This is a genomic window from Stenotrophomonas sp. PI_27 (assembly GCF_027854495.1).
GTDB classification, from domain to species: Bacteria; Pseudomonadota; Gammaproteobacteria; order Xanthomonadales; family Xanthomonadaceae; genus Stenotrophomonas; species Stenotrophomonas pavanii.
In genome coordinates this window covers 1-56,725 of record NZ_JAJNOF010000001.1, presented here as the reverse complement: position 1 = coordinate 56,725, position 56,725 = coordinate 1, and the positions used below count along the sequence as shown (strand labels likewise).

Here is a 56,725-nt window from a genome sequence, read left to right as displayed (position 1 = left end):
TCGCCTTCGGTGCTGTGGACGGCGTTCACCGGCTTTGCCGCAGTCGGTGCCGTGGCCTTCTTCGCGGCGTGGAGCGTGCTGTCCAACATCTTCTGCACGCTGCTGATCTTCACCACCCGCCCGTTCCGCCTGCACGACTACATCGAGGTGCTGGAGAACGGCGAGAAGCCCGGCCTGAAGGGCCGGGTGATCGACGTGAACCTGATCTACACCACGCTGCAGGAAACCGGCGACGGCCACGAAGGCACGGTGCTGCAGTTGCCGAACAACCTGTTCTTCCAGCGCACGGTGCGCCGTTGGCGCGACCCGGCACAGGCGCCCGGCGGCATCCAGGGCGACGGCTGAGGGTGGCTTTGCAGGGCTGCGCCCTGCACCTGCCGAATCAACATCAACCGCCAGTGCAACAGCAAAAGCCAGCATTTCGTGGGCTGGCGGGGCGGTGTCGGAGTGCGGGGTGTCCGCGGCGTGGATGCCGCGGCCAAGCCCCATGGACGGGTTCACGGCGTCCCCGCACTCCGACACCGCCCTGCCAACCCACGGAATGCCAGCTGTTGCTGTTGCTGTTGCTGTTGCCTTGGCTTGAAGGCTTCGGCAGGTGCAGGGCGCAGCCCTGCCGAGCACCCCTTACCTCAACTGGCTGTCCTTGCTGCCGCGCCGGTTGTAGCCGGCATGCGCCTGCGCTTCGTCGTCATGCGCCTGCTGGCACGCCACGCACAGCCGTACGCCGGGCACGGCCTGGCGCCGCGCCAACGGGATCGGCGCGTCGCATTCCTCACAGTGTTCCAGACCCGGGCCCTCGCGCAGCTGGCGCCGCGCGCGGGCAATCGCATCATCGACAGTGGCGTCGATCTGGTCCTGGACCGCGCCATCTCCTGCCCAACCGGTGGCCATGGCTATCCTCCGCAGGTGTGTCGCCCGATATGGGGACGATACACCCCGGCAAAAAGGAAGGCCTTCATGTAGGTCCGAGCCATGCTCGGCTGCGCTTCAGGATGCCAAACAGAACGCGGACGGATCCGATCAGGCCGATTGCGACTTAATCCCCTCCGTCCCCTTTTTGCTTACCAGACCAGGTCGTCGGGCACCTGGAACTGCGCGTAGTAGGCGTCGTCTTCGGCGTTGCCGGTGGAGATCTCGGCGGTCGAGCCCGGCTGGCCGTGGTCGACGATGATGGCTTCGGGTGCGCGCTCACGCACCTTTTCGGCGGCGGCGCGGGGCAGCAACGCATAGCCGTCGCCGTGGGCGACGATGACCAGCACGCCCACCGACAGCGCCTTGCGCAGCTTGGGATCGATCAGCAGCGTACGGATTGCGGCGCCGTCGCTGAAGCGGTACTCATCGTCGCCCTTGTACGGCACCGCGTGGGCCGTGATGATCTGCCGGGCCTGGGCCTTCTGTTCCGCCTGCCTGGCCTGGGCGTTGCGCTCGGCGGCCAGTGCGCGGTCGCGCTCGACCTTTTCGGCACGGGCGCGTTCAGCCTCGCGCTGGACCTCGGCCGAGGTCGATTCGGCCTTGCCCTGGCGGGCCTTGGCCTGCTCGCGTGCGGCGGCGCTGGCCTGCGACTTCTTGGCCAGGCCGGCCTTGAGCAATTGTTCCTGCAGCGCGTTGGGCTTTGCCATGGTCGGTGCGTACCGCGTGTAATCTTGGATGCCCCATTCTACCGACGCCCCGCCGGCCCTGCATGGCAGTCCTGAAGTACCTCACCGGTTATCCCGAACCCCTGGTCGCCCAGGTCAGCGAGCTGCTGGCGCAGGGCAAGCTCGGCCCCTGGCTGCAGCAGCGCTATCCCGACCCGCACGAGGTGCGCAGCGATCGGCAGCTGTACGACTACACCCAGGAGCTGAAGGACCGTTACCTGCGCAAGTCGGTACCGCTGAACAAGGTCTGCTACGACAACACGCTGGAAGTGATCAAGCACGCGCTGGGCACCCACACCGCGATCTCCCGCGTGCACGGTGGCCGCCTCAAGGCCAGCCGCGAGATCCGCATCGCTACCGTATTCCGCCAGGCACCCGCGGCGTTCCTGCGCATGATCGTGGTGCATGAGCTGGCCCACCTGAAGGAAGCCGACCACAACAAGGCGTTCTACCAGTTGTGCCAGCACATGGAGCCGGACTACCTGCAGCTGGAGTTCGACACCCGCCTGTACCTGACCGAGCTGGCCAATCGCGGCCAGCGCTGACCGGCCGCAGCAGCTACACTGCGCGCCCCCTGCCCGACCTGCCTGCCATGGAACCGATCCGTCTCGACAAACGCCTGTCCGCCCTGCTCGGCATCCCGCGTGGCGAAGCCCGGCGCTACATCGAGGGCGGCTGGGTCACGGTCAATGGGGAGGTGGTGGAACAGCCGCAGCGGCCGGTCGACGACAGCGCGGTGATCGTGGTGGCCGAACAGGCCAGCGATGAAAAGGCCGAACGGGTCAGCATGCTGCTGCACAAGCCGGCCGGCGTCGCCGCCGAAACCCTGTGCGGCCTGGTCAGCAGTGACAGCCGCAGCGAACTCGACGCCAGCGACATCCGTCCGCTGCAGCGGCATTTCCATGGCCTGCAGCTGGGCGCTTCGCTTCCGGCCAGCGACAGCGGCCTGGTCGTGGTCAGCCAGGACCCGGCCACGCTGGCCCATCTGCAGCGCAACCTGGGGCGCACCGAACAGGAATACCTGATCGAGGTGGCCGACGGCGGCCCCGAGCGCGGCCCGTGGCTGCTGGCGCGGCTGCAGCAGGAATCCGGTGGCGCGAAGGTGAGCTGGCAGAGCGAACAGCGCCTGCGTTTCGCCGGCAAGGGGCTGACCGCCAAGGGCCTGCGCGTGGCGGTGACGGCTGCCGGCCTGCAGGTGACGGCGGTGCGCCGCCTGCGCATCGGCCGCGTGGCGCTGGGGCCGCTGCCGCCGGGGCAGTGGCGCTACCTGGGCAGCGACGAGCGTTTCTGAGGTATGCGGGTCAGAGCCCTTGCCGCAGGCAAGGGCTCTGACCCCCTATCGATCCTGCAGGCATTCCTTCACGCATGGCGTAGCTCTACCATCGGGGCATGAGCCTGCCCAAGCCGCTGTGGCGACGCCTGCTGCGTGTTGCTGCGATCATCCTCGCCGCGCTGGTGCTGCTGGTCCTGTCCGGACTGCTGCTGGCCGACCATCTCACGCCGCAGGCGCATGGCGCGCCTTCGCACGTGCTGCCGCTGCAGCCGGCACAGACCCGCATCGACCAGCAGATCGTGCCGCTGCAGGCGGCCCATCCCGGCCAGTCGGGCGTGGCCTTCCTCAGCGATGGCATGGATGCCTTCGCCGCGCGCGCGATGATCACCACCCAGGCCGGGCGCAGCCTGGACCTGCAGTACTACATCTGGCACGACGACCTGATCGGCCACCTGATGGCCAAGGCGCTGTATGACGCCGCCGAGCGCGGCGTGCGCGTGCGCATCCTGCTCGATGACATGAATGCCAAGGACAAGGACGCGCTGATGATGGCGCTCGATGCCCATCCGAACATCGAGATCCGCCTGTACAACCCGTTCCGCAACCGGACCGGCATCCTGCGCATGGTGGAGATGGTGCAGCGCTTCTTCAGCGTGAACCACCGCATGCACAACAAGAGCTGGATCGCCGATGGCCGCGTCGCGATCGTCGGTGGCCGCAACATCGGCGAGGAGTATTTCAGCGCGCGCACCGATGTGAACTTCCAGGATCTGGACCTGCTGGTCGCCGGCCCCGCGGTGGAGCAGGCCAACCGGATCTTCGACGACTACTGGAACAGCGAAACCGCCATTCCGGTATCCGCGCTTGCCTTCCATACCGACGCACAACTGCGCCTGCTGGTGCGCGAATCGGACCATGAGGCGCAGCGGGACGTGGCCCGCCCGTACCTTGCGCGCGTGGCCGAATCACGCCAGCGGCAGCGCCCGAGCCCCGAGCCGTTGCACTGGAGCGGTGCAGTGCGCATCGTGTCGGACCCGCCGATGAAGCACCGCAGGGATGATCGCGCCGCCTGGCTGGTGTCGACCCTGATCAGCGAGCTGCAGGCCGCCCGGCACAAGGCCCTGTTGATCTCGCCCTACTTCGTGCCTGGCAACGAGGGCCTGGATGGCTTTTCGGCGATGGCCGGGCGGGGCGTGCAGGTGGGCGTGGTCACCAATTCGCTGGCCGCCAACGACGTCGCCGCCGTGCACGGGGGCTACATGGGCTACCGCGTGCCGCTGCTGGAAGCCGGCGTCCACCTGTACGAGCTGAAGGCACAGGGACAGTCCGGCGATGCCGGCGTGTTCGGCAGCAGCGGCGCGAGCCTGCACACCAAGGCATTCCTGATCGATGACCGCCGCGGTTTCGTCGGCTCCTTCAACCTGGACCCGCGCTCGGCCTACCTGAACACTGAAATGGGTGTGCTGTTCGACGATCCGGTGCTGGGTGCACAGCTGCGGGACGAATACCTGCGCCTGGCTGACCCCAGGCACAGCTGGTGGCTGGCGCTGGACGACCGCCGCCGGTTGCGCTGGCTGGAGCGCGAACCGCCGCCGCACTGGGTCGAGGCCGAGCCCGGGGCAACAGCGCGCAAGCGCTGGTTGTCGCGCGTGATCAGCTGGCTGCCGGTCGAATCGCAGCTGTAGCGCTCAGCGCGCGGTGCCGGCCGGCGCCTGCCCGGCGTCATCCAGCGTCTCCACGCTGCGCCCATGCAGGCGTCGCCAGATCCAGCGCAAGGCGTGCGGCGGCGCGGTCGGCAGCTGTTCCAGCAGGGCCAGCATGCGGCTCTGGCTGGCATGCCCATGGCGGCACAACAGGCTGGCCGCTGCGGCGGCGCTGGCCAGGCGCAGGCTGTCGGCCAGCGGTCCCTGCGCATCCACCGCCAGGGCCTGGTGCACCGGCTCAGGCAATTCCCACGCTGCGGCGACGCGCTGCGCCAACGGCAACGACCACTGCTGCAGCAGCTGCAGGGCCAGCGCCGGCTCCACGGCCTCGCCGCGGGCCTGTGCCTCCTGCAGCAACTGGCGCATCACCAGGGCAGCGCCCAGCCCCTGTACCAGGCCCAGCCACTGCGCGGCGAAGGCATCGCCGAAGGTCACCGTGCGCGCATGGTCGGCCGCGGCGCGTGATGCCAGCAGCGCGTGCTCCCAGATGATCGTGCTGAACTGCGGGAACACCTCGCATTGCACCTGCATCACCGGCTGTACCAGCACCGCGCTGATGATCTGCCGCACGCCTTCGGTGCCGACCAGCGTCACCGCCCGCTGCAGGCTCTCGACCGGGCGCTCGTGGACCTTGTAGGCCGGGCTGTTGGCGATGCGCAGCAGATTGCCGGTCAGCACCGGGTCCTGGCCGATGATCGCGGCCATCACCCGTGCCGAGGCGGCATCGTCGTTGACGGTCTGGATCAGCTGCGGCAGCAGCTGCGGCCGGCGCGGCAGCTGCCTGGCCGCCCAGTCGCGGTCCTGCAGCGCGCGCGCCACCGCCTCGCCCAGGCCCGGGTCGTGCACCGGCGTCGGCTCGCCGGCCAGCCGCGGGTACAGCGCTAGCGCATGCAGCCCGCGTTGCAGGTGGCCGGCGATTTCCGCCGACGGCAGCGGCTCGCCCTGCAGGCTGGCCGCTGCGGCAGCCACGGCCTGGCGGGACGCAGCGACCAGCCGCGACGGTGCCGTCCCGGTGGAACGCGACAACCAGCTGCGCAGCGATCGCCACCAGGCCCGTGTCATCGCCGCCCGACCTGTCGTTGTAGTGCCTTTGCCGTCACTGACCGCCTGCCTCTTCACGCCCGTCCGGCCACCCGCCGTCGTCGCAGCATCGGCCGCACTTTCATCTTCTTTAACCGAAAGCCCGCCAACCTCGACGGCATCGGCCGGGGGAATGGACTAGAATGGCGCCGCGCGACCCGTCCCCCTGCCATGACGACGTCGCTTTTTTTGTTTTGGGACCCTACCGTTCACTGGCCGTTCGCTGCAGTTCGCCGCTGTTCGCGCCATCGGAGACGCCATGCTATTCGAAACCCTCGCCACCACCGGCCACGAACAAGTGGTGTTCTGCCACAACCACGATGCCGGCCTGCGGGCGATCATCGCCATCCACAACACCACCCTGGGCCCGGCCCTGGGCGGCGTGCGCATGCGTCCCTACGCCAGCACCGACGAGGCGCTGGCCGATGTGCTGCGCCTGAGCCGGACGATGACCTACAAGAACGCGCTGGCCGGCCTCAACGTTGGTGGCGGCAAGGCGGTGATCATCGGCGACCCGAAAGTGGACAAGACCGAGGTCCTGTTCCGCGCGTTCGGCCGGTATGTCGACTCGCTGGGCGGGCGCTACATCACTGCCGAGGACGTCGGCACCGACGTCAACGACATGGAGAACATCTACCTGGAGAGCCAGTTCGTGACCGGCGTGCACCAGGTCCATGGCGGCTCCGGCGACCCGGCGCCGTTCACCGCCTACGGTGCACTGCAGGCGCTGATGGCGGCGATGCGCTTCAAGTTCGGTCATGAGGAAGTGGGCAAGACCAGCATCGCGGTGCAGGGCCTGGGCCACATCGGCATGGAACTGGTGAAGCTGCTGCGCGATCGCGGCGCCAAGCTGTATGTCACCGACCTGGACAGCGCGCTGGTCGACCGTGCGGTCAGCGATTTCGGCGCAGAAGCCGTCAAGCCGGACGAGATCCACGAAGTGAACGCCGATGTGTTCGCACCGTGCGCGCTGGAAAGCGCGATCAACGCCGACACCCTGCCGCGCATCAAGGCCAGGATCATCTGCGGTACCGCCAACAACCAGCTGTCAAGCCTGGAGATCGGCGATGAGCTGCACGCACGCGGCATCCTCTACGCACCGGACTATGCGGTCAACGCCGGCGGCGTGATGAACGTGTCGCTGGAGATCGACGGCTACAACCGCGAACGCGCGATGCGCCTGATCCGCAGCATCTACCACAACCTCACCCGCATCTTCGAACTGTCGCAGCGCGAGAACATCGCGCCGCAGCGTGCGGCCGACCGCATCGCCGAAAGCCGCATCCTGTCGATCGGCAAGCTGAAGATGCCGCTCGGCCGCAGCACTCCGCGGCTGGGCAACCTGCGCGGCGGCTGAGCCTGCCGATGTCGCGCCGGGGCTTTCGACCCGGCGCGACCGCCCGTTCAGAACCCGGTGCTGTAGCGCAACGCTGCCTGGCGCGCGCCCTCGCCACCGACGCGCTGGTCGAAGCCCAGGCTCAGGCGGCCATTGCGACCCCACCACGACTCCAGCGCCACGCCGAACAGCGCACTGCCGCGCGGCGTGTTCCATCCCGCCAGGGGTGCCCAGGCATCGACTCCCACGAAGCTGGCCTGCCAGTCCGCATCGGCACCGTCGAGCCGCTGCTGCCACTCGGCGTGCCCGCGCAGGGTCCAGCGGCCCCAGCCCCGTTCGCCACGGATACCGGCCAGCATCTGGCTGCGCTGCACGCGGCTGGCCTCACCGCGCAGGCCAAAGCCGAAACCGCCCCGCTCGTTGAAGGCATCGGTGTCCACGCGCGTGGTGCTGGCGCCCAGGTACGGCGTCAACGACGCGCCCGCGCGGCCGAAGCGGTAGCCGCCTTCAACGCTGGCGCTGCTGAAACGTCCGCCATAACGCGCGGAAACACCGTACGCGCCCGCGCCCAGCAGCAGCTGGCGATCCAGCGCACGGGTGAACTGGCCGCTGCCGACCTGGGCCAGCGCATAGCCCCGGCCCAGGTTCCAGCCGGCGTACAGCTGCGCCTGCGCCTGGCGGTCACGGCCACGATCACCGCCGAAGCTGTTGCCACCGTTGCTGCGGGTTTCGCCAAAAGCGACGCCCATCAGCCCAGCGCTGCCCAGCGGCAGGTCCTGGCCGGCCATCCAGCCACGGCTGTCGGCCGCGTTGCCGGCGAAACTGCCCTGCCCGGCCTCGCCGAGCGCACTCTGCCAGGCCCCGCGCAGGCGTGGCGCCGCCTGCACGCGATCGAAGCGCTCGGCGATCGCACGGCGTGACATGTCGATGCTGTCGAAGGTGGCCGACTCGGCGCGTGCATGGGCCTGCCCGGACAGGCTCTGCAGGCTGGCCGCCAGGCCTTCGCTGCCGCCGCCGGTCCACTGCAGCGCACCGGCCGCCGTGCCGAAGGCCGAGCCCTGCAGGGTGGGACTGCCATCGAGCGCGCCGAATGCGCTTTCCACGCGTTGCGCGGCGGACTGCGCCGAGGCCGTGAGCCCGGCCGCCGCTGCGGTGACGCTGACCTGGGTCAGGTTCAACCAGGCCGTGTTGCTGTCATAGCCGTAGCTGCTCTGCAGCAGCGACAGGCCCTGCAGGCCGCTGGAGGTGGCAGGGCTGCTGAAGGTGCCGCTCAGGCCACCGGCGGCGTGGATCAGGTCCTGGCGGCTGCCGTTCTGCGGCACATAGCCGGAAACGAAGCCATGCACGCGCACGCCGCCATTGAGCGTGGCGTTGCCGGTGACCTGCAGCGCATTGGCACCGAGCGCGATCATCAGCTGTGCGCCCGCCTGCTGGGTGTAGTTACCCTCGATGGTGCCGGTGGTGTTGCCGGTGGTCAGGAACACGCTGCTGCCGTTGACCACGTTGCCGATCACGCGCGGCGTCCCCCCATTGAATTGCAGGCCGGTCGAATCCGGATCGGGCTGCGCCAGGATCGTTACGTTGGAACGGATCACGCTGCCGTTCTGCAGCGACAGGATGCCGCGCTCGATGCGGGTAGCGCCGCTGTAGCTGTTGTTGCCACCCAGCACCAGGGTGCCCCCACCCTGCTTGACCAGGCCACCGCTTCCGACGATGTCGTTGCTCCACAGCGAGCCACTCGACGGCGCATCGACATTGGCCACCACATCGCCCCAGTCGAAGCGCCCCGGCCCCTTGATCGCCCGCGAGATGTCGAGCAGGCCGTAGCCGAACACCGCATCCACGCCGGGCGCACCGATGTCCTTGGCGGTCCCCAGCAGGGTCTGCCGGACCAGATTGTTGTCGAAATACGGATAGCGCTGCCAGACCAGTGCGGCGGCGCCGGAAACCAGCGGCGCGGCAAAGGACGTACCGTAGTTCCAGTAATAGGTGCTGCCATTGGCGTCGGGATAGACCGCGCTGCCCGGCGCGGCCAGGCAGTAGCGCGCGGCCTGGCCGCACGCGTTGGCATAGCTGGCCAGCGTACCGGGCGTGTAGGGGTCGACCGCGGTCGCCACCAGCCAGCCGCGCTCCAGGTCGGCCGCCGGCAGCGAGCCGCCGACGCCCTGCTGGCTGGGCAGTGCGGCCAGGCTGCTCGGTTCGGCGCGCGCATCATTGCCGGCGGCGAACACCACCAGGCCGCCTTGGTTGATGACGAACGGACGGTACTCGGCCGCCACCTGGGCCGTGGTCGGCAGGTCGGTCCAGTACAGGCCGCCCCAGGAGTTGTTCATCACCTTGACGTTGTAGCTGATCAGGTCCTGGTGGACCTGCGCCACACCCAGCGGACCACTGAAGGAATTGCCCTTGCCGCTGCCGTCATCGACCGGCGGCTTGTCGGCGATGATCCGCGCCGAAACGATCTGTGCGCCGGGGGCGATGCCGCCCGGCCAGGAGCCCACCGACGCACCAGCGGCCAGGCTGGCCACCGCCGTGCCGTGGCCCACCACGTCGTCGACCTGCAGGTTGTTGCGGGCGGGATCGATGTAGTTGAGGTTGGCCACCACGCGCCCGTTCAGCGCCGCCGCGTTGCGCTGCACGCCCGAATCGACGATGCCGATGCGCACCCCCTGCCCGGTCAGGCCGGCGGCCTGTGCGGCACGCGCATTGGTCACCGACAGGTGCGCGTCGAACGCCGGCTCCTGCGGCTTGGCCGGCGGCGGTGTCGTCGGCGGAGGCGTGGTCGGGGGTGTCGGCGTGGTCGGAGGAGGATCAATGCGGACGTTGCCGCCGCCCCCGCCTCCCCCGCATGCCGTCAACGCCATCGCCATCGCCGTTGCCAGCGCGGATTTCACCCTCATCGTGCGTTCCATCGATTCCTTCCCATGAACGTTGGCCTGCCTACATCCCGGCAGGCGTGCGGCGCTGCCCAGCGGCAGCCCTTCCCGACCCTCTATACTTGGGCCGACCCCCACGCAGTCTGCCGGGAAACCGGGGCGCTTCCAACGTCCACGGTCTCCTTTCCGAACATTGCTTACGCATCAACGAGATTGCCATGTCCAACATCGTCATCGCCGCCGCCAAGCGCACTGCCATCGGCTCCTTCCTCGGCCAGTTCAACGGCGTGCCGACCCCCACCCTCGGCGCGGCCGCCATCGCTGCCGCCCTGGAACAGTCGGGTGTCCCGGCCAGCGACGTCTCCGAGGTCCTGATGGGCTGCGTGCTGCCGGCCAACCTCGGCCAGGCGCCCGCCCGCCAGGCCGCGATCGCCGCCGGCATTCCGCTGTCGACCGGCGCCACCACCCTCAACAAGGTGTGCGGCTCGGGCATGAAGACGATCATGCTCGGCCATGACCTGATCAAGGCCGGCTCGGCCAGCATCGTGGTCGCCGGCGGCATGGAATCGATGTCCAACGCCCCGCACCTGCTGCCGAACTCGCGCACCGGCAACCGCTTCGGCAACTTCCAGGCGGTCGACCACATGGCCCACGACGGCCTGGTCAATGCCTATGACGGCAAGGCCATGGGTGAATTCGCCGAGTGCGCCGTGGACAAGTACCAGTTCAGCCGCGAGGAGCAGGACGCCTACGCGATCGAGTCGGTCAAGCGCGCGCAGGCCGCGCAGGCCAGCGGCGCGTTCGCCGACGAGATCGTCGCGGTCAAGGTCGCCACCCGCAAGGGTGACGTGGAGGTCGCCACCGACGAACAGCCGGGCCGCTCCGACATCGCCAAGATCCCGACCCTGCGCCCGGCCTTCAAGAAGGATGGCAGCGTGACTGCGGCCAGTTCCTCCAGCATCTCCGACGGCGCCGCTGCGGTGGTCCTGCTGACCGAGGAAGATGCTGCCGCGCGTGGTATCACGCCGCTGGCGCGCATCGTCGGCCACGCCACCCATTCGCAGGAACCGGAGTGGTTCACCACCGCCCCGATCGGCGCGATCCACGCGCTGCTGGCCAAGACCGGCTGGTCGCTGGACCAGATCGACCTGTTCGAAATCAACGAAGCCTTTGCCGTGGTGGCGATGGCGCCGATGCGCGAACTGGGTATCCCGCACGACAAGCTCAACGTGAATGGCGGCGCCTGCGCACTCGGCCATCCCATCGGTGCCTCCGGTGCGCGCCTGGTGGTGACGCTGGTCAACGCCCTGCGCACGCGCGGTGGCAAGCGCGGCATTGCCACCCTGTGCATTGGTGGCGGCGAAGCAACGGCAATTGCCATCGAATTGATTTAAAACGATTTAACGATGATTTCGCAAAAATGAATGCGGGATCGCTTGACACCCAATCTTGGCTTGTCATCATGTTGTCGGCGCGCAGTTGCGCGTTGCCTAATCTAACGACGAGGATTCACACAATGAGCATCAACAAGCTGCTGGTCGCGATGTCCCTGGCTCTGGCCCTGGCCGCCTGCTCGAAGCAGGAAGCTGCCCAGGACGCCGCTGCTTCGGCCAACGAAGCCGCCACCGAAGCCCAGGCTGCTGCCGACCAGGCCGCCGCTGCCGGCGCCCAGACCGCCGCTGCTGCCCAGCAGGCCGCTGACACCGCCGCCACCGCTGCTGACGCTTCGGTCGACGCCGCTGCCCAGACCGCCGCTGCTGCCACCGACGCCGCTGCTGGCGAAGCCAAGGACGCCGCCAAGGCTGCCGAAGCTACCGCTGAAAAGGCCAAGGACGCTGCTGAAGAAGCCAAGAAGTAATAACTTCTTTCTTCACGCTGTTCTGGAAAAGCCGCTGGTTCGCCAGCGGCTTTTTCTTTGCACCGGTGCCGGTGACCACGCCGCTGCATCGCGACCCCGTCTTCACAACGGCATGAATAGGCTGGCGTCCCCATCCATTGCAGCACCGGAGACCGCCATGAAGATTCGCCCGATCACCACGCCTCTGCTGGCTGCTTCCCTGCTGCTGGCGCTGGCTGCCTGCAAGGGCCCGGAAGCCGAACAGGCCAAGCAGGATGCGCAGCAGGCCGCCGACAGTGCCGGCGCTGCCGCCCGCGACGCCGTGGACAAGGCCGCCGCCGCGACCCGCGAAGCCGCCGACAAGACGGCCGCCGCCTCCGAGCAGGCCGCGGCCGATACCCAGCAGGCCTTGGACAAGGCCGCAGACGCCACCGCCAACGCCGCCGACAAGGCCAAGGACGCGGCGACCGATGCCGCTGCCCACGCCAGTGACGCAACTGCCGATGCCGCGCAGAAGGTCGCCGACAAGGCACGCGATGTCGCCAATGACGCGAAGGCGAACGCCGCCAAGGAAGAAGCCAAGCACTGAGGCGCTTAGCGACGTCGTATCAGCCGGGCATGGGCCCGGCGCTACAGGAAAGCCGCGGCGCCGCCGCGGCTTTTCTGCTTTTCGCTCTCTGCCCGCGGGCAGGTGGCGCAGGGGCGCAAGCGGCATGGATGGCGCGCCCGGGCCTGCACGGACGTATGCACGGCGCCCCCTTACGGCAGCGCACGCGCCAGCATTGCCGACAGATCCACGCCCGCCGGCAGCGTCCCGAACGCCAGGCCATGCTCCCCCTGCAGCCGACTGCGCACGAACGCCTCGGCCATCGGGCTGCGCGCACGCAGCAGCAGCGCCGCCTGCAGCAGCAGCGCAGTGCGCTCGCAGAACGTCCGTGCCTGCGACTCGTCGGGCGCCGGCGCCGCTGCCCAACGCTGCAGCGCTGCCGCGTAGCGCGCATCACGATCGGCCACCGCCGCCAGCTCAGCGCGCAGCGCCGCCAGCGTCTCCGGTTCGCGTGCCAGCGCGCGCAGCACGTCCAGGCACTGGATGTTGCCGCTGCCTTCCCAGATCGAATTCAACGGTGCCTGCCGGTACAACCGCGGCAGCATTGATTCCTCCACATAGCCCGCTCCGCCCAGGCATTCCTGCGCTTCGTTGACGAAGGCCGGTGCGCGCTTGCACAGCCAGTACTTGCCCAGTGCCGTTCCCAGCCGCGCCAGCGCGGCCTCGTTGGCATCCACGGCGGCGCGGTCCACCGCACGTGCGATGCGCATCGACAGCACCGTGGCTGCTTCCGATTCCAGCGCCAGGTCGGCCAGCACGTTGGTCATCAACGGGTGCTCGACCAGCAGCTTGCCGAAGGTGCGGCGATGGCGTGCGTGGTGCAGCGCCTGGGCCAGCGCCATGCGCATTTCCGCTGCGGCGCCCAGCATGCAATCCAGGCGGGTCATCATCACCATGCCGATGATGGTGGCGACGCCGCGCCCTTCGTCGCCCACACGCCAGGCCTGCGCACCGCAGAATTCGACTTCGCTGGAGGCATTGGCCCAGTCGCCGAGCTTGTCCTTCAACCGCATCAACCGGAATGCGTTGCGGTCACCGTCGGCCAACCGGCGCGGCATCAACAGGCAGGTCAGCCCGCCCGGCGCCTGCGCCAGCACCAGGAAGCCATCGCACATCGGTGCGGAAAAGAACCACTTGTGGCCGACCAGGCGATAGCGCTCTCCATCGATCGGTTCGGCGCGCGTGCTGTTGGCGCGCACATCCGAGCCGCCCTGCTTCTCGGTCATGCCCATGCCGAGGGTGATGCCGCCCTTGTCGGCCACCGGCACGTCGCGCGGATCATAGACCGGCGCCGCGGCCTTGCGTGCCCACTCGGCCAGGTGCGGCTGCGTGCACAGCACCGCCACTGCCGCGTGGGTCATCGTCAGCGGGCAGCTGGTGCCGGCCTCGGCCTGGTGATGCAGGTAGCTCAGCACCGCACGCGCGACGTGCGCGCCAGGCTGCGGCTCGTGCCAGGACAGTCCGGCCACGCCGTGCGATTTGGCCGTGCCCATCAACTGGTGATAGGCCGGATGGAACTCCACCGTGTCAATGCGATGGCCCTGCGCATCATGCGTACGCAGGCGCGGGCGATCGCGGTTGGCATCGAAGCCGAGCCGGTACAGCTCGTCACCGGCCAACCCGCCATAAACATCCAGTCGCGGTGCGAAGCTGCCAGCGCCCTCGCGCTGCACGGCTTCCATCAGCGCCACGTCGTCGGTCCACAACTGGCGCCCCGCGAACGGCGGTGGCTGGTTCAGCACCACATGCGTTTCAAACGGCGGGTTGCTGTCGAAGCGGGGTCCACTCATCCGGTCCATCCTGGCGCCAAGAAGTCTGCGGCCCGATTGTGCCGCATGATCCGCCAAGCCCGTGTTCAGGCCGGTTCTCACTGCGTGCACGAGGCGCAGGCCACAGTGGGCCCATGGCAGGCAATGACGATCTGGTGGTGCTGCGCCCGGAGGGGCTGTACTGCGCCGCCGGCGATTTCCATATCGATCCCTGGCGACCGGTGCCGCGTGCGGTGATCACCCATGGCCACGGCGATCACGCACGCCCCGGCATGGGTGAATACCACTGCAGCGAAGGCAGCCTGCCGATCCTGCGCTGGCGCCTGGGCGACGTGCAGGTGCAGGCGCATGCCGAAGGCGTGCCATTCGGCCTGGGCCGGGTGCAGGTATCGCTGCATCCGGCCGGACACGTGCTCGGCTCCTCGCAGGTGCGCATCGACGACGGCCGGCAGGTCTGGGTGGCCTCGGGCGACTACAAGCGCCAGCCCGACCCGACCTGCGCGCCGTTCGAGGTGGTGCCCTGCGATACCTTCATCACCGAAGCCACCTTCGCCCTGCCCATCTACCGCTGGCCGGACACGCCGGCGGTGGCGGCCGAGATCGTGGCGTGGCGCCGCGAATGCGAACAACGCGGCGAGGCTGCGATCCTGCTGTGCTACGCGCTCGGCAAGGCACAGCGCGTGCTTGCCGAGCTGCTGCCGCTGGACGACCGCCCGGCCTGGCTGCACGGTGCCATCGCCAACGGCGTGGCGGTCTACCGGCAGGCGGGCGTGCCCCTGCTGGAGACGCACACGGTCGCCGAACAGGGACGCCAGCCGGATGCGGCCGGCCAGCTGATCCTGGCGCCGCCGTCGGCGGCAGGCACGCCGTGGATGCGTCGTTTCGGCCGCCACCAGCTCGGCTTTGCCTCCGGCTGGATGCAGCTTCGCGGCAACCGGCGGCGTCGCAATGTCGATCGCGGCTTCGTCATTTCCGATCACGCCGACTGGCCGGCGCTGCTGCAGACCATTGAACAGACCGGCGCGCGCCGGGTGATCGCCACGCACGGCAACACCGATGCATTGATTCCCTTCCTGCGCGAGCGCGGCGTGGCCGCCGAAGCCTTCCGCACGGATTTCGGGAGCGAGGAATGAAGGCCTTCGCTGCGCTTTACCAACGGCTGGACCGCAGTACCGCCACGCTGGACAAGCGTGCGGCGCTGGTCGATTACTTCCGCCAGGCAGGGGCGCATGACGCGGCATGGGCGCTGTACCTGCTCAGCGGTGGCAAGGTAGGTGGCGCACGCCGCAAGATCGCCGCCAGCGGCGAACTGCGCGCCTGGATCGCCGACGCATCGGGGCTGCCCCCGTGGCTGGTGGAAGACAGCTATGCCCAGGTGGGCGACCTGGCCGAAACGCTGACCCTGCTGCTGGATGATCCGAAACAGCCGGCGCCCGACCGCCCCCTGGCCGAATGGATCGAACAGCACCTGCTGGCGGTGGCCAACCAGCCCGAGCCGGTCCGCCGTGCGGCGGTCGTCGCGGGCTGGACGCAGCTCTGCAGCAGCGAACGCCTGGTGTTCAACAAGCTGCTGACCGGCGCCCTGCGCGTAGGCGTTTCGCAGCGACTGGTGCAGCAGGCGCTGGCCGAGTGGTCCGGCCTGGACATCGCACGCATCGCCCAGCGCATGCTCGGCGAGTGGGTGCCCTCGCCCGGACTGCTGGCTCAGTTGCTGTCACCGGACGAGCTGCCGCTGGACCGGCAACAGCCCTACCCGTTCTTCCTCGCCTCGCCACTGGAAAGCGAACCTGCTGAGCGCCTCGGGCCGATCGGCGATTGGCTGCTGGAATGGAAATGGGATGGCATCCGCCTGCAGCTGCTGCGCCGGCGTGGTGAGGTCGCGCTGTGGTCACGCGGTGAGGAGCGGCTGGATGGCCGCTTTCCCGAGATCGAGCAGGCGGCGATGGCGCTGCCCGACGGCTGCGTGCTGGACGGTGAGCTGCTGGCCTGGGACGAGGCCGCCAACCTGCCGCGCGCATTCACCGCACTGCAGACCCGCATCCAGCGTCGCAAGCCCGGTGCAGCGACCCTGCGCAACACGCCGGTGCGCGTGCTGGCCTATGACCTGCTGGAACAGGATGGCGTTGACCTGCGTGAGCTGCCCCTGCAGGAGCGGCGCACCCGGCTCGCCAGCGTCATCGGTGCGCTGGCGGATGCGCGGATCCAGCTGTCGCCCGAGGTTGCCGCTGACGACTGGCCGCATGCCGCCGCACTGCGCGACGTCGCGCGCGAACGCGGGGTGGAAGGACTGATGCTGAAGCGGCGGCTGTCCGCTTACCAGGCCGGCCGCCGACGCGGCGACTGGTGGAAGTGGAAGGTCGATCCACTCACGATCGATGCGGTGCTTCTGTACGCCCAGGCCGGGCACGGGCGGCGCAGCACGCTGTATACCGATTATACCTTCGGCGTGTGGGACGGCGAGACGCTGGTGCCGGTGGCCAAGGCGTACTCGGGGCTGGACGACAAGGAGATTCTCGCGCTCGATCGCTGGATCCGCGCCAACACGCGCGAGCGCTTCGGACCGGTGCGAAGTGTGCGCGCCGAACAGGTGTTCGAACTGGGCTTCGAGGCAGTCAACCGCAGCAGCCGCCACAAGTCGGGCATCGCCGTGCGTTTTCCGCGCATCCTGCGCTGGCGCCAGGACAAGCCGGCCAGCGAGGCCGATCAGCTGGCCACGCTGCAGGCGCTGGCCCGATGAAGCGCAGCCAGGCGCTGCGCCGGCTGGAAGACTGGTTCGCGGCGCAAGGCTGGCGTTCGCTGCCGTTCCAGCGCGCAATGTGGCGGCACTACCTTGCCGGCGAATCCGGATTGCTGCATACGCCCACCGGCAGCGGCAAGACGCTGGCGATGTTCGGCGGCCCCCTGCTGCAGGCGATGATCGATCCACCGCCGCTGCCCCGGCGCGCAAGCGCGGTGCGCCCGCTGCAGGTGCTGTGGGTGACGCCCCTGCGCGCGTTGGCCAGTGACACCGCACGCGCGCTGCAGGCGGTCGTCGACGGGCTGGGACTGGGGTGGCGCGTGGGACTTCGCAGCGGTGACGCCAGCAACCGCGAACGGCGGCACGCACGCGAGGGCCGCATCGACGTCCTGGTGACCACGCCCGAATCGCTGGCGCTGCTGCTGAGCTATCCCGATACGCTCGCACGCATGCGCCAGCTGCGCTGCGTGGTGGTGGACGAGTGGCATGAACTGCTGGGTAACAAGCGGGGTGTGTTGCTGCAGCTGAACCTGGCGCTGCTGCGCGACACCGCCCCCGCGCTGCAGCTGTGGGGGCTTTCGGCCACGCTGGGCAATCTGGATGAAGCCCGTGACGTGCTGCTGCCCGGGCAACCCGATGCACCGATCGTGCAGGGTGTACGCCCGCGTGCGACCACGGTGCGCAGCCTGCTGCCCGAACCCGGTGAACGCTTTCCCTGGGCCGGGCACCTGGGCCTGGCCCAACTGCCGCGGGTGCTGGACGCGTTGATGCAGGCACGCAGCAGCCTGCTGTTCACCAACACCCGTGCACAGGCAGAACTGTGGCATCAGGCGCTGGCGTCGGTCTGGCCCGAGCAACAGGACACGCTCGCGCTGCACCACGGTTCGCTGGATCCGGTGCTGCGCCAGCAGGTGGAGGACGGGCTGCGCGCAGGCACGCTGCGCTGCGTGGTCGCCACCTCCAGCCTCGACCTCGGCGTGGACTTTCCCGAGGTCGAACAGGTGCTGCAGCTGGGCAGCCCGAAGGGCGTCGCCCGCCTGCGCCAGCGCGCCGGACGTGCGCGCCATCGTCCCGGTGCCAGCGGCGCGATCCTGTGCGTGCCGAGCCATGCGCTGGAACTGGCGGAGTACGCAGCCGTGCGTCGTGCACTGGCCGAAGGCGTGGTCGAAGCACGCAGGCCGCCGACGCTGTCGCTCGACGTCCTGGCCCAGCATGCGGTCAGCCGCGCCCTGGCCGGTGGCTTCCACGGTGATGCGCTGCTCGCGCAGGTCCGGCGCACCCATGCATTCGCATCCCTGGCCGAGGACCAGTGGCAGGCCGTGCTGACCTTCATCGTGCAGGGGGGCCGGGCCCTGGCCCAGTACCCTGACTTCCACAAGGTCGTGCAGGACGCCGATGGCCGTTACCGGATGCACGACCGGCGTCAGGCACTGCGCCACCGGCTGTCGATCGGCACCATCAGCAGCGATGGCAGCGTGCGCGTGCAGTTCCTGCGCGGGGCCAGCCTCGGCGCCGTGGAGGAACAGTTCGCCAGCCGCCTGCGCCGCGGAGACCGCTTCCAGTTCGCCGGGCGCCTGCTGGAACTGGTGCAGCTGCGCGACATGACCGCTTTCGTGCGATTGGCACGCGGGCGCGGTGACGGTGTCGTGCCCCGCTGGCAGGGAGGCCAGCTGCCGCTGTCGATGGCACTCGGCAGCGAACTGGAGTCGGTGCTGTCAGGCGCCGACGACAGTGCCGAAGCGCGCTGGCTGGCACCGCTGCTGGCACTTCAGCAGCAGGTGTCGGCGCTTCCCGGCCCGGACCACGTGCTGCTGGAAGACGTGCGCCGCCGCGAAGGCCAGTTCCTGTTCGTCTATCCCTTTGCCGGACGCCACGTGCACGAGGCGCTGGCCGCCCTGTTGGCACTGCGGTGCACCCGCCAGCAGCGCAACAGCATCGGCTATGCCGTGAATGATCACGGCCTGGTGCTGGCACCGGCGCAGGCGATCGACCTGGACGCGGCGCAATGGCATGCGCTGTTCAGCCCCGATCAGCTGCTGGACGATCTGCGTGCGGCGGTGAACCTGGGCGAGCTGGCGCGGCGCCAGTTCCGTGGCATCGCGCGCGTCGCAGGCCTGCTGGTACCCAGCCTGCCCGGAGGCATGCCGCGATCGCTGCGCCAGCTGCAGGCCTCAGCGGGCCTGCTGTACGACGTATTGCGCGAGCATGACCCCGAGCACCTGCTGCTGGCGCTGGCCGAACGCGAAGTGCTGCATGACAGCCTTGACCTGCCGGGGCTACGCCAGGTGCTGGTCCGGATCGGCGCGCGACGCATGTCGATGCAGCGCCCTGCATCGCTCACGCCCCTGGGCTTTCCACTGTGGGCCGAACGCCTGCGCGGGCAGTTCAGCAACGAAGACTGGCGCACCCGCGTGCAACGCGCGGCGCAGCAGCTCGAGCGCCGCCATGGCCGATGAACTATCGCTGCTGCTTGCCGGCGAACCGGTGACCCTGGCGGGCGCGCGCGCACTCTACTGGCCGGCGCGGCAGGCGCTGCTGATCGCGGATCTGCACCTGGGCAAGGCCGATGTGTTCCGCCGCGCCGGCATTGCGCTGCCCCGCGGCGGTACCGGCGAAGACCTGCAGCGGCTGCAGTCACTCCTGGACAGGTACGCCTGCCGCGAACTCTGGATCCTCGGCGACATCCTGCATGGACCGGCCCATCGCGCAGCGTGGTACCAGCAATGGCTGGGCTGGCGCGAACGCAATGCCGCACTGGAGGTGCATGTGCTGCGCGGCAACCACGACCGCCAGCTGCCGCATGCCCAGCTGCAGGTGCAGATCCACGAGGAGGTGCGGCTGGCACCGTTCCTGCTGCGCCATGAACCGTGCGCAGACCCGGCGTGGCACGTGATCGCCGGCCACCTGCATCCACAGGTCGCACTGCCCGCATTGCGCCGCCGCTTCCCGGCCTTCTGGCTGCGCGAACGAACGACGATCCTGCCGGCCTTTTCCGCGTTCACGGCAGGCATCGTGCCAGTGCCCGTCCGCGGCGAACAGATGATCGCCTGCGTGGACAACGGCGTGGTGACCTTGCCAGTGGCGTGAATCAGGCCGGGCGGATGTCCAGCTGCGGCATCACGCGGAACACGGGTGTGTCATCGCCGCGTCGCCGCGGCAGGGCCCGGATGGCTGCCAGCATCTCCTGGGCGCAGGCGCGGATGCGCGGGTGGTGTTCCGGCGATGCATGGCTGATCAGGCTGCCGACGTGGAACTCGAAGACATCCTCCAATACGTCGGGCTGGTCCTCGTGCAGCATCTGCAGCAGTCCGCGCAGCTTGCAGATTTCCGATTCCAGCTCCTCGACCGCGAACAACATGGCATCCTCCTCGTCAACATCAGCGGCGCATCCGGGCCGCAGCGGGCTGCAACGGCAGCGCCGCCCGGGGCCATGCGCGATGTTGATCACGGAAAGGAAAACGGGCGACGCGCAATCGCGTGCCACCCACTTCTCGCACATCCGCGGTGAGATAATCGTTAATTCACGTGACGGAGCAGTTCACGCATTGGCGGTGACCGCACTGATGGGAGGCGCGTCTGCTGCGGTGGCCAGTGCGTCGATGAAGGCTGGATCCAGTGCGAGTGAACCGAACCAGCCGTGCTGTGTTCCGCTCAGCACGCGCAGCATGTGGCCGCGGCCGCCGGGCAGGCGTCCCATCGGGCCCAGCAGGACGTCGCGCGCCTTCGCCCACGCATCGCGATCGGACTGGAACAACGGCGTCAGCCAACGGCTCCAGCGCTGGTAGACCGCCACGTGCGCCCGCCGTTGCGCCTGGTACGCCTGCAACGCTTCGCCCGCTGCGCCATGGGTGCGCACGGCATCGCGCAGCGCCACTGCATCGAGCAGCGCCATGTTCACGCCCTGCCCCAGCTGCGGGCTCATCGAATGGGCGGCATCGCCGGCCAGCACCATGCGGCCCTGGTGCCAGCGTGTCATCGCTGCATCCCGGTAGACCGCCCTCGCCAGCTGGCTGGCATCCCGCAGATGAGCGAAGCGCGCACTGGCCTGTGGCCACAGCGCGTGCAGCTCGTCCAGCCAGGGCGCCATGCCATCGGCCTGCCAACGCTCGAAGTCGGCGCGCGGCAGGCTCCAGAAGAAGCTCAGGCGCGGCGTATCGTCACCGGGCCGGGTGCCTACCGGCAGCAGCCCGATCATCTTGCGCGCGGCCACGTAGCGCTGCCGCAGTTCCTGCAGGTGCGGCCAGTCCTCGGCCGGCAGCAGGCACCACAACGCCCCCCACGGATACACGCGATCCAGGCCGGTACCGCCTTCGATCGTGCCGCGCAGCGTCGAGGCCGCGCCGTCGGCGGCCACCACCAGGTCGAACGGGCCGTGCACGCGCCCCTCGCTGTCGCGCAGGCGGCCCTGCCCGGCATCCACCGTGGCGATGGTGGTCCCGGCATGCAGCTGGCCCGCGCCCGCACGTGCTTCGTCCAGCAGCGAGAACAGCGCACCGCGCTGCATGCCGAGCCCGTGCAGGCGCGCGTCCAGGCCCTCATAGCGCATGTCCATCACGGCGCGTTCGCACGGCGTATCGCCGTACAAGCGGTGCACCGGCGCGGCATGCGCACGCACCGCATCCAGCAGGCCCATCTGCCACAGCACCTGCAGGCCGCTCGGCTGCAGCAGGAAGCCGGCCCCGACCGGCCCGGGCGCGGGCACGCGTTCAAAGATCTCCACCTCGTGGCCGTCACGGGTGAGCAGGATGGACACAGCCTGTCCAGCGGTGCCGTAGCCGATCACGGCGATGCGCAGTCGTTCCTTCATGGCTGCATTGTGCCCGAGGCCGGTGGATCGCGAACGGACTGCGTGCACCCGGCAAAAAAAACCCCGCCGGAGCGGGGTTTTCAACGCACTGTCGAGTGGGTCACTCGGCCGGCGTGATGTTCGAAGCCTGGGCGCCCTTCGGACCCTGGGTCACGTCATAGGTGACACGCTGGCCTTCCTGCAGGCTGCGGAAGCCCTTGGAGTTGATGGCGGAGAAGTGCGCGAACACGTCGGCGCTGCCATCCTCCGGCGAGATGAAGCCAAATCCCTTGGCGTCGTTGAACCACTTGACGGTACCGTTCGGCATGGTGATGCGAGACCTTATGCAATGAATGGGTGGTGTACGCTGAACCCGCGCACAAGCTGAGTATGCAAAGCTTGCTCGGCGAAGACAATCACCCCCGTGCCAATTCGCCCACCAGTTCCGGAAGTCCGTTGCTGGCCGCCTGGACGTTGGCCAGCACTTCGGCCATCGTGATTTCCTCGCCATCACCGCAGCCGGCGGCCCAGTTGGCGACGATCGCCAGGCAGGCGTAATCCAGCCCCAGCTCCCGTGCCAGCGCGGCCTCCGGCATGCCGGTCATGCCCACCAGGTCGCAGCCGTCGCGGCGCATGCGGGCGATCTCGGCGATGGTTTCCAGGCGCGGGCCCTGCGTCGTGCCATAGCAGCCACCGTCATGGACCGTGACGCCGGTCACTCTGGCCGCGGCCAGGATCTTGCTGCGCAGCATCGGCGTGTACGGATGGCCGAAATCGACGTGGACCACGTCGGTGCCTTCTTCTTCACAGATCGTGCTGATGCGGCCCCAGGTGTAGTCGATGATCTGGTCCGGGCAGGCCAGCACGCGCGGACCAAAGTTCTCGGTGATGCCACCCACCGTGTTCAATGCCAGCACCCGCTGCGCGCCCAGCTGCTGCAGCGCGGCCAGATTGGCGCGGTAGTTGACCTTGTGCGGCGGCAGTGAATGGCCCTCGCCATGCCGCGCCAGGAACGCCACGCGATGGCCGAGCAGCGTGCCCACGCGCACCGGGCCGGACGGGCGGCCAAAGCGGGTGTCGACCTCGTGGGTCTGCACGTCGTCGAGCTTGGCCAGGTTGTAGACACCGGTACCGCCGATCACGGCCAGGGCGATCTGTTGCATTCAAAGCACTCCAGGGAAAGACGAACGCCGGCACCCGAGGATGCCGGCGGTGGAAGAAGACGCGTCGCAGGCAGCTGCGCCGTTACTCCTTCATTGCGTAGATCGCCGGCACGCAGCGCAGGGTCTCGTTGACGTCCATGCCGAAGCCGAAGACGTAACGGTCCGGCAGTTCGATGCCGGCGTAGTCGGCGGTCACGTCCGGCAGCGCGCGGTCGTGCTTCTTCACCGTCATCGCCGCGATGCGCACGTCGGTCGCGCCCTGTTCCAGGCACCAGGTGCGCACGCCCTGCAGGGTGTAGCCCTCGTCGAGGATGTCATCGACCAGCAGCACGCGGCGGCCGAACAGCGACGTGGCCGGCTTGTGCTTCCAGACCAGGTCGCCGCCGGTGGTTTCGCCGCGGTAACGGGTGGCATGCAGGTAATCGAACTGCACGTCCTGGCCACGCGCGCCCAGTTCCAGCGCCAGCTGGCCGGCGAACGGCAGCGCACCGTGCATGATCGACAGGAACAGCGGCACCTCGCCCTTGTAATCGCGCGCGATGGCGTCGGCGATCGCTGCGATGGCCTTGTCGATGGTGGGGCGGTCGACCAGCAGGTCAGCCTGGGCCAGGGCCTGGGAAATGGTGAGGTTGGGCATCAGACGGTTCTTCCAAGGGTTTCAAGCAGACGGGATTGGGTGTCGCCATGGCGGGCATCGGCCAGCAGGCCGTCCCAGCCGAGCGCGCCGCGGCCCAGCAGGCCCAGCAGCGCAGCAGTGTTCAGAGCGCGTCCCTGCACGGCGTGCAGGGCTTCGTCGACCAGTTCCGGGTGGCAGACCAGCACCACGTCGCAGCCCGCATCCAGATGCGCGTGCACGCGTGCCGGCACGCCACCGGCGCTGTGCGAGGCGGCCATGCCGATGTCATCGGAGAACACCACGCCACGGAAACCGAGCTCGCCACGCAGGATGTCCTGGATCCAGCGCGGTGAGTAGCCGGCGGGCTCCGGTGCCACCTGCGGATAGATCACGTGCGCCATCATCACCGCGTCGGCACCGGCGGCGATGCCGGCCTGGAACGGCACCAGGTCCTGGGCGCGCAGTTCGTCCAGCGCGCGCGGATCGATCGCGGTATCGACGTGGGTGTCTTCCAGCACGGTGCCGTGGCCGGGGAAATGCTTGAGCGTGGCGGCCATGCCGACCGCGTGCATGCCGCGCACATAGGCGGCGGTGAACGCGGCCACCACCTGCGGGTCTTCACTGAAGGCACGGTTGCCGATGGCGCGGTTGCCACGGCCCAGGTCGACCACCGGCGCGAAGCTCAGGTCCACGCCGCTGGCGCGCACTTCGCTGGCCATCAGCCAGGCGTGCTGCTCGGCCAGCGCCAGCGCCTGCTGCGGATCGGTGGCGTACAGCGCCCCGATGTCCTGCAGCGGCGGCAGCGCACTGTAGCCCTCGCGGAAACGCTGCACGCGGCCGCCTTCCTGGTCCACGCAGATCAGCTGTGGGCGCGGGGCGGCGGCACGGATCGCCGCACTCAGATCGGTCACCTGCTGGCGCGAGGCGAAGTTGCGCTTGAACAGCACCACTCCGGCCACGGCATCGTGCTGCAGCCAGTCACGTTCCTGGGCGGTCAGTTCGGTGCCGGCAACGCCGATCAGCAGCATGGTCGATCTCCACAACACGCGCCCGCATGGCGCAGTGCCGCATTGTCGCAGAACCGGCCGACAGGCGCAGGGGTCAGAACAAGGGGGAGCAGTGTGGGGTCAGAGCCCCTGCGGGCATCTGACCCCGGGGCCGGGATCCCCGCAGGGCGCTGCCCCCGATCTGCTCAGACCTTGCAGCCATCCGGGCCGCAGGCCTCGTCGCCGACCCCCGGGGTGGCCGCAGCCCCCTGCTCGGCGGCGATCTGGCGCAGCGCGTTGGCGAAGGCCTCGGGCGGCTGTGCCCCGGAAATGGCCCACTTTCCATCAATGACGAAGGTCGGCACCGAGGAAACGCCCAGCGCATGGGCCTGGCCGAGCTTGGCTTCGACCTCGGCCAGGCCGCGGTCGGAGGCCAGCATCTGCGCGATTTCGCCAGCGTCGAGGCCACCTGCCACGCCGGCCTTGATCAGCACCGAGGGGTCCGCCAGGTTCTGGCCATGCTCGAAGTGGGCGCGGAACAGCGCCTCGCCGACCGCGTCCTGCACGCCATGCTCGCCCGCCAACCACAGCAACCGGTGGGCCGGCAGCGTGGTCACCCGCACCTGGCCACGGCTGAAGTCCATCGGCAGGCCCTCGGCCCGCGCGGTGGTCTGGGTCTGGCCGAGGATCTGCTCGGTGCGCTCGACGCCACCGAACTTGCGCACGTATGCCTCGCGCAGCGGCACCGGGGTAGCGTCCGCATCCGGGTCCAGCTGGAACGGCTGCCAGTGGATATCGAGGTCAGGCGCGTTCTCGCCCAGCAACTGCACGCCCTGCTGGAAACGATGCTTGCCGATCCAGCACCAGGGGCAGACCACGTCGGAGTAGATGTCGATTCTCATCCCCACCACATGGGGCCCGTCGCCCTCGAAAAAAGGGGACGGAGGGATTAAGTCGTTTCCCGCACAGGTGGGGTAAAGACGACTTAATCCCCTCCGTCCCCTTTTTGGGGGATTTCACCACTGTGAATAGGGATGATTGGCCAGCGCTACGTTGTAGTAGCGGGCGTCGTCGGTCACTTCGGCACCGACCCAGTCCGGCAGGTCGATCGCCTGGTCGGCGCTGTCCAGTTCGACCTCCGCCACCACCAGGCCAGCGTTGTCACCGAGGAACTCGTCCACTTCCCAGGTAAGGCCGGCGTGTTCGACCAGATGGCGGCGCTTGTCGATCAGGCCACCGACGCACAGCGCCAGCAGGGCGCGCGCATCCTCCACCGGGATCGGGTAGTCGAACTCCTGGCGGGTATGGCCGATCGTGCGCGACTTCAGGTTCAGCGCGGCGTGGTCGCCTTCGATGCGCACGCGCACCGAGGCGTTCTGGGTGCCGCGGTCGAGCGCGCCCATGTCGTTGATGTAGCCCTGCGCCATCGGGATCACCCGATGCGCGGCGGTGCGCCAGCCCTCACTGCTGACGAGGAATTTGCGTTCGATTTCGATGCCCATGGCGCAATTATGCGCCACGGGTGATGACCGCCGCTCAGCGCTTCTCGAATACCGCGATGCTTTCCACGTGCGCGGTGTGCGGGAACATGTCCATCGCACCGGCACTGACCAGGGTGAAGCCCTGTTCGTTGACCAGATAGCCGGCATCGCGTGCCAGCGAGCCCGGGTGGCAGCTGACGTAGACGATGCGCTTGAACTGCTTCAGCGGCAGCTGCTGCAGCACTTCGATCGCGCCCGAGCGCGGCGGATCCAGCAGCAGCTTGTCGAAGCCCTGGCGCATCCACGGGGTGCTGCGCTGGTCCTGGGTCAGGTCGGCGCTGAAGAACTGTGCGTTGGCCAGGCCGTTGCGCTCGGCGTTCTCACGCGCACGCGCGACGAGGCCGGCATCGCCTTCGACGCCCACCACCTCGCGCACACGGCGGGCCAGCGGCAGGGTGAAGTTGCCCAGGCCACAGAACAGGTCCAGCACGCGCTCGTCCTCGCCCGGCTGCAGCAGGTCCAGGGCATGGGCGATCATCTTCTCGTTGAGCTTGGCATTGACCTGGATGAAATCCAGCGGGCGGAACGCCAGTTCAACGTCCCACGGCGCCAGCCGGAACGACAGCGGCACGCCCTGCCCGTCCAGCGGCTGCACGGTGTCCACGCCGCCGGACTGCAGGTAGATCACGAACCCATGCTGCTGGCCGAAGGCCGCCCAGGCCGCGCGGTCCGCATCGCTGAGCGGTTGCAGGTGGCGCACGGTCAGCACCACCGCCTGGTCACCGGCGATGAACTCGATCTGCGGGATGTCGCGCTTGCCATCGAGCGATTCGATGAAGGTGGACAGCGCCTCGACCTTGGTGCCGATTTCCGGAATCACCGTCAGGCATTGGCTGAGGTCGGCGACAAAACGCGGATCCTGTTCACGGAAGCCGACCAGGGTCTTGTCCTTCTTCTCGACCCGGCGCACCGAGAAGCGGCCCTTGCGGCGGTAACCCCAGCTTTCGCCGACCAGCGGCGGCAGCACGGTGCCCGGCTTCACATGGCCGATCCGCTCCAGGTTGTCCATCAGCACGCGCTGCTTGGCGACGATCTGCTGGGCCTCGTCCAGGTGCTGCAGCACGCAGCCGGCACAGGTGCCGAAATGGGGGCACTTCGGCGTCACCCGCTGCGGCGAGGCCTGCAGCACCTCCAGCGTGCGTGCCTCGTCGAAATGTCGGCTGCGGGCGGTCTGTTCAGCCTTCACCACCTCGCCGGGCAGGGCGCCGCTGACGAAGGTGACCTTGCCGCCCTCGCCTTCACGGCGGGCGACGCCGCGACCATCATGGCTGAGGTCGAGGATCTCGGTCTGGAACGGGGTACGGTCGGTGCGGGAGCGGGATCGGGCCACGTGGCAACAGGCTGCGGGCAAAAATGGGGGCGTATTGTCGCAGATCCTGACTGATGGGGTCCGGACCCGCTTGCGCCGGTGGCCGTCGTGCTTGATGATTGGGCCAGCTGACATGGAGGCAGCCCTGATGCAGATGACCCCGCGGGCCGCACGGCCCCGCTTCCTGCTTGTCGAGGACGACATCATCAGCCGCGGTTTTTTCAAGGCGGCGTTGGAAACGTTACCGGCGGATGTGGACACCGCAGATTCGCTGGCCAGTGCGCTGGCCAGTGCCGAACCCGGCGCGCATGATCTGTGGCTGATCGACGTCAACCTGCCGGACGGCAATGGCGCGCAGCTGCTGCGCGAGCTGCGCCGATCCCATCCGGACACGCCGGCGCTGGCGCATACCGCCGACGGCGATGCCACCATCCACGCCCGCCTGCGCGAAGCCGGCTTCAGTGACACGCTGGTCAAGCCCCTCGGACGCGACCAGCTGCTGAAAGCAGTGCGCCGCGCCCTGGTCAACAGCCCGGCGGGAATTTTCGTGGCGCAGGCCCCGGCCGCCGTCGAACTGCAGGTGCAGGACTGGGACGAGACTGCGGCATTGGCCGCGCTCAATGGCCAGCGCAACCATCTGATCGCCTTGCGCGAGCTGTTCCTGGCCGAGTTGCCCGGTGTTCGCGACGCGGTCGAGCAGGCGGTGGACCAGCACGACGAGCGCCAGCTGCGCAGCCAGTTGCATCGGCTGCAGGCGAGCTGTGGCTTCGTGGGGGCGGCCCGGTTGGGCCGGGCCGTGCGCCAGCTGCATTACGCACCCGACTCCGGGCAGGCCCAGGCGGGGTTCCGCGACGCGGTAGCTGCCCTGCTGCATTGAGGGGTGTTCGGCAGGGCTGCGCCCTGCACCTGCCGAGGCTTCAAACCAAGGCAACAGCAAAAGCAAAAGCTGGCATTCCGTGGGTTGGCGGGGCGGTGTCGGAGTGCGGGGACGCCGTGAACCCATCCATGGGGGCTTGGCAGCCGCATCCATGCGGCTGACACCCCGCCCTCCGACATCGCCCCACCTCTGACAGTTTTCCGCGATCGGGTAGATCCACGCCATGCGTGGATGAATCTCTATCAGATATCGAAATCAATCTGGGGTCGGATCCGTTTTCCTGCGGAAAACGGATCCGACCCCACGCCGTTCCGACAGCTCGCGGAACACTGTCGAAGGCGGGGTGGGTCCGGTTGCGGGAGTGTCCGCGGCATGGATGCCGCGGCCAAGCCCCCAGGGATGGGTTTACGGCGTCTCCCGCAACCGGACCCACCCCGCCTACCCACGGATAGCCAGCTTTTGCCGTTGACGTTGATTCGGCTTCGGCTTCGGCTTCGGCAGGTGCAGGGCTGCAAGCCCTGCCGCACACCCCCTACCTGCGGGGCGCAAGCTGCTCGAGCATTTCCCAGGACTTCAGCCCGCGCGCGCCCAGGTGATGGGCCAGGACCCGCCGCATCGGCAGGCGCAGGCTGGCCAGATCGGCGGCATCTGGCTCCTCGTCGGCCGCCAGGGCCAGCAGCGCCGAGCCAGTGGCCGTCGCCCGGCGCTCCCCGCCACGCTCGCTCAGCAGGCGCTGCGCCCCCTCCTGCGGGTCCAGTTCGTAGCGCGCCGCCGGGTCGATGGGCTGGCCGTCGCTGGCACTGTCCAGCGCAAAGCCCAGGCCCAGCGCGGCCAGCAGCTCGCGTTCGTAGCGACGCAGGGTCCAGGCCAGCCCGGCACCTACCGCCAGCCGTGCGCGTGCTTCGCCGTAAGCCAGGTACAGCTCCGGCAGCGGGTCCTGGCGCGGGGCCAGGCGCAGGGTCAGTTCACTCAGGTAGAAGCCGGCCAGCATCGCCTGGCCGACCAGGCGTGGCGCCGCATCCAGCGCTTCGGCACCCCGCAGCTGGGCCAGTTCGCCGCGCTGCTGGGCACTGAAGCGGATCCACTGCAACGGCTGCAGGGCGGCGCGCAGCACCTGGCCCTTGGCGGTGGACACGCCGCGCGCGAGCAGTCCGATACGGCCGTGCTGCGCGCTCAACACTTCGACCAGCAGGCTGGTCTCGCGGTAGGCCCGTGCGTGCAGCACGAAGCCGGTGTCGTCCTCGATCATCATCGAAGCGACCGCGACCGCTTACTCGTAACCGAAGGCCTTCAGTGCGGCCTCGTCGTCGGACCAGCCTTCACGCACGCGCACCCAGGTTTCCAGGAACACCTTGGCTCCGAACAGGCGTTCCATCTGCAGGCGCGACTTGGCGCCGATCTCTTTCAGGCGAGCGCCGCCCTTGCCGATCACGATGGCCTTCTGGCCCTCGCGCTCGACCCAGATCACCGCACCGATGCGCAGCAGATTGCCGTCTTCGGTGAAGCGCTCGATCTCGACCGTGGTGGCGTAAGGCAGTTCCTCGCCGAGCTGGCGCATCAGCTGCTCGCGCACCAGTTCACCGGCCAGGAAGCGCTGGCTGCGGTCGGTGATCTCGTCCTCGCCGAACATCGGCGGGGCTTCGGGCAGCAGCTTCAGCACGTCGCGCACCAGCGCTTCCAGGCCGTTGCGCTTCTGCGCCGAGATCGGGTGCACCGCGGCGAAGTCGCGGCCTTCGGTCACCTGCTGCAGGAACGGCAGCAGCGCGCCCTTTTCCTTCAGGCGATCGATCTTGTTGACCACCAGCACCACCGGGATGCCGGCGTCGCGCAGCACGTTGAAGGCCAGGCTGTCCTCTTCGTCCCAGCGGCCGGCTTCGATCACCAGCAGGCCGGCGTCGACGCCCTCCAGCGAGCCGCGCGCAGCGCGGTTCATCACCCGGTTCATCGCCCGCTTCTGCACCTTGTGCAGGCCGGGAGTATCGACCAGCACCAGCTGGCCTTCCGGATAGGTGGCGATGCCCAGCAGGCGATGGCGCGTGGTCTGCGGGCGGTTGGAGACGATGCTGACCTTGGCGCCGACCAGGGCATTGGTCAGGGTCGACTTGCCCACGTTCGGGCGGCCGATGACGGCCACGCTGCCGCAATGATGGGGAGTTTGTTCGCTCACTTGGAATCCAGTTGTTCTAGGACGGCCGCAGCCGCCTGTTGTTCGGCAAGCCGCCGCGAGGGGCCTTCGCCCTCGGTGCTGGCGGCCGGGTCAGCTACGTTGCAGCGTACCCGGAAATGTTTGGCGTGGTCGTCACCGGATTCTGACACCAGTTCGTACTGCGGCAACGCCTTCTGTCGGGCCTGCAGCCATTCCTGCAGGCGGGTCTTGGGGTCCTTCTCGGGCCGGCCGGAGGCCGGCAGTGCCTCGATCGAAGCGCTGAACCAGGGCAGTACCACCGCCCGGCAGGCCTCGAAACCGGCATCCAGGTAGATCGCAGCCACCACGGCTTCCAGCGCATCGGCCAGGATCGAATCGCGGCGGTGGCCGCCGGACTTCATCTCGCCCGGCCCCAGCGTCAGGCGTTCGCCCAGCTGCAGCGTGCGGGCGATCAGCGCCAGCGCCCCCTCGCGCACCAGCTCGGCGCGGGCGCGGGTCAGCGCGCCCTCGTCGGTCTTGGGCCAGCGCTGGTACAGCGCTTCGGCCACCATCATGTTGACGATGCTGTCGCCCAGGAATTCCAGGCGCTCGTTGTGCGGCGCGCCGGCACTGCGATGGGTCAGCGCCTGCGTGAGCAGCGCCGGGTCGCGGAAGGGATGACCGATCAGGTCGCCACGTTGGAAAGGTTTATTCGGCACCGCTTCGGGTCAGGTCCTGGGATGAATCGAATTTGCCAACCACATCCAGGTTGCCGACCAGCGGACGGCGCACTTCGTAGTTGACCTTGAGGGTCCAGCCATTGTCGCGACGGTCGAACTTCACGTTGGCCGGCTTCACGTTTTCCGAATAGTTGATGTACAGGCGCTTGAAGAACAGATCCTGGATCCGGGCCGGCTCCATGCTGCCCACGCCCGGCTCGTTGGCCAGGCTCTTCATCGCCGAGCGCACCGCGTAATACTCCTGGTACATCGGGAACAGCTTCATGCCGATGTACAGGAAGAAACCGACCACGATCAGGACCGTCAGGAACGAGGTCAGGGTCATGCCACGCTGCGTGTTCATCGTCTTCATTGCGTTCTCCCCAGATACGCGTTGGATGTGAAGGTACTCAGTTGATGCCCGAGCCGATCCGCGACGGCTCGAAGCCATCCTTGCAGAACCAGCCCTGGCAGTTCAGCCAGATCAGGAAGGCCTTGCCGCGCAGGTTTTCTTCCGGCAGCAGCCCCCAGAAACGGCCATCATCGCTGTTGTCACGGTTGTCACCCATCACCAGGTACTTGCCGGCCGGCACGGTCCACTGGCCCTGGCCACGCGGGTAGTCGGTCTCCAGCACGGTGTGGGTGCGGCCCGGCAGGTGCTCGACCAGCAGGTTGGCACCCTCGCCCTGGCCCTTGTGCCCGGCATAGATGCCCTTGTTGTCGTACTTCAGCGGCTCGCCGTTGAGGATCACGCCGTCGCCTTCGAAGACCACGGTGTCACCCGGCACGCCGATCACGCGCTTGATGAAGTTCTCGCCCTTGGCCGGATCATTGTCGCTGTGGCCGGGGAAGTGGAACACCACCACGTCACCGCGCGACGGCTCGCCAAACGGCACGATCTTGGTGTTGCTGATCGGCAGGCGCAGGCCGTAGGAGAACTTGTTGACCAGGATGAAATCGCCGATCAGCAGGTTCGGCATCATCGAGCTGGACGGGATCTTGTACGGCTCGGCGATGAAACTGCGCACGATCAGCACGATCGCCAGCACCGGGAAGAACGCACGCGAGTAGTCCACCAGCACCGGCTCGGAGTCGAGCAGGCCCGCGCGCTGGGCGCGACGCTTGGCGAGGTACAGCTTGTCCGCGAGCAGGATCAGGCCCGAGGCCAGGGTCAGCACGACCAGGAGGATCTCAAACAGTTTCATTCAGGGTCCTTTGCAACGTCACCAGACGACCGGCCCTGCAGGGCCGGTGCGGGCCTTACTTGTTGTCCATCTGCAGGACGGCCAGGAACGCTTCCTGCGGAATCTCCACGCGTCCGACCTGCTTCATGCGCTTCTTGCCTTCCTTCTGCTTTTCCAGAAGCTTCTTCTTGCGCGAAACGTCGCCACCATAGCACTTGGCCAGCACGTTCTTGCGCATGGCCTTGACCGTGGTGCGGGCGATGATCTGCGAGCCGACGGCAGCCTGGATGGCCACGTCGAACATCTGGCGCGGGATCAGGTCCTTCATCTTCTCGCACAGTTCGCGGCCACGGCGATCGGCGTGGCTGCGGTGCACGATCAGCGACAGCGCATCGACCTTGTCACCGTTGATCAGCACGTCCACGCGCACGAACGGGCCTGCGTCGAAGCGCACGAAGTGGTAATCGAGCGAGGCATAGCCGCGGCTGACCGACTTCAGCTTGTCGAAGAAGTCCAGCACCACCTCGGCCATCGGCAGCTCGTAGCTGATCTGCACCTGGCTGCCCAGGTAGTTGATGCCGATCTGGCTGCCGCGCTTTTCTTCGCACAGCTTGATGATGTTGCCGATGTACTCCTCGGGGGTGAGCACGTTGGCGCGGATGATCGGCTCGCGGATCTCCTCGACCTGGTTCACCGGCGGCAGCTTGGCCGGGTTGTCCATGTTGATGATCGAGCCATCGGTCTTCAGGACCTCGTACACCACCGTCGGCGCGGTGCTGATCAGGTCCAGGTTGTATTCGCGTTCCAGGCGTTCCTGCACGATTTCCATGTGCAGCATGCCCAGGAAGCCGCAGCGGAAGCCGAAGCCCATCGCTTCGGAGCTTTCCGGCTCGAAGCGCAGCGCGGCATCGTTCAGGCGCAGCTTGTCCAGCGCTTCGCGCAGGTCCGGGTAGTCCTCGGCATCGACCGGGAACAGGCCGGCGAACACGCGCGGCTGCATTTCCTGGAAGCCCGGCAGCGGCTTGGGCGCCGGGTCGCCAGCCAGGGTGAGGGTGTCGCCGACCGGCGCACCATGCACGTCCTTGATGCTGGCGGTGACCCAACCCACTTCACCGGCACGCAGCGCCGGCAGCACTTTCCGCTTCGGCGTGAACACGCCGACGTTGTCGACCTGGTGGTTGCGGCCGGTCGACATCACCTGCAGCTTGTCACCGGCCTTGATCTCGCCCTGCATCACGCGCACCAGCGACACCACGCCGAGGTAGTTGTCGAACCACGAGTCGATGATCAGCGCCTGCAGCTTGTCGGTGTCGCGCGGCGCCGGCGGCGGAATGCGGTGCACGATCGCTTCCAGCACGTCCTGCACGTTCAGGCCGGTCTTGGCACTGACCGGCACGGCGTCGGAGGCATCGATGCCGATCACGGCCTCGATCTCGGCCTTGGCGCGCTCGATGTCGGCGGTGGGCAGGTCGATCTTGTTGATCACCGGCACCACTTCCAGGCCCTGCTCCACGGCGGTGTAGCAGTTGGCCACCGACTGGGCTTCCACGCCCTGCGCCGCATCGACCACCAGCAGCGCGCCTTCGCAGGCGGCCAGCGAGCGGCTGACTTCATAGGAGAAGTCGACATGCCCGGGGGTGTCGATGAAGTTCAGGTGGTAGGTCTGCCCGTCCTTGGCCAGGTAGGGCAGCGACACCGACTGTGCCTTGATCGTGATGCCACGCTCGCGCTCGATCGGATTGGAGTCGAGCACCTGCGCTTCCATCTCGCGGGCCTGCAGGCCACCACAGAGCTGGATGATGCGGTCGGCCAGCGTGGACTTGCCGTGGTCGACATGGGCGATGATGGAGAAGTTGCGGATGTTCCGCATCGAATCAGAAGACATAGGTGGCGGCGGCGCGCGGCGTCGTCAGGGTAACGGTCGATTATCGCATGCCCGGCGCCCCGCCGCGAAAACGGCCGCATCGTGCCCGCCCTGGAACGGCCGAAGCCCCGCCGGGGCGGGGCTTCGGGGGGAGACGCAGGCCGCCGGAGCGGCCCCGGCGGGCCTTACTGGCCGGCCTTGACCGCCACGAAGGCGCTGTTGCCGTTGGCCGTGCGGACCAGCAGCATCACTACGTCGTCCTTCTTGAAGCTGGACAGCGCCCGGTTCAGGGCATCCACGCTGCCGACTGCGACCCGGCCAACCTGCAGGATCACCATGCCCGGCGACAGCCCGGCATCACGCGCGGCCTGGCCCTTGACCGCAGTGATACGCACGCCTTCGTTGCCGTTGAGCCCGAACTGCTTGCGCTGGGCCGCGCTCAGGTCGCTCACGTCCAGCCCCAGCAGGGCATTGACGCCGGTCTGCGGCGCCGCCTCGGCCCCGCCGGCCGCCGGCCCGCGGGCAGTGGCCTGGCCGTCTTCACTCAGTGCGGTCAGGGTCGCGCTGAGGTCATGCGGCTTGCCGTCGCGGTACACCACCAGGTTGACCTTGCTGCCCGGCGCCATTGCACCGATCAGCGGCGGCAGATCGGACCAGCTGTTGACCGGGCTGCCGTTGACCGAGCGGATGACATCGCCCACCTGCACGCCCGCCTTGGCGGCCGCACTGCCGGCCACGATCTGGTTGACCAGGGCGCCACGGCTGTCCGGCAGGCCCAGGCCCTGCGCCTTCAGCGAATCGATCGGCTCGACCACCGCGCCGAGCTGGCCCCGGGTGACCTTGCCGCTCTTCTTGATCTGTTCGACCGCACTCATCGCCAGATCGATCGGGATCGCGAAGCTGATGCCCATGTAGCCGCCGGAGGCGGAGAAGATCTGCGAGTTGATGCCGACCACCTCGCCGCGGGTATTCAGCAGCGGGCCACCGGAATTGCCCTGGTTGATCGCCACGTCGGTCTGGATGAACGGCACGTAGCGCTGGTCGGGGCCCCCCGTACTGCGGCCGACGGCGCTGACCACGCCCGCGGTAACGGAATGGTCGAGGCCGAACGGCGAGCCGATCGCGACGACCCATTGGCCCGGCTTCAGGGTGTTGGAATCCCCCACGCGCACGGTCGGCAGGTTCTTGCCGTCGATCTTCAGCAGCGCAACGTCGTACTGCTGGTCGCTGCCCACCACCTTGGCGGTGAACTCACGGCTGTCGCCCAGCTTGACCTTCACGTCGCTGGCGTCGGCCACCACGTGGTAGTTGGTCAGCACATAGCCATCGGGCGAGATGATGAAGCCCGAGCCCATGCCACGGCCCTTGATGCTCGGGCCACCGTCCGGCCCACCCGGCCCCTGCCCCGGCATCGGGAAGTCGGGACCAAAGAAGCGGCGGAAGAACTCCGGCATGTCATCGTCGCCCATCGGGCCGCGCGCGGCCTGGCGGTTGTTGCGGACGATGGTGGTATCGACGTTGACCACGCCCGGGCCGACCTGTTCGACCAGGTTGGTGAAGTCGGGCAGGCCACTGACCAGCGGCTGCGCCGGTGCCCGCGCGGCCGCGGCTGGCGCGGGCTGGGTCTGCGCGACGGGCGCCGGCGCCTGCGCGCAGGCCGCCAGGGGAAGGGTCAGGGCCAGCAGGCCAATGGCCTGCGTGCGAAGTCGGGGAATCATCGGACGGCAACCTCCGGGTCGGATGGAAAGAGGAATACGGGCCCCGCCGACGGCGGGGCGTGAAGGCCCGGCTCAGTCGCGCGGGCGCGGCGGCACCGGCAGCTCGTCCTGCAGGCGCGGCTCGAACGGATAGAACGCCGCGCCGCCGGCATGGGCCGGGAAGCTGGCATTGAGTGCGCCACCGGCAGCGGGCGCCAGGCTGGAGCGCGGCCACGGCCGGGCCTGCAGTCCGCCCACCTCGCCGAACGGCAGGTTGCGGTTGGCGTTGGCCGGCACGGTCGGGGTCAACGGCGCCGGCGCTGCGGCGATGGCCCGTTGCGGGGCCTCATCGCGCTGCGCCGCACGCCCGGCCTGCTGGGTACGCGTGGCGCTGGCACGGCGGGCGTCCTGGCGGCGGCTGGAGGCGGCCATCGCCACGGCCGGCGCAGCAGCCACGGCCATCGCGGCCGTATCCACCGACGCCTCGGTCACCGCGGCCGGTGCGGTCGGTGCCGGCGCCAGTTCCGCCTGGCTGGCGATCACCTGCGGCGCCAGCGGTTCACCCGGCGTCGCCTCCTTCAGTTTCTCACCGCCGATGAACAGCGCGACGGCGGCCACCGACGCGGCCAGGGCGGCGCCGCCGCCCCAGGCCCGCCAGCCACCGCGGCGCACCTGGCGACGCGGCTCGGACGGTGGCACCGGCTCGGCGGCGATGGCAGCGGCCACGGCGGCGCTGAAGCCGGCCGGCGCCAGCGCCGGGGCCTGCCCGCGCATCACGTCGCCCAGCAGCTGCCAGCGCTCCTGGCAGCCGGCCAGTTCGGGGTCGTGCTCCATGCGGCGCAGCAGGAAGCGCGCTTCATCGGCACCGAGCTCGCCATCGACCAGCGCCGACAGCTGCTCGCGATGGCGCTGGTCCAGGCGCTGCCCGGCGGGCGATTGATGGTTCTGCGATTCGTTGAACGGGTTACTGGTCATACGCGGCTCTTCTCACGGGTGGCGCTGCCGATGTCCAACAGCGGCCGGAGTTCGGTGTCGATCGCCTCGCGCGCCCGGAAGATCCGTGAACGCACGGTGCCGATCGGGCACCCCATCTTCTGCGCGATATCCTCGTAGCTCAGGCCTTCCACCTCGCGCAGGGTGATCGCCGACCGGAGTTCTTCCGGCAGCGCGTTGACGGCCTTCATCACCGTCTGTTCCAGTTCCTGGCGCATCAACTCGCGTTCGGGCGTATCGGTGTCGCGCAGGCGGGTACCGCTGTCGAACTGTTCGGCATCGCCGATGTCGATGTCATCGGTCGGCGGCCGTCGATTGTGTGAAGCCAGGTAGTTTTTGGCGGTATTCACGGCGATTCGATGCAACCAGGTTGAGAACTGGGCATCGCCACGGAAACTCCCGATCGCGCGGTAGGCACGGATGAAAGTGTCCTGGGCGACGTCCTGACATTCGCTCCAGTCGGCGATGTAGCGACCGACCAGGGCCACGACCCGATGCTGGTACTTGCGCACCAGGACATCGAACGCGGCACTCTCGCCGTGCTGCACGCGCCGGACCAGCTCCAGATCCAGCTCCTGAGGTGTATCAACATCGGCCATGAGGGGCCGCACTCCTGTCAGCCCAACCGACGTCGGGCAATGAGACTGCCAATCCCGGGAAAAGTTCAGTCGCCGATCACCTGGCGCCGCACCAGCTTTTAACCACCGTTCCGTTAGCGTTCCGGTCCACGGCCATGGATCCGGGGACGCCACACCCCTGCTATTGGGATTTGACGCGGGGGAAACAACCTCTGGATCATAGCCGCTTCTCCATACACAACCGGATGGAACGTCCATGCTCTCAGGCTTCGATGGTCTCCGCTTCAGCCACTGGCACCCCGAGATCCGCGACGACGGCGTGGTGGTTCTCTCCCTGGATCGCCAGGACAGCAGCGTCAATGCGATGTCGCAGGACGTGCTGCTGGAACTGGGCGACCTGCTTGAGCGCATTGCCCTGGACCCGCCCAAGGGCGTGGTCATCCAGTCGTTGAAGAAGGCCGGCTTCATTGCCGGTGCCGACCTGAAGGAGTTCCAGGAATTCGATCGGCGCGGCACCGTCAACGACGCGATCCGTCGCGGCCAGGCCACGTACCAGAAGCTGGCCGAGCTGCCCTGCCCTACGGTGGCCGCCATCCACGGCCACTGCCTGGGCGGCGGCACCGAGCTGGCGCTGGCCTGCCGCTACCGTGTGGCGTCCAATGACAGCAGCACCCGCATCGGCCTGCCGGAAACCCAGCTGGGCATCTTCCCCGGCTGGGGCGGCAGCGCGCGCCTGCCGCAGCTGGTGGGCGCTCCCGCAGCGATGGACATGATGTTGACCGGCCGTACCCTGTCGGCCTCGGCCGCGCGTGGCATCGGCTTGGTCGACAAGGTGGTGGCACCGGCAGTGGTGCTCGACACCGCCGTGGCGCTGGCCCTGTCCGGCACCACCCGCCCGTTCAAGCAGCGCGCCACCGCGTGGGCCACCAACACCTGGCTGGCGCGCACGCTGCTGGCCCCGCAGATGGTCAAGCAGGTCGCGCGCAAGGCGAAGAAGGACCAGTATCCGGCGCCGTATGCGCTGATCAGCACCTGGCAGCGCAGCGGCGGCAAGCCGATCCAGGCCCGCCTGGACGCCGAACGCCGTGCGGTGGTGAAGCTGGCGAGCACGCCGACCGCGCGCAACCTGATCCGCATCTTCTTCCTGACCGAACGCCTGAAGGGCCTGGGCGGCGGTGATTCCGGCATCCGCCACGTGCACGTGGTCGGTGCTGGCGTGATGGGCGGTGACATCGCCGCATGGGCCGCCTACAAGGGCTTCGAGGTGACCCTGCAGGACCGCGAGCAGCGCTTCATCGACCCGGCCATGGAGCGCGCGCAGGCGCTGTTCGCCAAGAAGGTGCGCGATGAAAGCAAGCGCCCTGCCGTGGCCGCGCGCCTGCGCGCCGACCTGGAAGGCCACGGTGTGGCCGAGGCCGACCTGGTGATCGAAGCGATCATCGAGAACCCTGAGGCCAAGCGTGCGCTGTACCAGACGCTGGAACCGAAGATGAAGCTGGACGCGCTGCTGACCACCAATACCTCGTCGATTCCGTTGGTGGAACTGCGCGACCACATCCAGCGCCCGGCGCAGTTCGCTGGCCTGCACTACTTCAATCCGGTCGCGCAGATGCCGCTGGTGGAGATCATCCACCACGACGGCATGGCGCCGGAAACCGAGCGCCGCCTGGCCGCGTTCTGCAAGGCGCTGGGCAAGTTCCCGGTGCCGGTGGCCGGCAGCCCGGGCTTCCTGGTCAACCGCGTGCTGTTCCCGTACATGCTGGAAGCGGCCACCGCCTATGCCGAGGGCATTCCGGGCCCGGTGATCGACAGGGCTGCGGTGAAGTTCGGCATGCCGATGGGCCCGATCGAGCTGATCGACACGGTCGGCCTGGACGTGGCCGCCGGCGTCGGCCGCGAACTGGCGCCGTTCCTGGGCCTGCAGATCCCGGCCGCGCTGCAGACGGTGGAACCGGACAAGCGCGGCAAGAAGGATGGCCAGGGCATCTACACCTGGGAGAACGGCAAGCCGAAGAAGCCGGACGTGGCCAGTGACTACCAAGCCCCGGCCGATCTGGAGGACCGCCTGATCCTGCCGCTGTTGAACGAAGCGGTGGCCTGCCTGCACGAGGGCGTGGTGGCCGACGCGGACCTGCTGGATGCTGGCGTGATCTTCGGTACTGGTTTCGCGCCGTTCCGCGGCGGTCCGATCCAGCACATCCGCGCGGTCGGTGCCGATGCGATCGTCGAGCGGCTGAAGGCGCTGCAGCAGCGCCACGGCGACCGCTTCGCCCCGCGCCCGGGCTGGGACAACCCCGCCCTGCGCGAACCGGTGGTCTGAGTTTATCGGCCGGGCCTGCGGCCCGGCCCCCGCAGAGGCAACGTCAAGTTCCACAGCAGAAGCCAGAGCCAAAGCGGCTCTGGCTTTTCTGTTTGTTGGGCGGGGCGGTGTCGGGTTGCGGGGACGCCGTAAACCCGTCCTTGGGGGCTTGGCCGCGGCATCCATGCCGCGGACACCCCGCAACCCGACACCGCCCCACCCCTGACAGTTTCCCGGTGACGGTGGGTGAACTGCGATGGCTGTAGGTGTCGACCTTGGTCGACACCAGGAGCGAAGCGACCCGCGTTTGATTTTGATTTTCTTTTTTCTTCTCCGTGGCTGGACGCACACGGAAACTGTCAGAGGTCGGGCGGGTGGGTTGCGCAGGACCGTTGGCGCCATGGATGGCGCCATCGAGCCCCCATGGGTGAGGGCGCTTTGCTTGCGAAGCACTGCTTCGCAAGCGCCCGAACGCACAGCCGCCAGCGGCTGGGCCGGACCGCGGAGCGGGGTTTACGGCGTGTCCTGCGCAACCCACCCGCCCGGCCAAGCGCGGCTTTTGATCTTGCTTCCGCCTTCAGCGCCCCCCCCACAGCCACGAGGGGCTGCGCCGTTGGCTGGAACAACCTGTTACCCATACGGGGAATGCCCCCGTCACAGCTGCATGCGATGCTGACCGCCTGATCCCTGCCAGCGAGAACGCCCGCATGACCACCATCATCGCCCCGCGCGTGCACGACATCGGCGGCCTGGAAGTCCGTCGCGCCGTCCCCACCCTGCAGGCGCGCAGCATCGGTTCGTTCGTGTTCGTCGACCAGATGGGTCCAGCACTGATGCACCCGGGCACCGCCATCGACGTGCGTCCGCACCCGCACATCGGTCTGGCCACCGTCACCTACCTGTGGTCGGGCGCGATCGGGCACCGCGACACGCTGGGCTCGGATCAGGTGATCCGCCCCGGTGACGTCAACTGGATGACCGCCGGCCGCGGCATCGCCCATTCCGAGCGGACGCCGCAACCGGACCGCGACCATGACAATCCGATCCACGGCATGCAGACCTGGGTCGCGCTGCCGAAGTCGCACGAGGAAATCGAGCCGGCGTTCTACCACCATGCCGCTGCCACCCTGCCCGAGCAGCGCCGCAACGGCGCCTGGCTGCGTGTGATCGCCGGCCGCGCCTACGGCGAGGAATCGCCGGTGAAGGTGTTCGCCGACACCCTCAACGTGGCCATCGATCTCGACCCCGATGCCGAAATCGATATCGACGACGGCCACCGCGAGCGCGCGCTGTACATCCTCGAAGGCGAGGCGCAGCTGGATGGCGTGGACATTCCTGCGCAGCACCTGGTGATTCCCGAGGCCGGCGCACGCGGCCGCCTGCGCGCGAAGACGCCGGTGAAGGCGATGCTGTTTGGCGGTGAGCCGCTGGATGGCCCACGCCACCTGTGGTGGAACTTCGTGTCCAGCTCGAAGGAGCGCATCGAGCAGGCCAAGCACGACTGGGAGGCCGGTCGCTTCGGCACCATCCCCGGCGACGACAAGGAATTCATCCCGCTGCCGCAGTACTGAACATCGCGTGTTGCACACATCCGAAGGTGTATCCCTGCACCCGGCGTTGACGCTACAGTCACCCGCTGATCACTGAAATGTGACATAAATCACACTTTAGACCGTCAAAGGAGTGCAACACATGAGCATGGGTAAACGCTTGTCCGCCGAATTCCTCGGCACGTTCTGGCTGGTTCTGGGGGGCTGTGGCAGTGCGGTGCTGGCCGCCAAGTTCGGTGGCGACGGCAATCCGCTGGGGATCGGCTTCCTGGGCGTGGCGCTGGCCTTCGGCCTGACCGTGGTGACCGGCGCCTATGCGTTCGGCCATATCTCCGGCGCGCACTTCAACCCGGCAGTCAGCGTCGGGCTGTGGGCCGGTGGTCGCTTCCCCACCAGGGATCTGGTGCCGTACATCATCGCCCAGGTTGCCGGCGGCCTGCTGGCCGGCTTCATCCTGCTGCAGATCGCCTCCGGCGCCAGTGGCTTTGCCATCGATGGCAGCCAGGCGGGTGCGTTCGCCAGCAATGGCTATGGCGCGCTGTCGCCCGGTGGATACAGCGTGGCAGCCGCCTTCCTGTGCGAAGTGGTGCTGACGGCGGTGTTCCTGATCGTGATCATGGGTTCCACCCACGGCAAGGCACCGGCCGGTTTCGCCCCGCTGGCCATCGGCCTGTCGCTGACCCTGATCCACCTGATCAGCATTCCGGTCACCAACACCTCGGTGAACCCGGCCCGCTCCACCGCCGTGGCCTTCTTTGCCGGCAGCGGCGCGGTCAGCCAGCTGTGGCTGTTCTGGGTCGCCCCCCTGCTGGGCGGCGCGATCGGCGGCCTGATCTACAAGTGGATCGGCAACGACCGCTGATCCATGAGGCACCCATTGCGGCCGCCCTGCGGCCGCAATGGTTACGTCTGTAACCGCGAATTGTGCGATTGCTCACGTTCCGTTAAGGTTGAGTTGACCATCCGTGCACATGCCGGAAGGGGCGGCATCCGGGGATGGGATGCCATGCCGCCGGGCCTGCTGGCGGAGCCAAACAACTCATCACCTTGGGGGATGCATGAAGTTCGTGCCTGTCATCTTGTCGAGCCTGTTGTTCGCCGCGGCCCAGGCCGCCGCGCAGGCACCGTCCGAATGTCCTTCGCTGCCGGCCAGCAGCGGCCTGCAGTGGCAGCAGCAGGTGCAGGCCGATTTCCTGGTCTGCCGCGCCAGCACCGCTGACGGTCGTGAAGTGCTGAGCCTGATGCTCAGCGCGCGTGATCCCGCCATTCCGTTGAACCGCTCGCTGCGCCAGGAAAAAGGCAGCTTCGGCGGTGAATCGCTGTACTGGTACCAGCCCGACCTGGGCGGCCAGCAACCGCCGGGTTACGCCGAACGGCGCATCAGCGTGGTCAAGATCGACAAAGGGCGTTACGCGCAGATTGCGCTGTATCCGGACAGCGCGCAGGAGCTGGGCTCACTGCAACAGCTGGCGCAGGGCATGAGCCTGACGCCGTCAGCCGTGGCCGCCGGGCGCTGAAGGTGACGGGGATGACTGCCTGGCAGCATCCCCGCAATACACCTCGATCCGCAGGTAGTGCCGGCCGCTGGCCGGCAAACCCTTCGATCCTGATCAAAAGCAGTTGCCGGCCAGTGGCCGGCACTCCCTCAGAACCTGCCTTCCTGGAAATCGACGAAGGCCTGCATCAGTTCCTGCCGCGTGTTCATCACGAACGGGCCGTGCCGCATCACCGGCTCGCGCAACGGACGGCCGGCCACCAGGATCAGCCGCGCGCCTTCGCTGCCGGCCGACACGTGCAGCTGTTCGCCACCGCCCAGCACCGCCAGTTCCTGGCGCGCGACATCGCGGGCGGCATCCTGCTCGCCCACCGTCAGCGCACCTTCGAACACGTAGGCAAAAGCGTTGTGGCCCTCCGGCAGCGTGTAGGTCCAGGCGTGGTCGGGCGACAGCGCGATGTCGAGGTAGAGCGGCTCGGTGGCCGGCTGCACGATCGGGCCGCGGGTGCCATCGACCGTGCCGGCGATCACCTTCACTTCCACACCGGCGGCCGGCTGCACCACGGGAATGCGCTCGGGCGCGAACTCCTGGTACTTCGGGTCGGTCATCTTCTCCTTCGCCGGCAGGTTCACCCACAGCTGGAAGCCGCGCATCTGACCGCTTTCCTGCTCGGGCATCTCCGAGTGCACCAGGCCGCGGCCAGCGGTCATCCACTGCACGCTGCCCGGGGTCAGCAGGCCTTCGTTGCCGTGGTTGTCGCGATGCCGCATGCGTCCATCGAGCATGTAGGTAACGGTCTCGAAACCGCGATGCGGGTGTTCCGGGAAGCCGGCGATGTAGTCCTCGGCCCGGTCGGTGCCGAATTCATCGAGCAGCAGGAACGGGTCCAGGTCCGGCAGCGTCGGGCCGCCGATGACGCGGGTCAGGCGCACGCCGGCACCGTCGGAGGTGGGCATGCCACGGATGGTCCGCAGCACGCGGACCGGTTCGGGAAGGCTCATGGCGACTCCTGTTGGATGGATGCCGGTCAAGATGGACGCCACGCGGCCTCACGCCAATGGATGGCACCGCAACCGATTGTTCCATCCCTGATGTTCGCTGCACGTCAGCGCCACCGTCGTACGACCAAAGTACTACCGCCGATTCGTCCTGTGCCAATTGACCCTGTCGAGGGCACGCGGGACTCTTTGACTGTCTTTCCGGGAGAGAGCACCTCATGAAAGGGTTTTCCAAACTGGGCTGGGCGGTACTCGCCCTGCTCGGCGCATTCTGTCTGGGCACCGTGGCCCTGCGCCGCGGCGAGTACATCAACGCACTGTGGATCGTGGTGGCCGCGGTCTCGCTGTACTTGGTCGCCTACCGCTTCTACAGCCTGTTCATCGCCAACAAGGTGATGCAGCTGGATCCGACCCGGGCCACCCCGGCGGTGATCAACAACGATGGCCTGGACTACGTGCCGACCAACAAGCACGTCCTGTTCGGCCACCACTTCGCCGCCATTGCCGGTGCCGGCCCGCTGGTCGGCCCGGTGCTGGCCGCGCAGATGGGCTACCTGCCCGGCCTGCTGTGGCTGGTGGTGGGCGTGGTGCTGGCCGGCGCAGTGCAGGACTTCATGGTGCTGTTCCTGTCCAGCCGTCGCAACGGCCGTTCGCTGGGCGACCTGGTGCGCGAAGAGATGGGCCAGGTGCCCGGGACCATCGCGCTGTTCGGCGCGTTCCTGATCATGATCATCATCCTGGCGGTGCTGGCGATGGTGGTGGTCAAGGCGCTGGCCGAAAGCCCGTGGGGTATGTTCACGGTGATCGCGACGATGCCCATCGCGATCCTGATGGGCGTGTACATGCGCTACATCCGCCCCGGCAGGATCGGCGAGATCTCGGTGGTCGGCCTGATCCTGCTGCTGGCCGCGATCTGGTACGGCGGCAAGGTCGCCGCCGACCCGGTGTGGGGGCCGGCGTTCACCTTCACCGGCACCCAGATCACCTGGATGCTGATCGGTTACGGCTTCGTCGCTTCGGTGCTGCCGGTGTGGCTGCTGCTGGCCCCGCGTGATTACCTGTCGACCTTCCTCAAGATCGGCACCATCATCGCGCTGGCCATCGGCATCCTGGTGGTCATGCCGGAACTGAAGATGCCGGCGCTGACCCAGTTCGCCGCCAGCGGTGATGGCCCGGTGTGGAAGGGCGGCATGTTCCCGTTCCTGTTCATCACCATCGCCTGCGGCGCGGTATCCGGTTTCCACGCGCTGATTTCCTCCGGCACCACGCCGAAGCTGCTGGCCAATGAAGCGCACATGCGCTACATCGGCTACGGCGGCATGCTGATGGAATCGTTCGTGGCGGTGATGGCACTGGTGGCGGCCTCGATCATCGATCCGGGCATCTACTTCGCGATGAACAGCCCGGCGGCGGTGATCGGTGCCGATGCGGCCTCGGCGGCGCACTACATCACCAACACCTGGGGCTTCACCATCACGCCCGAGCAATTGACCGCGACCGCGGCGGCCATTGGTGAACCGACCATCCTGCATCGTGCAGGTGGTGCGCCGACCCTGGCGGTGGGCATCGCGCAGATCCTGCATGAAGCGATACCCAGTGGCAGCGACGCGATGATGGCGTTCTGGTACCACTTCGCGATCCTGTTCGAAGCGCTGTTCATCCTGACCGCAGTGGATGCCGGCACCCGTGCGGGCCGCTTCATGCTGCAGGACCTGCTGGGCAACTTCGTGCCGGCCCTGAAGAAGACCGAGTCGTGGACCGCCAACATCATCGGTACCGCCGGCTGCGTGGCGCTGTGGGGCTACCTGCTCTACACCGGCGTGGTCGACCCGTTCGGCGGCATCCAGACCCTGTGGCCGCTGTTCGGCATCTCCAACCAGATGCTGGCCGGCATCGCGCTGATGCTGGGCACGGTGGTGCTGTTCAAGATGAAGCGTGACCGCTATGCGTGGGTCACCGCGGTACCGGCAGTGTGGCTGCTGATCTGCACCACCTACGCCGGCTTCATCAAGATCTTCGACAGCAATCCGGCGCAGGGCTTCCTGGCGCAGGCACACAAGTTCCAGGCGGCGCTCGCCAGCGACACCATCACGGCACCGGCCAAGTCGGTGGCGCAGATGAAGCAGATCGTGGTCAACGCCTACGTCAACACCGGCCTGACCGCGCTGTTCCTGCTGGTGGTGGGTGCGGTGCTGGTGTATTCGATCAAGACCATCCTGGCGGCACGCCGCAATCCGCAGCGCAGCGACCGCGAGACCCCGTACGTGGCACTGAAGCCGCATGAAATGGTGGACCTGTGATGAGCACGCAACTGGTTCCCGTGGGGCAGTACCAGGCGCACCGCCGCATCTGGCGGCGCCTGGTGCAGACCGCACGGCTGTGCTGTGGCATTCCCGATTACGACAACTACGTCCGGCACATGCTGGAAAAGCACCCGGACCAGGAGCCGATGGACTACAAGACGTTCTTCCGCGAGCGCCAGGAAGCGCGCTACGGCGGACGCAACGGTGGCCGCTGCTGTTGAGGAGTGAGGTGGGCGCCGGGCTTGCAGCCCGGCCCCCACCTTCAACAGATTTCCGGTGACGGCGAGAAGCATCAGGGGTCAGATCCGTTTCTTCCGGGAAACGGATCTGACCCCTTCTTTGTTCATGGGTCTCGATGAAGTGCATCCACGCATGGCGTGGACCTGCCGCCGATCGAGGGAAAGCGCAGCCAGGGCCCCCCCACTCAGCCGTTGGCCATCCACTTCAGGATCAGGCCGGTGACATACGCCAGCCCGGTACCGGTGGCATAGCCCACGGTACCCAGCAGCACGCCCACCGGCGCCAGCGTCGGGTGGAACGCCGCGGCCACCACCGGTGCCGACGCCGCCGCGCCGATGTTGCCCTGCGAACCGATCGCAAAGAAGAACAGCGGCGCGCGCAGCAGCTTGGCTACCCCCCACAGCACCAGCACGTGCGTGGCCATCCAGATCGCGCCGAGCAGGAACAGCCACGGCCGATCCAGCAGCGACAGCAGGTTCATCTGCATGCCGATGCAGGCGATCAGGAAGTACAGGAACACCGTGCCCAGTCGCGAAGCGCCTGCTGCTTCCAGCCGGCGTGCACGGGTGAAGCTCAAGCCCAGGCCCATCGCCGTGGACAGCAGGATCACCCACACGAACTGGCTGTCCAGGCTGAACTGGCTGGCCCAGCTGACGTTGGCCTTGAACCAGCCCGACAGCGGTGCGGCGATGGCGTGGGCCAGGCCGACGCCCCCCAGTGCCACGCCGACGATCACCATCAGGTCGGTCATGCTGGGAATGCGCGCGTTCTGTGCCTCGTAGGCGCTGATCCGTGCCTTCATCTCGTCGATGGCGCGGGTATCGGCCCCGTTGCGGGTGTCGATCTGCTGCGCGCGGTTGGCCAGGAACAGCAGGATCGCCATCCACAGGCTGGCACAGGCCACGTCGACCACGGCGAACTGGCCGAAGGTGGTGGCGTCGGTGCCGAACACCTCGCGCATGGCCACCATGTTGGCGCCACCCCCGATCCAGCTGCCGGCCAGCGCGGCCATGCCGGCCCAGGTATCACCGGCCACGGTTTCCGGGTGGATCAGCTTCATCAGCTGGAACGAGATGATCGCACCGAGCATGATGCCGGCCGTACCGGCGCAGAACACGATCAGCAGCTTCGGGCCGAGCTTGGCGATGCCTTTCAGGTCGATCGACAGCGTCAGCAGGACCAGCGCGGCCGGCAGCAGCACGTCACGCGCGACCGGGTTGTACAGCGAGGTGTTGTGGCCATCGATGACACCGGCGGTGTTGTAGATGGCGGGGATGAAGTAGCACAGCAGCAGGGCCGGCACCCAGGCGAAGATCTTCTTCAGCAGCGGCGTCGGACCACTGGCGGCCCAGAAGATCAGGGCCAGGGTGGCGGCAATCAGGCCCAGTCCAACGATGTCGTTGCTGATCAGGGCAGGAGCGGGTTCGGTCGGCATGGGATCCTCTGTCGATCGAAAGAGCGGAAAAAAAAGCGCCGCATAAAGCGGCGCAGGTTGAGATTAACATTGTCTTCACGCCGGGTCATGCGGCAGTGCGCAGCGGGCGGGAGCCGGTCAGGCGGGGCGCGAAGCGCCGAAGTCCAGGGTGACGCGCGTCCCGCGCGGTTCGCAGGGATGCAGCTGCAGGGTCCAGCCCAGGTGTTCGCACAAGCGCGCAATCAGGTCCAGCCCGATACCGCCGCCACGATCGGCGCGTCCGCCACGGGCCATGCGCGCGTGGATGGCAGCGATCTCCTCCGGGCTCATGCCATGGCCCGGGTCCTGCAGGGTCAGCACCGCCGACGGGCTCAGCTGCAGTTCGATATGGCCGCGACCGCTGTTCTCGATGGCATTGCGCAGCAGGTTGCCGATCGCCGCCTGCACCACCGCCATCGGCGCGACGATATCCACCGGTGCGGCCTGGATGCCGATGCTCAGGTCCTTGTCGCCGAGCAGGTGGCGATGGTCGTCGACGATTTCCGGCAGCAGCTGGTCCAGCGCGATACGCTCGGCACGCGCGGCCAGGCGCGCCGGGTCACGTGCCAACACCAGCAGCAGCTCGATCAGCTGCTCCACGCTCTGCGCGGTGCGCAGCACCCGCTGCATCTGCTGGCGGGCGCGCTCGGGCAGGCCCGGTTGCTCCAGTGCCAGTTCGGCGGCACCGGTCATCACCGCGATCGGCGTGCGCAGTTCGTGGCTGGTGGTGCTGATGAAGACCCGCTCGCGCTCGACGAACTGCTCGTTGCGGTCAAGGTAATCGTTCAACGCATCGGCGATGGTGTGCAGCTCGGAACTGCCGCGCGGGTCGACCTCGATACGCTGGCCCTGCACCCCTGGGCGCAGGGCGCCGATGTGCTGGGCCAGCAGGCTCAGCGGGCGCACCATGCGCTCCATGCCGAACGACGCCATCAACACGGTGACGAAGATCATGATCACCCCGGCCAGCATCACCCAGCGCGTGGCGAACTGCTCCAGGTCGTGGAAGTCGGAGATGTCCAGCGCCAGCGCCACCCGCCCCATCGAGCCGGTGTCGCGCACCATCACTGCGGTCTGCCGGTCCTTGATCGGCACGCCGTCGTGCAGCCCCGGGTGCAGCGTGCGCACGCTCTCGGGCATGTTGCCCTCGTCGAAGCGGAACAGGCTGAGCGTGTCCGAGTCCTGCCAGCGGTAATGGGGCTCGTGCTCGGTGTGGTCGACAATGCTGTCCAGTTCGGAATTGAGCAGTGCGCGCCAGGCCGCATGCTCGGCGTGCTCGTGCACGTAGTTGCCAACGCTGAACACGGCGATCGACAGCAGGGCCAGATAGCCCAGCAACCACCACACCACGCGCCGGTACAGCGGGCCCGGCTTACGCGCCTTCATCATCGTCCTTGCCTGCATCACTGGCGGCGGTCACCGCCAGGCGATAACCGACCCGCGGCAGGGTGTGGATCAGCTTGTCGGCGAATGGGCCGTCGACGCTGCGCCGCAGTTCGTAGACATGTGAGCGCAGCAGATCGCCATCGGGTGGCTCGTCGCCCCACAGGGCGAACTCCAGCTGCTGGCGGGTCACCGCGCCCGGGCTGGCCCGCATCAGCACCTCCAGCAGCTTGCGGCAGGCCGGGTACAGATGCAGCACCTGGCCGCCACGCTGGGCCTCCAGGGTCGCCAGGTCCAGCACCAGGTCGCCGACCTGCAGGCGCTTGCGCGGATTGCGTCCCTGCGCACGCGTCAGCAGTGCCTCCAGCCGCACCTCCAGTTCGGGGAGGGCGAACGGCTTGGTGAGGTAATCGTCGGCCCCCGCGCGGAAGCCGGTGATCTTGTCCGGCAGCTCGTCGCGCGCAGTCAGCATGATCACCGGCACCTCCGAAGCGTGCTCGGCGCGCAGGCGACGCAGCACCTCCGGCCCCTCCATGCGCGGCAGCATCCAGTCCAGGATCACCGCGTCGTAGGGGTGGCTGCCGGCCAGGTGCAGGCCGGTGATGCCGTCCGGGGCCACGTCGAGCACGTGCCCGCGCGACTCGAAGTAGTCGAACAGGTTGGCCACCAGCTGGCGGTTGTCCTCGATCACCAACAGACGCATGCACGAAAGATCCACGGAAGTTCGTACCATGGTAGCGCTGACCATGTCGGAATGCGGTCGCCGTGCGCCCGCTCCGACGCCTTTCCTACCCCTGCCACGTCAGAGTGGCCGTTTTGCTCCCGGAGCCTGCCGTGCCCGTAGCCCTGCCCCGCCATTGGCGCCTGCCCCTGTTGTGGCTGCTGATCATCGCTGCGTTGGCCGCCGGCATCGGCCTGCGCCAGCCGCAGCCGCCGGACGAGCCGCGCTTCGTGCTGGCGGCCCGCACCATGGTCGAAAGCGGGGAATGGCTGCTGCCGCACCGGGGCGTGGAGCTGTACGCGGAGAAGCCGCCGGTCTTCATGTGGCTGCAGGCGGCCGCCTACGAACTGGTCGGCAGCTGGCAGTGGTCGTTCCTGCTGCCGTCGCTGCTGGGCGCCCTGCTGAGCCTGTGGCTGGTTTCGGACCTGGCACGGCGGCTGTGGTCACCCCGGCATTCCCTGTATGCCCTGGCGGCGCTGTTCTGCACCCTGCAGTTTGGCCTGATGGCCAAGCGCGCGCAGATCGACATGGTGCTGGTGGGCATGACCACGGTGGCCCTGTGGGGCCTGATGCGCCACCTGTGCGAGCGCCGCAACCTGCCCGCACTGTGGCTGGCCGGCTTCGCGGCGGGCCTGGGCACGGTGACCAAGGGTGTGGGTTTCCTGCCGCTGCTGATGGTGCTGCCGTGGTTCGGCTGGTGGCTGTACCAGCGTCGCCGCGGCCACCGGGTGGACGGTCCGCACCCGGCAACGCTGCTGTGGCTGATCCCGGCCTTCCTGCTCGGCGTGGCGGTATGGCTCGCCCCGCTGGGCTGGGCCCTGTTGCATGAGCCCAGTGCGGCCCTGCAGTCGTATGCCCACGAACTGTTGTTCAAGCAGACCGGAACACGCTATGCCAACGCTTGGCACCACCGCCAACCGGTCTGGTATTACCTGCAGGTGATCCTCACGCTGTGGCTGCCGGGCAGCCTGCTGCTGCCGATGCTGTTCAAGCCGTGGTGGCGCCGCATCCGCCGTGGCGACCGTCGCCAGTGGCTGCTGCTGGGCTGGGCCGTTCTGGTGCTGGTGTTCTTCAGCGCCAGCCCGGGCAAGCGCGAGGTCTATGTACTGCCGATGCTGCCGGCAATGGCGCTGGCGGTGGCCCCGTTGTTGCCAGGGCTGCTGCGCCGGTTGTGCGTGCGGCGCTACCTGTTCGGCTACAGCGTCGTGCTGATGCTGGCCACCGGCGTGCTCGGCGTGCTGCTGCTGACCGAACACCCCTGGGCCCTTGCGCAGCTTGAGCGCCGGGCAATGCCGGATACGCTGCTGCCGGTGCTCGGCGATGGCCTGCTGACCTTCGCCATCGCCCTGGCCACGCTGATCGTGTGGCTGCGGGTGCGCCGTGCGGCAACCCTGGTGCTGTTGGCCCACGGCATGCTGTGGATGCTCTACGGCCTGGTGCTGATCCCGGCGCTGGACCCGTACGCGTCGGCGTCCGCGGTGATGCGCCGGGTGGGCGCGAGGATCGGCCCCGATGCAGAGCTGGCGCTGGTCGCCTGGCGCGAACAGAACCTGCTGCAGGCCGACCGCCCGGTGCGCGAGTTCGGCTTCAAGCGGCCCTGGGCCGAGCAGTGGCACGATGCCGGCCCCTGGCTGGCCGAGGCGCCGGACAAGCGCTGGTTGCTGGTGCTGGACGAGGCAATGAGTCCCTGCGTGGACCCGGCCAAGGTGATCGATATCGGCATCGCCAACAGGAATCGTTGGCAACTGCTTCCCGGCTCCGCATGGAACCCGGAATGCCACGCCGAACGGACAGGATCGACCGCAGACGAAGACTGAACGTTGACGTGCGCCGGGGAGTCATTAACCCGGCGCGAACGGGCGTCCGACCCTTCTCCGACATCAAGGTGACGAGCATGAGCGCGGATTCCCGAACCGCCCCTTCCCAGCATGCCCGTTCGTCCCATTGATGCGGTTGCGCCGCCTTCGACATCGCCACTGGCGTCAAGATTCGCCGTAACTCACTTCTGGCTGCCTGTCGCAATCGGTCTGCCCGTGTTTACGCTGCTGATGGGTTTCGGCGGCGATCAATGGGTGGCCGATCACCTGTTCCGCCTTGAAGGTGGCCACTGGGCGTTACAGGACGCCTGGGTCACCCGCACGGTGGTGCACAAGGCCGGCAAATGGCTGAGCACGTCGGCGGCGCTGGTCGCGATCCTGTTGTGCGTGCATCACTGGCGCAAGGGAGGCGATCGCACCCTGCGATGGGCGCTGCTTTATGTCGTAATTGCCATGGCGCTGGGGACGGGCGTGATCTCCCTGCTGAAGGCCCTGGTGCCCATGGACTGTCCCTGGGACCTGCTGCGCTACGGTGGCCATCAGCCCTATATCGGCCTTTTCACGCAGCGCCCGGCCGGGATGGCCGCCCAGGCGTGCTTCCCTGCCGGCCACGCCAGCGCGGGCTATGCGTGGCTGTGCCTGTACTATTTCGCCCTGCTGTGGCGCCCGTCGTGGCGCTGGGCTGGGTTGTGGATCGGCCTCGGCACCGGCCTGGTGTTCGGCATCAGCCAGCAGCTGCGCGGCGCGCATTTCCTTTCGCATGATGTTGCCACCGCGTTGATATGTTGGCTGCTGTCACTCGGCCTGTACCTGATCGTCAAAGGCATCCTGATCCGCCATCCGCTGGACCGTCCCAACCGCCAGGAGGCAAACGCATGAGTGCATCGGTCCAACGCCCCGCCCGCCCTTCTGCGCTGGCGGGTCTTCGCCACTGGCGGCCACAGCTGTCCACCGAAGCACTGATCGCGTTCACCAGCCTGTTCTTCGCGGTGGCCGGCAACGGCCTGTTCTGGCACAGCGCGATGGCCAGCCATCCGGGCAGCCTGCGCTACGCGCTGTCGCTGCTGCTGTTGCTGCTGGGTGCGCACGGCGTGCTGCTCGGCATCCTGGTCTGGCGCTGGAATGCCAAGGTGGTGATCGGCCTGCTGCTGCTGGTGACCGCGTTCGCCGCGCATTACATGGGCCGCTACCACATCTACCTGGATGCGGACATGCTGCGCAACGTGCTGGCGACCGACCCCAAGGAAAGCCGCGAGCTGATGACCGTGTCGCTGATATGGCCGGTACTGCTGCTGGCGGTGCTGCCGATGCTGGTACTGTGGCGCGTGCAGCTGCGCCGCCGCAGCTGGGGGCGCAGCCTGCTGTGGCGGCTGGGCTTCCTGGCAGTGGCCGCGGTCACCGCCGTCGGCGGCGCGTTGATCTCGTTCCAGGATGTCTCGGCACTGATGCGCAACCAGCGCGAAGTGCGTTACCTCGCCACGCCCGCCAATGTGCTGCTGGGCATGCCGCGTGCACTGCGTGGCGACAACCCGGTGCAGCGCGCACCGAAGTTGCCGATCGGAACCGATGCCAAGGCCACGCCGCGGGCGCCGGCCAGCAAGCCGCGCCTGCTGGTGATCGTCATGGGCGAAACCGTGCGCGCGCAGAACTGGGGACTCAATGGCGGCCGCAACACCACCCCGGAACTGGCGCAGGCCAGCGTAATCAATTTCCCGGACATGCATTCGTGTGGCACCAGCACCGAGGTTTCGCTGCCGTGCCTGTTCTCGCCGTGGGGGCGCCACGATTACGACGAGAAGAAGATCCGCGCACACCAGTCGCTGCTGCACGTGTTGAACCGCGCCGGCATCGCGTCGCTGTGGCGTGACAACCAGTCCGGCTGCAAGGGCGTGTGCGAGGGCCTGGACTTCCAGTCGCTGTCCGATGCCACCACGCCGGGCCTGTGCGCCGATGGGCGCTGCATGGACGAGATCCTGCTGCAGGACCTGGCCACCCAGGTACGGGCCAGGCCCGGCGACCGGGTGGTGGTGCTGCACCAGCTGGGCAACCACGGACCGGCCTACTTCGAGCGCTATCCGCCTGCATTCCGTCGCTTCACCCCGACCTGCGATACCCGTGACATCGGCCGCTGCTCGCGCGAAGAGATCACCAACAGCTACGACAATGCCGTGCTGTACACCGATCACTTCCTGACCAAGACCATCGGCACGCTGCAGGGCATGCAGGACTACGACACGGCGATGATCTACCTGTCCGACCATGGCGAGTCGCTGGGCGAGAAGGGCCTGTTCCTGCACGGCGTGCCCTACGCCATCGCCCCGGCCGAACAGACCCGGGTACCGATGACGATGTGGTTCTCCCCGGGTTTTGCCAGCAGCCGCGGGTTGGACCTGCAATGCGTGCGCAAGCGCTCGGCGGCCTATACCGACCACGACAACCTGTTCCCGTCGGTGCTGGGCCTGATGCAGGTGAAGACCTCGCTGTACGAGCGCGACCGCGACGTGTTCGCCAGCTGCGAAGGTTGAGGGGTGTTCGGCAGGGCTTGCAGCCCTGCACCTGCGGTAGTGCCGGCCGCTGGCCGGCAGCCTCGACAGCAACAGCAGAAGCGGGTTTCCTGAGGGATGGCGGGGTGGGTCCGGTGGCGGGAGACGCCGTAAACCCATCCTTGGGGGCTTGGCCGCGGCATCCATGCCGCGGACACTCCCGCCACCGGACCCACCCCGCCTTCGACAGTTTTCCGCGATCTGTTGGACATGCCGATGGGGTCGGATCCGTTTTCCGTAGGAAAACGGATCCGACCCCATTTTGATTGTCGATATCTGACAGATGTGTCGACCAAGGTCGACACCTACCGACAGCACGCGGAATCTGTCAGAGGCGGGGCGGTGTCGGAGTGCGGGGTGTCAGCCGCATGGGCCCGAGGCATGCCTCGGGCGGGTTGGGCAGGACGCCCAACCCCAGTCTTGCCGTGTGCGCAGGAAAGCGCACACGAGCAAGCGGCTGCCAAGCCTACACGGACGTACTTGCGGCGTCCCCGCACTCCGACACCGCCCCGCCAAACCGAGAATAGTCCGCTGTTGCTGTTGCTTCTGCCTTTGCCCTTGCTTGAAGGCCTCTGCGGGTGCCGGGCGCCGCCCGGCCGACTTCCGCCACTTGCGGTGGCAGCGGCTGCCCACTAGCCTTCGGCCGTCGTTCACCACCCAAGGATCGCCCGTGAAACACCGTCATCTCCTGCTGGCCTCGGCAATCGCCGTTGCCACGCTGGCCCTGGCTGCCTGCAAGAAGGAAGCTGCCCCAGGCACCGATACCGCCGGCAGCAGCGCCCCGGCCGGCGAAACCGCCGACCAGTTCGTGGCCCGCATCAATGCCGAGTTCAAGGCCGCCTACCCGGAGATGACCTCGGCGCAGTGGTTGTCCTCCACCTACATCAACAGTGATTCCGAGCGCATCGCGGCCAAGGCCAACGAGCGCTCGCTGACCCAGCTCAACAGCTGGATCGAACAGGCTGCGAAGTTCGACGGCCAACCGATGAGCGAGGACAGCAAGCGCGCGATCCACCTGCTGAAGCTGATGTCCTCGATGCCGGCGCCGCGCGATCCGGCCAAGCTGGCCGAGCTGACCCAGATCGCCACCCGCATGGAAGGCAGCTACGGTGCGGGCAAGTACTGCACCGACGCCAACGATCCCAACTCCTGCCGCCAGCTGGGCGAGCTGGAGCAGGTGCTGGCGCGCAGCCGCGACTACGACAAGCAGCTCGACGCCTGGCAGGGCTGGCACAGCACCACCAAGGGCATGCGCGGCGACTACCAGAAGTTCGTCGGCCTGGTGAACGAAGGCGCCAAGGGCATGGGCTTCACCGATGCCGGCCAGATGTGGCGCAGTGGCTATGACATGCCGCCGGAGCAGATCGGCCCGGAAACCGATCGCCTGTGGGAACAGGTCAAGCCGATGTACGAGCAGCTGCACTGCTACGCGCGCGGCAAGCTGGACAAGACCTATGGCAAGGACAAGGCCGAAGTGGGTAACGGCCTGATCGCCGCGCACCTGCTGGGCAACATGTGGCAGCAGGACTGGTCGAACCTGTGGGACCAGCTGGAACCGTACCCCGGCGCCGGCAGCCTGGACATCACCGCGGCACTGGAAAAGCAGTACCAGACCAACCTGAGCGCGGCGCTGGCCAAGGCCGGCAAGGACGCCAGCGTCGCCGCGCAGTACAAGGCGCAGCGCGAGGCCGAACTGCGTACCGCCAGGCAGATGACCGAACGCGCGCAGGACTTCTACGTGTCGCTGGGCATGCCGTCGCTGCCGCAGTCGTACTGGGAGCGCACCCAGTTCATCAAGCCCGATGACCGCGACGTGGTCTGCCACGCCAGCGCCTGGGACATGAACATGGAAGGCGACGTGCGCACCAAGATGTGCATCAAGCCGAACGAAGAGAACTTCACCACCATCTACCATGAGCTGGGCCACATCTATTACGACCTGGCCTACAACCCGCTGCCGCCGCTGTTCCAGGGCGGTGCCAACGATGGTTTCCACGAAGCGATCGGCGATACCATCGTGCTGGCGATGACGCCCAAGTACCTCAGCTCGATCGGCCTGGTCGATGCGCCGACCGAAAGCCGCGAAGCGGTCATCAACAACCAGATGCGCATGGCGCTCTCGGGCGTGTCGTTCCTGCCGTTCGGGCTGATGATCGACCGCTGGCGCTGGGGCGTGTTCGATGGCTCGATCACCGCCGACAACTACAACAAGGCGTGGTGGGACCTGAAGGCCAAGTACCAGGGCGTGGCCCCGGCCAGCACCCGTGGCGAAGAATTCTTCGACCCGGGCGCGAAGTACCACGTGCCGGGCAACACCCCCTACACCCGCTACTTCCTGGCGCGCATCCTGCAGTTCCAGTTCTACAAGGGCCTGTGCGATGCGGCCGGCTACAAGGGCCCGCTGCATGAGTGCACCTTCTACGGCAACAAGGAAGCCGGCCAGAAGTACTGGGCGATGCTGAGCAAGGGGGCCAGCCAGCCGTGGCAGGCCACGCTGAAGGAGCTGACCGGCACCGACAAGCTCGATGCCGGCCCGATGATCGAGTACTTCACCCCGGTCAACGAGTGGCTCAAGCAGCAGAACGAAGGCCAGATGTGCGGCTGGCAGGCCAACGCGGCCCCGGCGGCA

At 67.9% G+C, this 56,725-nt stretch carries 50 protein-coding genes (1 of these 50 cut by a window edge); 23 read left to right on the top strand and 27 right to left on the bottom strand.

Translation table 11 applies throughout. From position 1 onward, the window contains the following. Positions 1–345 carry the 3' portion of a mechanosensitive ion channel family protein gene (locus tag LRM18_RS00250; RefSeq protein ID WP_080355517.1) on the top strand. 249 nt of this gene lie to the left of the window's left edge, so only the last 345 of its 594 coding nucleotides appear in the window; its start codon lies off the left edge, out of view; its stop codon occupies positions 343–345. 279 nt (positions 346–624) lie between these two features. On the opposite strand, the gene LRM18_RS00245 is transcribed toward LRM18_RS00250, so the two are convergent. Both LRM18_RS00245 and LRM18_RS00240 read right to left on the bottom strand, forming a co-directional pair. After that, the gene (locus tag LRM18_RS00245; RefSeq protein ID WP_032129365.1) at positions 625–891 is read right to left on the bottom strand and encodes a DksA/TraR family C4-type zinc finger protein; all 267 of its coding nucleotides are present in this window, start codon (positions 889–891) and stop codon (positions 625–627) included. A 170-nt stretch (positions 892–1,061) separates the two neighbouring features. Then, the gene (locus LRM18_RS00240) at positions 1,062–1,619 is read right to left on the bottom strand and encodes a DUF2058 domain-containing protein (RefSeq protein ID WP_049467917.1); all 558 of its coding nucleotides are present in this window, start codon (positions 1,617–1,619) and stop codon (positions 1,062–1,064) included. Positions 1,620–1,681: 62 nt separating this feature from the next. Between LRM18_RS00240 and LRM18_RS00235 the strand changes: the two genes are divergently transcribed. The 3 genes from LRM18_RS00235 to LRM18_RS00225 all read left to right on the top strand — a co-directional run bounded on the left by LRM18_RS00235 (position 1,682) and on the right by LRM18_RS00225 (position 4,595). Further along, on the top strand, positions 1,682–2,182 hold the full coding sequence (locus LRM18_RS00235) for a M48 family metallopeptidase (RefSeq protein WP_043035443.1): 501 nt from the start codon (positions 1,682–1,684) through the stop codon (positions 2,180–2,182). Between the two features lie 47 nt (positions 2,183–2,229). Continuing rightward, a complete protein-coding gene (locus tag LRM18_RS00230; RefSeq protein WP_154331008.1) occupies positions 2,230–2,928 on the top strand; it encodes an RNA pseudouridine synthase in 699 nt (232 codons plus the stop codon). A 98-nt stretch (positions 2,929–3,026) separates the two neighbouring features. Next, a complete protein-coding gene (locus LRM18_RS00225; protein ID WP_049467913.1) occupies positions 3,027–4,595 on the top strand; it encodes a phospholipase D family protein in 1,569 nt (522 codons plus the stop codon). 3 nt (positions 4,596–4,598) lie between these two features. On the opposite strand, the gene LRM18_RS00220 is transcribed toward LRM18_RS00225, so the two are convergent. After that, complete coding sequence (locus LRM18_RS00220; RefSeq protein ID WP_150826907.1) at positions 4,599–5,675, bottom strand: HDOD domain-containing protein; 1,077 nt, start codon at positions 5,673–5,675, stop codon at positions 4,599–4,601. A 277-nt stretch (positions 5,676–5,952) separates the two neighbouring features. On the opposite strand from LRM18_RS00220, the gene LRM18_RS00215 reads away from it, so the two are divergent. Beyond that, a complete protein-coding gene (locus LRM18_RS00215; protein WP_049467908.1) occupies positions 5,953–7,050 on the top strand; it encodes a Glu/Leu/Phe/Val dehydrogenase dimerization domain-containing protein in 1,098 nt (365 codons plus the stop codon). Between the two features lie 47 nt (positions 7,051–7,097). Here LRM18_RS00215 and LRM18_RS00210 read toward each other — a convergent pair whose 3' ends face one another. Continuing rightward, positions 7,098–9,941, bottom strand: coding sequence for an autotransporter serine protease (locus LRM18_RS00210; protein ID WP_270948898.1), 2,844 nt, complete (start codon positions 9,939–9,941; stop codon positions 7,098–7,100). Positions 9,942–10,123: 182 nt separating this feature from the next. Here LRM18_RS00210 and LRM18_RS00205 point away from each other — a divergent pair, with 182 nt between their 5' ends. The 3 genes from LRM18_RS00205 (at position 10,124) to LRM18_RS00195 (ending at position 12,331) form a co-directional block, all read left to right on the top strand. Then, complete coding sequence (locus LRM18_RS00205) at positions 10,124–11,299, top strand: thiolase family protein (RefSeq protein ID WP_053461025.1); 1,176 nt, start codon at positions 10,124–10,126, stop codon at positions 11,297–11,299. Between the two features lie 122 nt (positions 11,300–11,421). Beyond that, positions 11,422–11,763 (top strand): hypothetical protein, encoded by a 342-nt coding sequence (locus tag LRM18_RS00200; protein ID WP_049467903.1) that lies wholly within the window; start codon positions 11,422–11,424, stop codon positions 11,761–11,763. A gap of 157 nt (positions 11,764–11,920) precedes the next feature. Then, positions 11,921–12,331, top strand: coding sequence for a hypothetical protein (locus tag LRM18_RS00195; RefSeq protein ID WP_049467900.1), 411 nt, complete (start codon positions 11,921–11,923; stop codon positions 12,329–12,331). A gap of 170 nt (positions 12,332–12,501) precedes the next feature. Here LRM18_RS00195 and LRM18_RS00190 read toward each other — a convergent pair whose 3' ends face one another. Continuing rightward, positions 12,502–14,139 (bottom strand): acyl-CoA dehydrogenase family protein, encoded by a 1,638-nt coding sequence (locus tag LRM18_RS00190; RefSeq protein WP_270948893.1) that lies wholly within the window; start codon positions 14,137–14,139, stop codon positions 12,502–12,504. 113 nt (positions 14,140–14,252) lie between these two features. On the opposite strand from LRM18_RS00190, the gene LRM18_RS00185 reads away from it, so the two are divergent. From LRM18_RS00185 to pdeM, 4 genes are read left to right on the top strand one after another with little or no spacing between them, the layout of a single operon-like run. Further along, positions 14,253–15,251: a ligase-associated DNA damage response exonuclease gene (locus LRM18_RS00185; protein ID WP_049467895.1), complete on the top strand. Its 999-nt coding sequence runs from the start codon at positions 14,253–14,255 to the stop codon at positions 15,249–15,251. Then, positions 15,248–16,855: an ATP-dependent DNA ligase gene (locus LRM18_RS00180; protein ID WP_270948889.1), complete on the top strand. Its 1,608-nt coding sequence runs from the start codon at positions 15,248–15,250 to the stop codon at positions 16,853–16,855. The genes LRM18_RS00185 and LRM18_RS00180 overlap by 4 nt, the downstream gene beginning before the upstream one ends. Next, positions 16,852–19,311 carry a ligase-associated DNA damage response DEXH box helicase gene (locus LRM18_RS00175; RefSeq protein WP_270948888.1) on the top strand — a complete coding sequence of 820 codons (2,460 nt, stop codon included), beginning with the start codon at positions 16,852–16,854 and terminating at the stop codon, positions 19,309–19,311. Before LRM18_RS00180 ends, LRM18_RS00175 begins: the two co-directional genes overlap by 4 nt. Then, a complete protein-coding gene (gene pdeM, locus LRM18_RS00170; protein WP_270948886.1) occupies positions 19,301–19,942 on the top strand; it encodes a ligase-associated DNA damage response endonuclease PdeM in 642 nt (213 codons plus the stop codon). The genes LRM18_RS00175 and pdeM overlap by 11 nt, the downstream gene beginning before the upstream one ends. Before the next feature lies 1 nt (position 19,943). Here the strand turns inward: pdeM and LRM18_RS00165 are convergent, their stop codons facing one another. The 9 genes from LRM18_RS00165 to rlmD form a co-directional block, all read right to left on the bottom strand. After that, positions 19,944–20,213 (bottom strand): hypothetical protein, encoded by a 270-nt coding sequence (locus LRM18_RS00165; protein WP_049467888.1) that lies wholly within the window; start codon positions 20,211–20,213, stop codon positions 19,944–19,946. Between the two features lie 180 nt (positions 20,214–20,393). Further along, complete coding sequence (locus LRM18_RS00160; RefSeq protein WP_270948882.1) at positions 20,394–21,662, bottom strand: NAD(P)/FAD-dependent oxidoreductase; 1,269 nt, start codon at positions 21,660–21,662, stop codon at positions 20,394–20,396. 100 nt (positions 21,663–21,762) lie between these two features. Then, positions 21,763–21,969: a cold-shock protein gene (locus LRM18_RS00155; protein WP_005410590.1), complete on the bottom strand. Its 207-nt coding sequence runs from the start codon at positions 21,967–21,969 to the stop codon at positions 21,763–21,765. An 88-nt stretch (positions 21,970–22,057) separates the two neighbouring features. Continuing rightward, positions 22,058–22,804, bottom strand: coding sequence for an S-methyl-5'-thioinosine phosphorylase (locus LRM18_RS00150; protein WP_270948803.1), 747 nt, complete (start codon positions 22,802–22,804; stop codon positions 22,058–22,060). An 82-nt stretch (positions 22,805–22,886) separates the two neighbouring features. After that, positions 22,887–23,441: a hypoxanthine-guanine phosphoribosyltransferase gene (locus LRM18_RS00145; protein WP_005418223.1), complete on the bottom strand. Its 555-nt coding sequence runs from the start codon at positions 23,439–23,441 to the stop codon at positions 22,887–22,889. Beyond that, on the bottom strand, positions 23,441–24,448 hold the full coding sequence (nagZ, locus tag LRM18_RS00140; protein WP_053506378.1) for a beta-N-acetylhexosaminidase: 1,008 nt from the start codon (positions 24,446–24,448) through the stop codon (positions 23,441–23,443). Before nagZ ends, LRM18_RS00145 begins: the two co-directional genes overlap by 1 nt. A gap of 164 nt (positions 24,449–24,612) precedes the next feature. Then, the gene (locus tag LRM18_RS00135) at positions 24,613–25,308 is read right to left on the bottom strand and encodes a DsbA family oxidoreductase (RefSeq protein ID WP_270948796.1); all 696 of its coding nucleotides are present in this window, start codon (positions 25,306–25,308) and stop codon (positions 24,613–24,615) included. A 114-nt stretch (positions 25,309–25,422) separates the two neighbouring features. Continuing rightward, positions 25,423–25,908 (bottom strand): CYTH domain-containing protein, encoded by a 486-nt coding sequence (locus LRM18_RS00130; RefSeq protein ID WP_053506380.1) that lies wholly within the window; start codon positions 25,906–25,908, stop codon positions 25,423–25,425. A 34-nt stretch (positions 25,909–25,942) separates the two neighbouring features. Further along, positions 25,943–27,277: a 23S rRNA (uracil(1939)-C(5))-methyltransferase RlmD gene (gene rlmD, locus LRM18_RS00125; protein ID WP_053461033.1), complete on the bottom strand. Its 1,335-nt coding sequence runs from the start codon at positions 27,275–27,277 to the stop codon at positions 25,943–25,945. Between the two features lie 127 nt (positions 27,278–27,404). On the opposite strand from rlmD, the gene LRM18_RS00120 reads away from it, so the two are divergent. Beyond that, positions 27,405–28,133: a response regulator gene (locus tag LRM18_RS00120; RefSeq protein WP_057493175.1), complete on the top strand. Its 729-nt coding sequence runs from the start codon at positions 27,405–27,407 to the stop codon at positions 28,131–28,133. A 532-nt stretch (positions 28,134–28,665) separates the two neighbouring features. Here the strand turns inward: LRM18_RS00120 and recO are convergent. From recO to rpoE, 9 genes are all read right to left on the bottom strand, one after another. Continuing rightward, on the bottom strand, positions 28,666–29,385 hold the full coding sequence (recO, locus tag LRM18_RS00115) for a DNA repair protein RecO (protein WP_270948788.1): 720 nt from the start codon (positions 29,383–29,385) through the stop codon (positions 28,666–28,668). Positions 29,386–29,403: 18 nt separating this feature from the next. Continuing rightward, positions 29,404–30,300, bottom strand: coding sequence for a GTPase Era (gene era, locus LRM18_RS00110; protein WP_005410599.1), 897 nt, complete (start codon positions 30,298–30,300; stop codon positions 29,404–29,406). Next, entirely contained in the window at positions 30,297–30,977 is a 681-nt protein-coding gene (rnc, locus tag LRM18_RS00105; RefSeq protein WP_053461035.1) for a ribonuclease III, read from the bottom strand. Before rnc ends, era begins: the two co-directional genes overlap by 4 nt. Beyond that, complete coding sequence (locus LRM18_RS00100; protein ID WP_049464366.1) at positions 30,967–31,350, bottom strand: DUF4845 domain-containing protein; 384 nt, start codon at positions 31,348–31,350, stop codon at positions 30,967–30,969. The genes rnc and LRM18_RS00100 overlap by 11 nt, the downstream gene beginning before the upstream one ends. 37 nt (positions 31,351–31,387) lie before the next feature. Then, positions 31,388–32,182: a signal peptidase I gene (gene lepB, locus LRM18_RS00095; protein ID WP_049464368.1), complete on the bottom strand. Its 795-nt coding sequence runs from the start codon at positions 32,180–32,182 to the stop codon at positions 31,388–31,390. A 55-nt stretch (positions 32,183–32,237) separates the two neighbouring features. After that, a complete protein-coding gene (gene lepA / locus LRM18_RS00090) occupies positions 32,238–34,031 on the bottom strand; it encodes a translation elongation factor 4 (RefSeq protein WP_049435304.1) in 1,794 nt (597 codons plus the stop codon). A 179-nt stretch (positions 34,032–34,210) separates the two neighbouring features. Next, a complete protein-coding gene (locus LRM18_RS00085) occupies positions 34,211–35,743 on the bottom strand; it encodes a DegQ family serine endoprotease (RefSeq protein WP_057493446.1) in 1,533 nt (510 codons plus the stop codon). A 72-nt stretch (positions 35,744–35,815) separates the two neighbouring features. Then, entirely contained in the window at positions 35,816–36,697 is an 882-nt protein-coding gene (locus LRM18_RS00080) for a sigma-E factor negative regulatory protein (protein ID WP_057493447.1), read from the bottom strand. Continuing rightward, positions 36,694–37,314 carry an RNA polymerase sigma factor RpoE gene (rpoE, locus tag LRM18_RS00075; protein ID WP_014038091.1) on the bottom strand — a complete coding sequence of 207 codons (621 nt, stop codon included), beginning with the start codon at positions 37,312–37,314 and terminating at the stop codon, positions 36,694–36,696. Before rpoE ends, LRM18_RS00080 begins: the two co-directional genes overlap by 4 nt. Positions 37,315–37,549: 235 nt before the next feature. On the opposite strand from rpoE, the gene LRM18_RS00070 reads away from it, so the two are divergent. The 4 genes from LRM18_RS00070 to LRM18_RS00055 all read left to right on the top strand — a co-directional run bounded on the left by LRM18_RS00070 (position 37,550) and on the right by LRM18_RS00055 (position 42,659). Continuing rightward, positions 37,550–39,613, top strand: coding sequence for a 3-hydroxyacyl-CoA dehydrogenase NAD-binding domain-containing protein (locus tag LRM18_RS00070; RefSeq protein ID WP_049466844.1), 2,064 nt, complete (start codon positions 37,550–37,552; stop codon positions 39,611–39,613). 686 nt (positions 39,614–40,299) lie between these two features. Then, a complete protein-coding gene (locus tag LRM18_RS00065) occupies positions 40,300–41,163 on the top strand; it encodes a pirin family protein (protein ID WP_049427674.1) in 864 nt (287 codons plus the stop codon). Positions 41,164–41,284: 121 nt separating this feature from the next. After that, a complete protein-coding gene (aqpZ, locus tag LRM18_RS00060) occupies positions 41,285–42,004 on the top strand; it encodes an aquaporin Z (protein WP_057493448.1) in 720 nt (239 codons plus the stop codon). Positions 42,005–42,200: 196 nt separating this feature from the next. Next, positions 42,201–42,659: a hypothetical protein gene (locus LRM18_RS00055; RefSeq protein ID WP_049467474.1), complete on the top strand. Its 459-nt coding sequence runs from the start codon at positions 42,201–42,203 to the stop codon at positions 42,657–42,659. A 128-nt stretch (positions 42,660–42,787) separates the two neighbouring features. On the opposite strand, the gene LRM18_RS00050 is transcribed toward LRM18_RS00055, so the two are convergent. Then, a complete protein-coding gene (locus LRM18_RS00050; RefSeq protein ID WP_270948642.1) occupies positions 42,788–43,639 on the bottom strand; it encodes a pirin family protein in 852 nt (283 codons plus the stop codon). 215 nt (positions 43,640–43,854) lie between these two features. Between LRM18_RS00050 and LRM18_RS00045 the strand changes: the two genes are divergently transcribed. Next, complete coding sequence (locus tag LRM18_RS00045) at positions 43,855–45,936, top strand: carbon starvation CstA family protein (protein WP_270948640.1); 2,082 nt, start codon at positions 43,855–43,857, stop codon at positions 45,934–45,936. Then, positions 45,936–46,160 carry a CstA-like transporter-associated (seleno)protein gene (locus tag LRM18_RS00040; RefSeq protein ID WP_049467479.1) on the top strand — a complete coding sequence of 75 codons (225 nt, stop codon included), beginning with the start codon at positions 45,936–45,938 and terminating at the stop codon, positions 46,158–46,160. Before LRM18_RS00045 ends, LRM18_RS00040 begins: the two co-directional genes overlap by 1 nt. A gap of 203 nt (positions 46,161–46,363) precedes the next feature. Here the strand turns inward: LRM18_RS00040 and LRM18_RS00035 are convergent, their stop codons facing one another. From LRM18_RS00035 to LRM18_RS00025, 3 genes are all read right to left on the bottom strand, one after another. Further along, positions 46,364–47,614: a DUF819 family protein gene (locus LRM18_RS00035; protein ID WP_270948629.1), complete on the bottom strand. Its 1,251-nt coding sequence runs from the start codon at positions 47,612–47,614 to the stop codon at positions 46,364–46,366. Positions 47,615–47,731: 117 nt separating this feature from the next. Beyond that, positions 47,732–49,018: a HAMP domain-containing sensor histidine kinase gene (locus LRM18_RS00030; protein ID WP_064238989.1), complete on the bottom strand. Its 1,287-nt coding sequence runs from the start codon at positions 49,016–49,018 to the stop codon at positions 47,732–47,734. Continuing rightward, complete coding sequence (locus LRM18_RS00025; protein WP_053461045.1) at positions 49,005–49,718, bottom strand: response regulator transcription factor; 714 nt, start codon at positions 49,716–49,718, stop codon at positions 49,005–49,007. The genes LRM18_RS00030 and LRM18_RS00025 overlap by 14 nt, the downstream gene beginning before the upstream one ends. Before the next feature lie 131 nt (positions 49,719–49,849). Here LRM18_RS00025 and LRM18_RS00020 point away from each other — a divergent pair, with 131 nt between their 5' ends. The 4 genes from LRM18_RS00020 to LRM18_RS00005 all read left to right on the top strand — a co-directional run. Then, positions 49,850–51,553: a glycosyltransferase family 39 protein gene (locus LRM18_RS00020; RefSeq protein WP_270948613.1), complete on the top strand. Its 1,704-nt coding sequence runs from the start codon at positions 49,850–49,852 to the stop codon at positions 51,551–51,553. Between the two features lie 111 nt (positions 51,554–51,664). Then, positions 51,665–52,432: a phosphatase PAP2 family protein gene (locus tag LRM18_RS00015; RefSeq protein ID WP_270948610.1), complete on the top strand. Its 768-nt coding sequence runs from the start codon at positions 51,665–51,667 to the stop codon at positions 52,430–52,432. After that, positions 52,429–54,078: a phosphoethanolamine--lipid A transferase gene (locus LRM18_RS00010; protein ID WP_270948607.1), complete on the top strand. Its 1,650-nt coding sequence runs from the start codon at positions 52,429–52,431 to the stop codon at positions 54,076–54,078. The genes LRM18_RS00015 and LRM18_RS00010 overlap by 4 nt, the downstream gene beginning before the upstream one ends. Before the next feature lie 688 nt (positions 54,079–54,766). Then, positions 54,767–56,725 (top strand): M2 family metallopeptidase (locus tag LRM18_RS00005; RefSeq protein WP_270948606.1); only part of this gene is annotated, 1,959 nt, incomplete at its 3' end.

What these genes read in the sequence shown, in the direction of transcription:
- aqpZ (WP_057493448.1), top strand. Translation starts at nt 41,285, where the DNA reads ATGAGCATGGGTAAACGCTTGTCCGCCGAATTCCTCGGCACGTTCTGG.
- LRM18_RS00210 (WP_270948898.1), bottom strand. Translation starts at nt 9,941, where the DNA reads ATGGAACGCACGATGAGGGTGAAATCCGCGCTGGCAACGGCGATGGCG.
- LRM18_RS00055 (WP_049467474.1), top strand. Translation starts at nt 42,201, where the DNA reads ATGAAGTTCGTGCCTGTCATCTTGTCGAGCCTGTTGTTCGCCGCGGCC.
- LRM18_RS00190 (WP_270948893.1), bottom strand. Translation starts at nt 14,139, where the DNA reads ATGAGTGGACCCCGCTTCGACAGCAACCCGCCGTTTGAAACGCATGTG.
- LRM18_RS00050 (WP_270948642.1), bottom strand. Translation starts at nt 43,639, where the DNA reads ATGAGCCTTCCCGAACCGGTCCGCGTGCTGCGGACCATCCGTGGCATG.
- LRM18_RS00035 (WP_270948629.1), bottom strand. Translation starts at nt 47,614, where the DNA reads ATGCCGACCGAACCCGCTCCTGCCCTGATCAGCAACGACATCGTTGGA.
- LRM18_RS00120 (WP_057493175.1), top strand. Translation starts at nt 27,405, where the DNA reads ATGCAGATGACCCCGCGGGCCGCACGGCCCCGCTTCCTGCTTGTCGAG.
- recO (WP_270948788.1), bottom strand. Translation starts at nt 29,385, where the DNA reads ATGATGATCGAGGACGACACCGGCTTCGTGCTGCACGCACGGGCCTAC.
- lepA (WP_049435304.1), bottom strand. Translation starts at nt 34,031, where the DNA reads ATGCGGAACATCCGCAACTTCTCCATCATCGCCCATGTCGACCACGGC.
- rpoE (WP_014038091.1), bottom strand. Translation starts at nt 37,314, where the DNA reads ATGGCCGATGTTGATACACCTCAGGAGCTGGATCTGGAGCTGGTCCGG.
- nagZ (WP_053506378.1), bottom strand. Translation starts at nt 24,448, where the DNA reads ATGCTGCTGATCGGCGTTGCCGGCACCGAACTGACCGCCCAGGAACGT.
- LRM18_RS00160 (WP_270948882.1), bottom strand. Translation starts at nt 21,662, where the DNA reads ATGAAGGAACGACTGCGCATCGCCGTGATCGGCTACGGCACCGCTGGA.
- LRM18_RS00245 (WP_032129365.1), bottom strand. Translation starts at nt 891, where the DNA reads ATGGCCACCGGTTGGGCAGGAGATGGCGCGGTCCAGGACCAGATCGAC.
- LRM18_RS00220 (WP_150826907.1), bottom strand. Translation starts at nt 5,675, where the DNA reads ATGACACGGGCCTGGTGGCGATCGCTGCGCAGCTGGTTGTCGCGTTCC.
- LRM18_RS00225 (WP_049467913.1), top strand. Translation starts at nt 3,027, where the DNA reads ATGAGCCTGCCCAAGCCGCTGTGGCGACGCCTGCTGCGTGTTGCTGCG.
- LRM18_RS00185 (WP_049467895.1), top strand. Translation starts at nt 14,253, where the DNA reads ATGGCAGGCAATGACGATCTGGTGGTGCTGCGCCCGGAGGGGCTGTAC.
- LRM18_RS00100 (WP_049464366.1), bottom strand. Translation starts at nt 31,350, where the DNA reads ATGAAGACGATGAACACGCAGCGTGGCATGACCCTGACCTCGTTCCTG.
- LRM18_RS00015 (WP_270948610.1), top strand. Translation starts at nt 51,665, where the DNA reads ATGCCCGTTCGTCCCATTGATGCGGTTGCGCCGCCTTCGACATCGCCA.
- LRM18_RS00165 (WP_049467888.1), bottom strand. Translation starts at nt 20,213, where the DNA reads ATGTTGTTCGCGGTCGAGGAGCTGGAATCGGAAATCTGCAAGCTGCGC.
- LRM18_RS00215 (WP_049467908.1), top strand. Translation starts at nt 5,953, where the DNA reads ATGCTATTCGAAACCCTCGCCACCACCGGCCACGAACAAGTGGTGTTC.
- LRM18_RS00150 (WP_270948803.1), bottom strand. Translation starts at nt 22,804, where the DNA reads ATGCAACAGATCGCCCTGGCCGTGATCGGCGGTACCGGTGTCTACAAC.
- LRM18_RS00010 (WP_270948607.1), top strand. Translation starts at nt 52,429, where the DNA reads ATGAGTGCATCGGTCCAACGCCCCGCCCGCCCTTCTGCGCTGGCGGGT.
- LRM18_RS00235 (WP_043035443.1), top strand. Translation starts at nt 1,682, where the DNA reads ATGGCAGTCCTGAAGTACCTCACCGGTTATCCCGAACCCCTGGTCGCC.
- LRM18_RS00130 (WP_053506380.1), bottom strand. Translation starts at nt 25,908, where the DNA reads ATGGGCATCGAAATCGAACGCAAATTCCTCGTCAGCAGTGAGGGCTGG.
- LRM18_RS00205 (WP_053461025.1), top strand. Translation starts at nt 10,124, where the DNA reads ATGTCCAACATCGTCATCGCCGCCGCCAAGCGCACTGCCATCGGCTCC.
- LRM18_RS00085 (WP_057493446.1), bottom strand. Translation starts at nt 35,743, where the DNA reads ATGATTCCCCGACTTCGCACGCAGGCCATTGGCCTGCTGGCCCTGACC.
- pdeM (WP_270948886.1), top strand. Translation starts at nt 19,301, where the DNA reads ATGGCCGATGAACTATCGCTGCTGCTTGCCGGCGAACCGGTGACCCTG.
- LRM18_RS00200 (WP_049467903.1), top strand. Translation starts at nt 11,422, where the DNA reads ATGAGCATCAACAAGCTGCTGGTCGCGATGTCCCTGGCTCTGGCCCTG.
- LRM18_RS00045 (WP_270948640.1), top strand. Translation starts at nt 43,855, where the DNA reads ATGAAAGGGTTTTCCAAACTGGGCTGGGCGGTACTCGCCCTGCTCGGC.
- LRM18_RS00195 (WP_049467900.1), top strand. Translation starts at nt 11,921, where the DNA reads ATGAAGATTCGCCCGATCACCACGCCTCTGCTGGCTGCTTCCCTGCTG.
- LRM18_RS00065 (WP_049427674.1), top strand. Translation starts at nt 40,300, where the DNA reads ATGACCACCATCATCGCCCCGCGCGTGCACGACATCGGCGGCCTGGAA.
- LRM18_RS00070 (WP_049466844.1), top strand. Translation starts at nt 37,550, where the DNA reads ATGCTCTCAGGCTTCGATGGTCTCCGCTTCAGCCACTGGCACCCCGAG.
- LRM18_RS00025 (WP_053461045.1), bottom strand. Translation starts at nt 49,718, where the DNA reads ATGCGTCTGTTGGTGATCGAGGACAACCGCCAGCTGGTGGCCAACCTG.
- LRM18_RS00230 (WP_154331008.1), top strand. Translation starts at nt 2,230, where the DNA reads ATGGAACCGATCCGTCTCGACAAACGCCTGTCCGCCCTGCTCGGCATC.
- LRM18_RS00180 (WP_270948889.1), top strand. Translation starts at nt 15,248, where the DNA reads ATGAAGGCCTTCGCTGCGCTTTACCAACGGCTGGACCGCAGTACCGCC.
- LRM18_RS00030 (WP_064238989.1), bottom strand. Translation starts at nt 49,018, where the DNA reads ATGAAGGCGCGTAAGCCGGGCCCGCTGTACCGGCGCGTGGTGTGGTGG.
- LRM18_RS00240 (WP_049467917.1), bottom strand. Translation starts at nt 1,619, where the DNA reads ATGGCAAAGCCCAACGCGCTGCAGGAACAATTGCTCAAGGCCGGCCTG.
- LRM18_RS00080 (WP_057493447.1), bottom strand. Translation starts at nt 36,697, where the DNA reads ATGACCAGTAACCCGTTCAACGAATCGCAGAACCATCAATCGCCCGCC.
- lepB (WP_049464368.1), bottom strand. Translation starts at nt 32,182, where the DNA reads ATGAAACTGTTTGAGATCCTCCTGGTCGTGCTGACCCTGGCCTCGGGC.
- LRM18_RS00155 (WP_005410590.1), bottom strand. Translation starts at nt 21,969, where the DNA reads ATGCCGAACGGTACCGTCAAGTGGTTCAACGACGCCAAGGGATTTGGC.
- LRM18_RS00145 (WP_005418223.1), bottom strand. Translation starts at nt 23,441, where the DNA reads ATGCCCAACCTCACCATTTCCCAGGCCCTGGCCCAGGCTGACCTGCTG.
- LRM18_RS00135 (WP_270948796.1), bottom strand. Translation starts at nt 25,308, where the DNA reads ATGAGAATCGACATCTACTCCGACGTGGTCTGCCCCTGGTGCTGGATC.
- LRM18_RS00040 (WP_049467479.1), top strand. Translation starts at nt 45,936, where the DNA reads ATGAGCACGCAACTGGTTCCCGTGGGGCAGTACCAGGCGCACCGCCGC.
- LRM18_RS00175 (WP_270948888.1), top strand. Translation starts at nt 16,852, where the DNA reads ATGAAGCGCAGCCAGGCGCTGCGCCGGCTGGAAGACTGGTTCGCGGCG.